Source organism: Geobacillus sp. C56-T3 (assembly GCF_000092445.1).
GTDB lineage: Bacteria > Bacillota > Bacilli > Bacillales > Anoxybacillaceae > Geobacillus > Geobacillus thermoleovorans.
Window position 1 is genome coordinate 3,536,351 of record NC_014206.1, and the last position, 57,080, is coordinate 3,593,430.

General features: G+C 53.6%; 57 protein-coding genes and 3 pseudogenes (2 of these 60 running past the window's edge). 17 read left to right on the forward strand and 43 right to left on the reverse strand.

What is annotated here, in order from left to right; translation table 11 throughout:
* The 8 genes from GC56T3_RS17510 to GC56T3_RS17545 all read right to left on the reverse strand — a co-directional run.
* Positions 1-294: the start of a thymidine kinase gene (locus GC56T3_RS17510; RefSeq protein ID WP_013146619.1), read on the reverse strand. The gene continues 330 nt to the left of window position 1, outside the view; only the first 294 of its 624 coding nucleotides appear in the window; it begins with the start codon at positions 292-294; the stop codon falls past the left edge of the window.
* Between the two features lie 163 nt (positions 295-457).
* The gene (gene rpmE / locus GC56T3_RS17515) at positions 458-658 is read right to left on the reverse strand and encodes a 50S ribosomal protein L31 (RefSeq protein ID WP_011232848.1); all 201 of its coding nucleotides are present in this window, start codon (positions 656-658) and stop codon (positions 458-460) included.
* Between the two features lie 257 nt (positions 659-915).
* Positions 916-2,190 (reverse strand): transcription termination factor Rho, encoded by a 1,275-nt coding sequence (gene rho, locus GC56T3_RS17520; RefSeq protein ID WP_013146620.1) that lies wholly within the window; start codon positions 2,188-2,190, stop codon positions 916-918.
* Between the two features lie 252 nt (positions 2,191-2,442).
* Positions 2,443-3,405, reverse strand: a complete 963-nt coding sequence (glpX, locus tag GC56T3_RS17525; protein ID WP_013146621.1) for a class II fructose-bisphosphatase — start codon at positions 3,403-3,405, stop codon at positions 2,443-2,445.
* A 34-nt stretch (positions 3,406-3,439) separates the two neighbouring features.
* The gene (locus GC56T3_RS17530) at positions 3,440-4,726 is read right to left on the reverse strand and encodes a UDP-N-acetylglucosamine 1-carboxyvinyltransferase (RefSeq protein WP_013146622.1); all 1,287 of its coding nucleotides are present in this window, start codon (positions 4,724-4,726) and stop codon (positions 3,440-3,442) included.
* A gap of 132 nt (positions 4,727-4,858) precedes the next feature.
* Positions 4,859-5,500 (reverse strand): fructose-6-phosphate aldolase, encoded by a 642-nt coding sequence (gene fsa, locus GC56T3_RS17535; RefSeq protein ID WP_013146623.1) that lies wholly within the window; start codon positions 5,498-5,500, stop codon positions 4,859-4,861.
* A 75-nt stretch (positions 5,501-5,575) separates the two neighbouring features.
* The gene (locus GC56T3_RS17540; RefSeq protein ID WP_011232853.1) at positions 5,576-6,439 is read right to left on the reverse strand and encodes a class II fructose-bisphosphate aldolase; all 864 of its coding nucleotides are present in this window, start codon (positions 6,437-6,439) and stop codon (positions 5,576-5,578) included.
* Between the two features lie 208 nt (positions 6,440-6,647).
* The gene (locus GC56T3_RS17545; RefSeq protein ID WP_013146624.1) at positions 6,648-7,010 is read right to left on the reverse strand and encodes a response regulator; all 363 of its coding nucleotides are present in this window, start codon (positions 7,008-7,010) and stop codon (positions 6,648-6,650) included.
* 123 nt (positions 7,011-7,133) lie between these two features.
* Here GC56T3_RS17545 and GC56T3_RS17550 point away from each other — a divergent pair, with 123 nt between their 5' ends.
* The gene (locus GC56T3_RS17550) at positions 7,134-7,655 is read left to right on the forward strand and encodes a DUF2529 domain-containing protein (RefSeq protein ID WP_013146625.1); all 522 of its coding nucleotides are present in this window, start codon (positions 7,134-7,136) and stop codon (positions 7,653-7,655) included.
* 180 nt (positions 7,656-7,835) lie between these two features.
* Here the strand turns inward: GC56T3_RS17550 and GC56T3_RS17555 are convergent, their stop codons facing one another.
* From GC56T3_RS17555 to GC56T3_RS17600, 10 genes are all read right to left on the reverse strand, one after another.
* Positions 7,836-9,431, reverse strand: coding sequence for a CTP synthase (locus GC56T3_RS17555; protein ID WP_011232856.1), 1,596 nt, complete (start codon positions 9,429-9,431; stop codon positions 7,836-7,838).
* Positions 9,432-9,591: 160 nt separating this feature from the next.
* Positions 9,592-10,149, reverse strand: a complete 558-nt coding sequence (gene rpoE / locus GC56T3_RS17560; protein ID WP_013146626.1) for a DNA-directed RNA polymerase subunit delta — start codon at positions 10,147-10,149, stop codon at positions 9,592-9,594.
* A 388-nt stretch (positions 10,150-10,537) separates the two neighbouring features.
* Positions 10,538-13,798 (reverse strand): fused isobutyryl-CoA mutase/GTPase IcmF, encoded by a 3,261-nt coding sequence (gene icmF, locus GC56T3_RS17570; protein ID WP_013146627.1) that lies wholly within the window; start codon positions 13,796-13,798, stop codon positions 10,538-10,540.
* Positions 13,799-13,815: 17 nt separating this feature from the next.
* Positions 13,816-14,448, reverse strand: coding sequence for a TetR/AcrR family transcriptional regulator (locus GC56T3_RS17575; RefSeq protein ID WP_013146628.1), 633 nt, complete (start codon positions 14,446-14,448; stop codon positions 13,816-13,818).
* 207 nt (positions 14,449-14,655) lie between these two features.
* On the reverse strand, positions 14,656-15,798 hold the full coding sequence (locus GC56T3_RS17580; RefSeq protein WP_011232860.1) for an acyl-CoA dehydrogenase: 1,143 nt from the start codon (positions 15,796-15,798) through the stop codon (positions 14,656-14,658).
* Between the two features lie 457 nt (positions 15,799-16,255).
* Positions 16,256-17,389 carry an acyl-CoA dehydrogenase gene (locus tag GC56T3_RS17585; RefSeq protein ID WP_013146629.1) on the reverse strand — a complete coding sequence of 378 codons (1,134 nt, stop codon included), beginning with the start codon at positions 17,387-17,389 and terminating at the stop codon, positions 16,256-16,258.
* 233 nt (positions 17,390-17,622) lie between these two features.
* A complete protein-coding gene (locus GC56T3_RS17590; RefSeq protein ID WP_013146630.1) occupies positions 17,623-18,474 on the reverse strand; it encodes a 3-hydroxybutyryl-CoA dehydrogenase in 852 nt (283 codons plus the stop codon).
* A 12-nt stretch (positions 18,475-18,486) separates the two neighbouring features.
* Positions 18,487-18,678, reverse strand: coding sequence for a hypothetical protein (locus GC56T3_RS19065; protein WP_080997802.1), 192 nt, complete (start codon positions 18,676-18,678; stop codon positions 18,487-18,489).
* A gap of 116 nt (positions 18,679-18,794) precedes the next feature.
* Positions 18,795-19,973, reverse strand: coding sequence for an acetyl-CoA C-acetyltransferase (locus GC56T3_RS17595; RefSeq protein WP_013146631.1), 1,179 nt, complete (start codon positions 19,971-19,973; stop codon positions 18,795-18,797).
* Positions 19,974-20,128: 155 nt separating this feature from the next.
* The gene (locus GC56T3_RS17600) at positions 20,129-22,225 is read right to left on the reverse strand and encodes a 4Fe-4S dicluster domain-containing protein (RefSeq protein ID WP_013146632.1); all 2,097 of its coding nucleotides are present in this window, start codon (positions 22,223-22,225) and stop codon (positions 20,129-20,131) included.
* A gap of 335 nt (positions 22,226-22,560) precedes the next feature.
* On the opposite strand from GC56T3_RS17600, the gene cls reads away from it, so the two are divergent.
* A complete protein-coding gene (gene cls, locus GC56T3_RS17605; protein ID WP_013146633.1) occupies positions 22,561-23,751 on the forward strand; it encodes a cardiolipin synthase in 1,191 nt (396 codons plus the stop codon).
* A gap of 128 nt (positions 23,752-23,879) precedes the next feature.
* Here the strand turns inward: cls and GC56T3_RS17610 are convergent, their stop codons facing one another.
* The 6 genes from GC56T3_RS17610 to speE all read right to left on the reverse strand — a co-directional run bounded on the left by GC56T3_RS17610 (position 23,880) and on the right by speE (position 28,710).
* Complete coding sequence (locus GC56T3_RS17610; RefSeq protein ID WP_013146634.1) at positions 23,880-24,047, reverse strand: XapX domain-containing protein; 168 nt, start codon at positions 24,045-24,047, stop codon at positions 23,880-23,882.
* 74 nt (positions 24,048-24,121) lie between these two features.
* Complete coding sequence (argS, locus tag GC56T3_RS17615; RefSeq protein ID WP_011232868.1) at positions 24,122-25,795, reverse strand: arginine--tRNA ligase; 1,674 nt, start codon at positions 25,793-25,795, stop codon at positions 24,122-24,124.
* Between the two features lie 3 nt (positions 25,796-25,798).
* On the reverse strand, positions 25,799-26,230 hold the full coding sequence (locus GC56T3_RS17620; protein ID WP_013146635.1) for a DUF1934 domain-containing protein: 432 nt from the start codon (positions 26,228-26,230) through the stop codon (positions 25,799-25,801).
* Between the two features lie 254 nt (positions 26,231-26,484).
* Positions 26,485-26,862 carry a hypothetical protein gene (locus tag GC56T3_RS17625; RefSeq protein WP_013146636.1) on the reverse strand — a complete coding sequence of 126 codons (378 nt, stop codon included), beginning with the start codon at positions 26,860-26,862 and terminating at the stop codon, positions 26,485-26,487.
* Positions 26,863-26,993: 131 nt separating this feature from the next.
* Positions 26,994-27,869, reverse strand: coding sequence for an agmatinase (gene speB, locus GC56T3_RS17630; protein WP_013146637.1), 876 nt, complete (start codon positions 27,867-27,869; stop codon positions 26,994-26,996).
* A 13-nt stretch (positions 27,870-27,882) separates the two neighbouring features.
* Positions 27,883-28,710, reverse strand: a complete 828-nt coding sequence (speE, locus tag GC56T3_RS17635) for a polyamine aminopropyltransferase (protein ID WP_041468616.1) — start codon at positions 28,708-28,710, stop codon at positions 27,883-27,885.
* A 256-nt stretch (positions 28,711-28,966) separates the two neighbouring features.
* On the opposite strand from speE, the gene GC56T3_RS17640 reads away from it, so the two are divergent.
* Positions 28,967-31,012 (forward strand): transglycosylase domain-containing protein, encoded by a 2,046-nt coding sequence (locus tag GC56T3_RS17640; protein WP_013146639.1) that lies wholly within the window; start codon positions 28,967-28,969, stop codon positions 31,010-31,012.
* 131 nt (positions 31,013-31,143) lie between these two features.
* Here GC56T3_RS17640 and GC56T3_RS17645 read toward each other — a convergent pair whose 3' ends face one another.
* Entirely contained in the window at positions 31,144-31,659 is a 516-nt protein-coding gene (locus GC56T3_RS17645; protein WP_013146640.1) for a YwhD family protein, read from the reverse strand.
* Between the two features lie 19 nt (positions 31,660-31,678).
* Positions 31,679-32,347 (reverse strand): site-2 protease family protein, encoded by a 669-nt coding sequence (locus GC56T3_RS17650; protein ID WP_013146641.1) that lies wholly within the window; start codon positions 32,345-32,347, stop codon positions 31,679-31,681.
* A gap of 131 nt (positions 32,348-32,478) precedes the next feature.
* Here GC56T3_RS17650 and GC56T3_RS17655 point away from each other — a divergent pair, with 131 nt between their 5' ends.
* Positions 32,479-32,667 (forward strand): 2-hydroxymuconate tautomerase, encoded by a 189-nt coding sequence (locus GC56T3_RS17655; RefSeq protein ID WP_025949649.1) that lies wholly within the window; start codon positions 32,479-32,481, stop codon positions 32,665-32,667.
* A 99-nt stretch (positions 32,668-32,766) separates the two neighbouring features.
* On the forward strand, positions 32,767-34,068 hold the full coding sequence (locus GC56T3_RS17660; RefSeq protein WP_013146643.1) for an NCS2 family permease: 1,302 nt from the start codon (positions 32,767-32,769) through the stop codon (positions 34,066-34,068).
* Between the two features lie 181 nt (positions 34,069-34,249).
* Here GC56T3_RS17660 and GC56T3_RS17665 read toward each other — a convergent pair whose 3' ends face one another.
* From GC56T3_RS17665 to GC56T3_RS17675, 3 genes are all read right to left on the reverse strand, one after another.
* Complete coding sequence (locus GC56T3_RS17665) at positions 34,250-34,768, reverse strand: YwgA family protein (protein WP_013146644.1); 519 nt, start codon at positions 34,766-34,768, stop codon at positions 34,250-34,252.
* Between the two features lie 13 nt (positions 34,769-34,781).
* On the reverse strand, positions 34,782-36,080 hold the full coding sequence (locus GC56T3_RS17670) for an HD domain-containing protein (RefSeq protein ID WP_013146645.1): 1,299 nt from the start codon (positions 36,078-36,080) through the stop codon (positions 34,782-34,784).
* A gap of 144 nt (positions 36,081-36,224) precedes the next feature.
* Complete coding sequence (locus tag GC56T3_RS17675) at positions 36,225-36,452, reverse strand: DUF1450 domain-containing protein (protein WP_011232879.1); 228 nt, start codon at positions 36,450-36,452, stop codon at positions 36,225-36,227.
* Positions 36,453-36,627: 175 nt separating this feature from the next.
* Here GC56T3_RS17675 and GC56T3_RS17680 point away from each other — a divergent pair, with 175 nt between their 5' ends.
* On the forward strand, positions 36,628-37,281 hold the full coding sequence (locus GC56T3_RS17680; RefSeq protein ID WP_013146646.1) for an RsfA family transcriptional regulator: 654 nt from the start codon (positions 36,628-36,630) through the stop codon (positions 37,279-37,281).
* A 138-nt stretch (positions 37,282-37,419) separates the two neighbouring features.
* Here the strand turns inward: GC56T3_RS17680 and GC56T3_RS17685 are convergent, their stop codons facing one another.
* Complete coding sequence (locus GC56T3_RS17685; protein ID WP_013146647.1) at positions 37,420-38,271, reverse strand: lipoate--protein ligase family protein; 852 nt, start codon at positions 38,269-38,271, stop codon at positions 37,420-37,422.
* Positions 38,272-38,394: 123 nt separating this feature from the next.
* Complete coding sequence (gene pta / locus GC56T3_RS17690) at positions 38,395-39,375, reverse strand: phosphate acetyltransferase (protein ID WP_013146648.1); 981 nt, start codon at positions 39,373-39,375, stop codon at positions 38,395-38,397.
* Positions 39,376-39,629: 254 nt separating this feature from the next.
* Here pta and hemQ point away from each other — a divergent pair, with 254 nt between their 5' ends.
* The 3 genes from hemQ (at position 39,630) to gerQ (ending at position 41,631) form a co-directional block, all read left to right on the forward strand.
* Complete coding sequence (gene hemQ, locus GC56T3_RS17695; protein WP_013146649.1) at positions 39,630-40,376, forward strand: hydrogen peroxide-dependent heme synthase; 747 nt, start codon at positions 39,630-39,632, stop codon at positions 40,374-40,376.
* 205 nt (positions 40,377-40,581) lie between these two features.
* Positions 40,582-41,028 carry a cell wall hydrolase gene (locus tag GC56T3_RS17700; RefSeq protein ID WP_013146650.1) on the forward strand — a complete coding sequence of 149 codons (447 nt, stop codon included), beginning with the start codon at positions 40,582-40,584 and terminating at the stop codon, positions 41,026-41,028.
* An 18-nt stretch (positions 41,029-41,046) separates the two neighbouring features.
* Positions 41,047-41,631: a spore coat protein GerQ gene (gene gerQ, locus GC56T3_RS17705; RefSeq protein ID WP_013146651.1), complete on the forward strand. Its 585-nt coding sequence runs from the start codon at positions 41,047-41,049 to the stop codon at positions 41,629-41,631.
* A 195-nt stretch (positions 41,632-41,826) separates the two neighbouring features.
* On the opposite strand, the gene GC56T3_RS17710 is transcribed toward gerQ, so the two are convergent.
* The 4 genes from GC56T3_RS17710 to GC56T3_RS17725 all read right to left on the reverse strand — a co-directional run bounded on the left by GC56T3_RS17710 (position 41,827) and on the right by GC56T3_RS17725 (position 44,026).
* Entirely contained in the window at positions 41,827-42,198 is a 372-nt protein-coding gene (locus tag GC56T3_RS17710; protein ID WP_013146652.1) for a DUF423 domain-containing protein, read from the reverse strand.
* A gap of 265 nt (positions 42,199-42,463) precedes the next feature.
* A complete protein-coding gene (locus GC56T3_RS17715; RefSeq protein WP_011232887.1) occupies positions 42,464-42,763 on the reverse strand; it encodes a YwdI family protein in 300 nt (99 codons plus the stop codon).
* Positions 42,764-42,781: 18 nt separating this feature from the next.
* Complete coding sequence (locus tag GC56T3_RS17720; protein WP_013146653.1) at positions 42,782-43,471, reverse strand: uracil-DNA glycosylase; 690 nt, start codon at positions 43,469-43,471, stop codon at positions 42,782-42,784.
* A 171-nt stretch (positions 43,472-43,642) separates the two neighbouring features.
* Positions 43,643-44,026, reverse strand: coding sequence for a YkvA family protein (locus GC56T3_RS17725; protein ID WP_013146654.1), 384 nt, complete (start codon positions 44,024-44,026; stop codon positions 43,643-43,645).
* Between the two features lie 128 nt (positions 44,027-44,154).
* Here GC56T3_RS17725 and GC56T3_RS17730 point away from each other — a divergent pair, with 128 nt between their 5' ends.
* The 3 genes from GC56T3_RS17730 to GC56T3_RS17740 are packed head-to-tail and all read left to right on the forward strand — an operon-like array spanning position 44,155 to position 45,720.
* Positions 44,155-44,505 carry an STAS domain-containing protein gene (locus GC56T3_RS17730; RefSeq protein ID WP_013146655.1) on the forward strand — a complete coding sequence of 117 codons (351 nt, stop codon included), beginning with the start codon at positions 44,155-44,157 and terminating at the stop codon, positions 44,503-44,505.
* The gene (rsbW, locus tag GC56T3_RS17735) at positions 44,502-44,990 is read left to right on the forward strand and encodes an anti-sigma B factor RsbW (protein ID WP_013146656.1); all 489 of its coding nucleotides are present in this window, start codon (positions 44,502-44,504) and stop codon (positions 44,988-44,990) included. The genes GC56T3_RS17730 and rsbW overlap by 4 nt, the downstream gene beginning before the upstream one ends.
* A complete protein-coding gene (locus tag GC56T3_RS17740) occupies positions 44,950-45,720 on the forward strand; it encodes a sigma-70 family RNA polymerase sigma factor (protein WP_013146657.1) in 771 nt (256 codons plus the stop codon). Before rsbW ends, GC56T3_RS17740 begins: the two co-directional genes overlap by 41 nt.
* Before the next feature lie 50 nt (positions 45,721-45,770).
* On the opposite strand, the gene GC56T3_RS17745 is transcribed toward GC56T3_RS17740, so the two are convergent.
* Positions 45,771-47,681, reverse strand: coding sequence for a SpoIIE family protein phosphatase (locus GC56T3_RS17745; RefSeq protein WP_013146658.1), 1,911 nt, complete (start codon positions 47,679-47,681; stop codon positions 45,771-45,773).
* Between the two features lie 173 nt (positions 47,682-47,854).
* Positions 47,855-47,950: pseudogene (locus GC56T3_RS19070) on the reverse strand (FMN-dependent NADH-azoreductase); the annotation flags it as partial.
* Between the two features lie 151 nt (positions 47,951-48,101).
* Between GC56T3_RS19070 and GC56T3_RS17750 the strand changes: the two are divergent.
* On the forward strand, positions 48,102-48,620 hold the full coding sequence (locus tag GC56T3_RS17750; RefSeq protein WP_013146659.1) for a type II toxin-antitoxin system PemK/MazF family toxin: 519 nt from the start codon (positions 48,102-48,104) through the stop codon (positions 48,618-48,620).
* 484 nt (positions 48,621-49,104) lie between these two features.
* Here the strand turns inward: GC56T3_RS17750 and GC56T3_RS17755 are convergent, their stop codons facing one another.
* The 5 genes from GC56T3_RS17755 to GC56T3_RS17770 all read right to left on the reverse strand — a co-directional run bounded on the left by GC56T3_RS17755 (position 49,105) and on the right by GC56T3_RS17770 (position 54,316).
* Positions 49,105-49,740 carry an FMN-dependent NADH-azoreductase gene (locus GC56T3_RS17755; RefSeq protein WP_013146661.1) on the reverse strand — a complete coding sequence of 212 codons (636 nt, stop codon included), beginning with the start codon at positions 49,738-49,740 and terminating at the stop codon, positions 49,105-49,107.
* 172 nt (positions 49,741-49,912) lie between these two features.
* Positions 49,913-50,062 carry a hypothetical protein gene (locus GC56T3_RS19800; RefSeq protein ID WP_013146662.1) on the reverse strand — a complete coding sequence of 50 codons (150 nt, stop codon included), beginning with the start codon at positions 50,060-50,062 and terminating at the stop codon, positions 49,913-49,915.
* Positions 50,063-50,392: 330 nt separating this feature from the next.
* Positions 50,393-51,775 carry a glycine--tRNA ligase gene (locus GC56T3_RS17760; protein ID WP_013146663.1) on the reverse strand — a complete coding sequence of 461 codons (1,383 nt, stop codon included), beginning with the start codon at positions 51,773-51,775 and terminating at the stop codon, positions 50,393-50,395.
* 288 nt (positions 51,776-52,063) lie between these two features.
* Positions 52,064-52,894: a glycosyltransferase family 2 protein gene (locus GC56T3_RS17765; protein ID WP_013146664.1), complete on the reverse strand. Its 831-nt coding sequence runs from the start codon at positions 52,892-52,894 to the stop codon at positions 52,064-52,066.
* A 225-nt stretch (positions 52,895-53,119) separates the two neighbouring features.
* Complete coding sequence (locus tag GC56T3_RS17770; RefSeq protein WP_013146666.1) at positions 53,120-54,316, reverse strand: MFS transporter; 1,197 nt, start codon at positions 54,314-54,316, stop codon at positions 53,120-53,122.
* Positions 54,317-54,696: 380 nt separating this feature from the next.
* Between GC56T3_RS17770 and GC56T3_RS19080 the strand changes: the two are divergent.
* From GC56T3_RS19080 to GC56T3_RS20370, 4 genes and pseudogenes are all read left to right on the forward strand, one after another.
* A pseudogene (locus tag GC56T3_RS19080) lies at positions 54,697-55,234 on the forward strand (DUF4277 domain-containing protein).
* A 245-nt stretch (positions 55,235-55,479) separates the two neighbouring features.
* Positions 55,480-55,956, forward strand: coding sequence for a hypothetical protein (locus GC56T3_RS17780; protein ID WP_013146667.1), 477 nt, complete (start codon positions 55,480-55,482; stop codon positions 55,954-55,956).
* 15 nt (positions 55,957-55,971) lie between these two features.
* Entirely contained in the window at positions 55,972-56,289 is a 318-nt protein-coding gene (locus GC56T3_RS17785; protein ID WP_013146668.1) for a hypothetical protein, read from the forward strand.
* 289 nt (positions 56,290-56,578) lie between these two features.
* Positions 56,579-56,914, forward strand: coding sequence for a transposase (locus tag GC56T3_RS20370; RefSeq protein ID WP_013146669.1), 336 nt, complete (start codon positions 56,579-56,581; stop codon positions 56,912-56,914).
* On the opposite strand, the pseudogene GC56T3_RS17795 reads toward GC56T3_RS20370, so the two are convergent.
* A pseudogene (locus GC56T3_RS17795) lies at positions 56,861-57,080 on the reverse strand (MFS transporter) (its annotated part continues 332 nt past the right edge of the window); the annotation flags it as partial. The gene GC56T3_RS20370 and the pseudogene GC56T3_RS17795 sit on opposite strands and share 54 nt — an antisense overlap.

Sequence of the window (57,080 nt, forward strand, 5' to 3'; positions counted from 1 at the left end):
GATGATGTCGTCGGAAAAAAACTGTACTTCATCGATGGCGACGACGTCGGTGGCGGCGGAAATGTAGCGGAACATTTCCGCCGGCGTCGCGACCGGAATGGCGATCACCGAATTGCCGTTGTGCGACACGACTGCGTCTTCGCTATAACGATTGTCGATCGTCGGTTTGAACACTTTCACTTCCTGCTTGGCAAACTGAGCGCGGCGGACGCGGCGAATCAATTCTTCTGATTTGCCGGAAAACATGCATCCACAAATGACCTCAAGCCAGCCGGACTGCGTCATCACGTACATCGGGGCCTCTCCTTTCACACAACACTGTCCTCAAACCATCAGCCGCTCCTTGCCGTCTGCCATCGCGACGATCAGCGGGATCAGCTTGATAAGCAACCGGCCTTCCATCTGCTCTCACGAAAAAGCAGGCAAGTTTCGCTTGCCTGCTTTCGTCACGTCCTTGTTACTTAAGGCCGTATTTTTTATTGAATTTATCCACGCGGCCCGCTGCCGTAACAAATTTTTGTTTGCCCGTGAAGAACGGATGGCATTCCGAGCAAATCTCCACGCGCAGCTCGTCTTTGACCGAACCGCTTTCGAATTCGTTGCCGCATGCACAACGGACGATGACTTTTTTGTACTCTGGATGGATGCCTTGTTTCATCGTTTTCATCTCCTTCCGCCCTGTATCTTATCGAAACAGAGTGATTCGTAGCATGGAACGCTTCATGCTTATGCGCGCCCGCCCGTTTGGCAAGGCGCAGCGCATGGAACAGCCGGGACTCCACCGAAGCGAACCCGGCCGGTGCAAATCACGGATCGCACAAACCAAAAGGCGATAGCCAAAACACACATGTTAAGATTATAACAGCTTTTCTGTCAGTTTGCAACGGGCGATTCGCGGCAAATTCCGCCAACGGCCTACAGACGGAGCGGGCCGCCCTGTTTCCACTCCTGATCGAGCAAGGCGAAAAACTCTTCGTTTGACTTCGTCCGGCGCAATTTGTTCAAAAACCGCTCGATAAAGTCGGGCGAATCGGCCATCGTTTTGCGGATCGCCCACAGCTTTTCCAAATGTTCTTTCGGGATGAGCAGCTCCTCTTTGCGCGTTCCCGAACGGCGAATGTCAATCGCTGGAAAAATGCGGCGCTCGGCGAGCGAGCGGTCAAGATGGAGCTCCATGTTGCCGGTGCCTTTAAATTCCTCGTAAATGACGTCATCCATGCGCGACCCGGTGTCAATGAGGGCGGTCGCCAAAATCGTCAAGCTGCCGCCTTCTTCGATGTTGCGCGCCGCGCCGAAAAACCGCTTCGGGCGATGAAACGCCGCTGGGTCGATCCCGCCCGAGAGCGTGCGTCCGCTCGGCGGAATGACTAAGTTGTACGCCCGGGCGAGGCGGGTGATGCTGTCCATTAAAATGACGACGTCACGCTTATGCTCAACTAATCGCATCGCCCGTTCTAAGACAAGCTCGGCCACTTTAATATGGTTTTCCGGCACCTCATCAAACGTCGAGCTGACGACATCGCCTTGCACCGACCGCTCGATGTCGGTCACTTCTTCCGGCCGTTCGTCAATGAGCAAGACGATCAACTCGACATCCGGGTGGTTTGTGGTGATGCTGTTGGCAATTTCCTTCAGCAACATCGTCTTGCCAGCTTTCGGCGGCGCGACGATCAACCCGCGCTGGCCAAAGCCGACGGGAGCGATCAAGTCGATGATGCGGGTCGACAGCTTGTCCGGCGTTGTCTCCAGCTTCATTTGCCGATTCGGGTAAAGCGGCGTCAACGCTGGAAAGTGAACGCGCTCCTTGGCGACTTCCGGGTCTTCGCCGTTGACCGCTTCGACATGAAGCAAGCCGAAGTAGCGTTCATTTTCTTTCGGCGGCCGCACTTTGCCGGATACTTTATCCCCGTTGCGCAAATCAAAACGGCGGATTTGGGAAGCGGAAATGTAAATGTCTTCCGAGCTCGGGGAATAGTTGATCGGGCGCAAAAAGCCGAATCCTTCCGACGGAATGATTTCGAGGATGCCTTCCATGAAAAAGAGGCCGTCTTGTTCGGCACGCGCTTTCAAAATCGCAAAAATAAGCTCCTTTTTCGTCAACTTGCTGTAGTATGAAATTTTGTATTGCCTGGCGAGCTCATACAGCTCCTTCAATTTCATGTTTTCTAATGCTGCTAACGTTAATTCCATCTTGACACCACACTTTGCAAATTTTCCTATTCTCCCATCGTTCGTGTTCGGACGTATTGGTCATCAATTCGACAGGCGAAGGGATTCATTTCGAAGATGATGAAGGCTGAAATGAAATAAAGAAGTAGAATGGCAGAGCTTATTTTTGCACAAGTAACACGACTATTTTACCCTTTTTTCTTCTTTTTAATCAATATTTTTTTGTTTTTCCGAGCCAGGCGCGGCTCCGGCGCCCGGCCGGATGGTAGGATATCATTTGATGACTAAGTTCGGTTTTTTCTTCAAACTGTGCCGCCCTTCGATGAAGCGGACCGTGCCGGACTTGGCCCGCATGACGACGGAGTGGGTGAGGCCGTACGCCCCTTTCAGCCGCACGCCGCGCAGCAGCTCGCCGTCGGTGACGCCGGTGGCGGCAAAAATCGCGTCGTCTCCTTTCACCAAATCGTCCATGCGCAGCACTTTGTTGACGTCAATGCCCATTTGTTTGCACCGCTCGACTTCATCGTCGTTTTGCGGCAGCAGCTTCCCTTGCAGTTCACCGCCAAGGCATTTCAAAGCGACCGCCGCGAGCACTCCTTCCGGCGCGCCGCCCGAGCCGAACAAAATGTCAACGCCGGTATGGTCGAACGCCGTGTTAATGGCGGCGGCGACATCGCCGTCATTGATGAGCTTAATGCGGGCGCCGGCTTCACGCAGCTCATGAATGAGACGCTCATGGCGCGGACGGTTGAGGACAACCGCGACGACGTCTTCAATATCTTTGTTTTTTGCTCGCGCCACCGCCTTTAAATTGTCGATGATCGGCGCCTCAATGTCAATCATCCCGACCGCTTCCGGCCCGACGGCGATTTTCTCCATGTACATGTCCGGCGCATGAAGCAGATGGCCGTGGTCAGCAACAGCGACGACAGCCAAGGCGTTCCATCCCCCGGAAGCGACGATGTTCGTCCCTTCAAGCGGGTCGACAGCGACATCGACGCGCGGGCCATAACCGTTGCCGAGCTTTTCCCCGATATACAGCATCGGCGCTTCGTCCATTTCCCCTTCGCCGATGACGACGGTGCCTTTCATCGGCACGGTGTCAAACACGTCGCGCATCGCCGACGTCGCGGCGTCATCAGCCTCATTCTTTTTCCCGCGCCCCATCCAGCGGGCGGCGGCAAGCGCCGCCGCTTCGGTGACGCGCACGAGTTCCATCGATAAGCTTCGTTCCATCGTCGTTCTCCCCTTCCCCTTTGTCGACTGGACGTTACGCGTTTTTCACTTGCTCGATTTCTTCATCGGTCATTTTTTCGCGCCAAATGGTGGCGCCGATGTCAGACAGTTTTTCGACGAGGTTGCTGTAGCCGCGGTCGATATGCTCGACGCCGGTGATCTCCGTCACTCCTTCGGCCATCAGCCCGGCAATGACAAGCGCCGCCCCGGCGCGCAAATCGCTTGCCTTCACTTTCGCCCCTTGCAGTTTGACGGGGCCGGTGACGATGGCTGAGCGGCCTTCGACTTTTACATTGGCGTTCATGCGCCGCAATTCATCGACATGCTTGAAGCGGGCGCTGTAAATCGTGTCGGTGACGACGCTTGTGCCGTTGGCTTTTGTCAGCAGCGCGGTAAACGGCTGCTGCAGATCAGTTGGGAAGCCCGGATAGACGAGCGTCTTGACGTCAACCGCTTTCAAAACGTCGGTGCCGCAGACGAGAATTTGATCTTCCCCCGTCTCCACGCGCACCCCCATTTCGCGCAATTTGGCCGTCAGCGATTCAACGTGCTGCGGGATGACGTTGTCGACGACGACTTCGCCATTGGTGGCCGCGGCGGCAATCATGTACGTCCCGGCTTCGATCCGATCCGGGATGATGGCATGGCGGCAACCCGATAATGTTTCGACGCCGTCAATGCGGATCACATCGGTGCCGGCTCCTTTGATTTTCGCGCCCATATTCGAAAGCAATGTCGCTACATCGATGATTTCCGGCTCTTTCGCCGCATTTTCGATAATCGTCCGCCCTTTGGCGCGCACCGCCGCCAGCATGATGTTGATCGTCGCGCCGACGCTGACGACGTCCAAAAAAATGCGGGCTCCGCGCAGTTCTTCCGCGCGCAAATAAATGGCGCCCTGCTCGTTCGTTACGGTGGCGCCCAGCGTCTCAAACCCTTTGATATGCTGGTCAATCGGGCGCGGACCGAGATGACATCCGCCCGGCAAGCCGACAACCGCTTTTTTGAAGCGGCCAAGCATCGCCCCCATCAAATAGTAGGAGGCGCGCAGCTTTTTCACCTTCCCATTCGGAAGCGGCATGGACACCATATTCGTTGGGTCGATGACCGCCTCTTTGCCGTCAAACGAAAACGAGCCGCCGATTTCTTCGATCAAGCTTCCTAAAATGTGCACGTCGGAAATGTCCGGCAACCCCTCGATCGTCACCGGCGAATCGGCCAAAATCGCTGCAGGAATCAAAGCGACCGCGCTGTTTTTCGCACCGCTCACTTTGATCGTTCCCCGCAGCCGATCTCCGCCGATAATTTTCATTTTATCCATCGTCGTCTCCCTTCTTTGCTCGGAAGTTGGCTTCACCCCTGGGACGAAAAAGCAAAGCCGGGCGGGCTCATCACGTCCGGCCTGAACGCGGCAGAGCGAGCCCGCTTCACCCAAGAGGCAAACGGCTTACTTTCATTTTTGCCGATTCCAGTCGGCGAGAAACTTCTCAATTCCTTGATCGGTCAGCGGATGGTTGAACAATTGCATCAGCACCTTGTACGGAACCGTGGCAATATGCGCCCCGCGCAACGCCGCTTCCGTCACATGGTGCGGATGGCGGATCGAAGCGGCGATGATTTCCGTTTCAATGCCATGAATGTTGAAAATCTCAGCGATGGTGGAAATGAGCTCTAAACCGTTATGGCCGATGTCATCGAGGCGGCCGAGGAACGGAGAGACGTACGTCGCGCCGGCGCGTGCGGCCAAGAGCGCCTGGTTGGCGGTGAACACAAGCGTCACGTTCGTTCGAATCCCTTTTTCGCTGAACGCCTTGACTGCTTTTAAGCCTTCCGGCGTCATCGGAACTTTGATCGTAATGTTCGGGGCGATTTTCGCCAGCTCTTCTCCTTCCGCGATCATGCCAGCGGCGTCGGTCGAAATGACTTCAGCACTCACCGAACCAGAAACGATCGATGTAATTTCGCGCAACCGATCATGGAACGATACGTTTTCCTTCGCCACGAGGCTCGGATTGGTCGTGACGCCGGCCAAAATGCCGAGTTCATGGGCGTGTTTGATTTCTTCCAAGTTGGCAGTGTCGATAAAAAATTTCATGCTGAACCCTCCTTGTTATTCGTTGCACATGCAAAGGCAGCCGCGCGGCGGCCAAACGCCGCCCGCGAAGCCGATTCATCGCGCTGCTTTTCCGGACGAGCCAAACTCGCGCATTTTGCCGATGACCGTCGCTTTGATGGCATCGCGGCCCGGGCCGATGATTTTGCGCGGATCATAGACGTTCGGGTCTTTCGCGAGCAGTTCGCGGACGACTTTGGTAAACGCCATTTGGTTTTCGGTATTGACGTTGATTTTCGATGTGCCAAGGGAGATCGCGCGTTGAATTTGTTCGGTCGGAATGCCGGTGCCGCCGTGGAGCACAAGCGGAACGCCGGTTAAATCGCGGATTTGCTCCATTTCGGCAAATCCGAGCTTCGGCTCTCCTTTGTACGGGCCGTGCACAGAACCGAGCGCCGGGGCGAGACAGTCGACGCCTGTCCGTTTGACAAGCTCTTCGCACTCTTTCGGGTCGGCGTAAATGATCCCTTCTCCGACGACGTCGTCTTCCTGCCCGCCGACGATGCCGAGCTCCGCTTCGACCGAAACGCCGCGCGCATGAGCATATTCAACGACTTGCGAGGTGATGCGGACGTTTTCTTCAAATGGATGGTGGGAGGCGTCAATCATAACCGAGGTGAACCCGGCGTCAATCGCCGCTTTGCATTTTTCAAAGCTCGATCCATGGTCGAGATGGATGGCGACCGGAACGGTGATGTTCATGTCTTCCATTAACCCTTTGACCATATTGACGACCGTTTTGAATCCGCTCATATAGCGGGCCGCCCCTTCGGAGACGCCGAGAATGACCGGCGATTTTTCCTCTTCGGCCGCCGCTAAAATGGCTTGTGTCCATTCCAAGTTGTTAATGTTAAATTGACCGACCGCGTATTTGCCGCGCAGCGCCTCGTTGAGCATCTCTTTCATCGATACTAACGGCATGGTTACATCCTCCTTAGCTGATCGTCGTCTTTGTCGCCCTGGCGGTGACTGGGTCCACAGGCGCAAAATCCATCTACGTTATAAGCATACCAACTTGCCGGCAAAACGGCAACATTTCCACCCTTTATTCTCCTAAAGACGACAGCGTCATCAATGTCCATCGATGCGCTTTCTTTGCCAAAGGAAAGCCGCTCGTCGATGGCGCTGTCTAGGCGGTAATGTATTTTTTGACGGCAACGCGCAAATCGTCAATATCAAACGGCTTGGCAAAATGCATCAGCGCCCCGAGCTCTTTCGTTTCTTGAATCATATCGAGCTCCCCGTAGGCGGTCATGATGATCACCTTAATATCCGGATCAATCTCTTTCAACCGTTTTAAAATTTCAATGCCGTCCATGCCAGGAATTTTCATATCAAGAAGCACAAGATCGGGGTGATGTTTGCGGGCGATTTCGAGCGCCTGCATGCCGTTGGCGGCCTGATACGTTACATACCCCTCCCGCTGAAACACTTCATTGAGCAAAATGCGGATGCCATACTGGTCGTCGACAATCAAAATTTTGTTTCCCACAGTTATGCACCTCTATTCCCTGTTTTCTCCCTATTAATGTTTCGCATTTGGCAAACCCATTTCCTGCTTGCTTTTCTTGTTGTTTGCCGATTTTGTATAATAGCGGCGAAGGGAGGCCGAACCGTGAAAATTTTAACGACGCAAACGATCGGATTGTTGCAAAAAATCGCCGCGGACGAAGAGCTGGCGCTCGAAGACGGGGCGCGTCTGCTCGCTCAGGCCGCCATCGGTGATGGGCGCATTTGGCTGTATGGCATAGGTGAACTCGATGCGGTCGTCACCGCCGCGCTTCTTGGCCCCGATCCGCTGCCGAAAGCCAAACGGCTTGAGCCGACAGCAACCGATGAATGGCAGGAAACGGACCGAGCGCTTCTATTTGCCCGCTTTTCCGCCGATCCTGAGGCCATTCGCCTCGTCGAACAGCTGCAGGCGCACGGCGTCGATGCAGTGGCCGTCGCGGCGCTCGTCAAGGATGAACCCGGACTGGCCGATATGGCCACCGTCTTTATCGACAGCAAACTTTCCCGCCCGCTCGTGCCGACCGAAGACGGCCGCCGCATCGGCATGCCGACGATCATCACCGCTTCATTCATCTACTACGGACTGCGCGTTTTGCTCGATGAAATTTTGGCGGAATATGAATAACAGCCGCCATGAAAGCGAGCGCTCTCCCGCCGGCTGAAGGCAAAGAGGTATAGAAACCGCCCAAAAAACGGCGCCTGATCAATGGGCATCGTGCTTGACAAGATGAAAAATATCCAAAAAAGAAAGGGGGCTGAACCCAAAAGGCCGTTCTACGGCTTTTTTGGGACAGCCCCTTTTTCGTCACTCTTTCAGCGACGCTCTGACAAACTCGCGGAACAGCGGCTGCGGCCGCGTCGGGCGCGAGGTGAATTCCGGATGGAATTGCGCGGCGACGAACCACGGATGATCCTTGAGTTCGATCACTTCAACCAACCGTCCGTCCGGACTCGTGCCGGAAAAGACGAAGCCGTGCTCTTCCATGATCGGCCGGTATTGGTTGTTGAATTCGTACCGATGGCGATGGCGCTCGTAAATGACTTCATCGCCGTAGGCGGCGTAGGCAAGCGTCCCTTCCTGCAGCTTGCACGGATACAAGCCGAGGCGGAGCGTGCCGCCTAAATCTTCGACATCCTTCTGCTCCGGAAGCAAGTCGATGATCGGATGCGGCGTGTTCGGGTCAAACTCGGACGAATGGGCGCCGGACAACCCGACAACATGGCGAGCAAATTCAATCGAGGCAAGCTGCATTCCTAAGCAAATGCCCAAAAACGGCACGCGCTGCTCGCGGGCGTAGCGGATCGCCTCAATCTTCCCTTCGACCCCGCGGTCGCCGAACCCGCCCGGAACCAAAATGCCGTCCGCATCTTTCAACAGGTCGGCCACATTGTCACGCGTCACATGCTCCGCATTGATCCACTGAATATCAATGTCGGTGTCAAACGCATACCCCGCATGACGGAGCGCCTCAACAACAGAAATATAGGCGTCCGGAAGCTCGACGTATTTGCCGACCAAAGCGATTTTCGTCGTTTTCGATAAGTTGCGCACTTTCTCGACGAGCGCCTTCCATTCGGTCATATCCGCTTCGCGGCAGTTGAGGCGCAAATGTTCGCACACGATTTGGTCCAGTTTTTGTTCTTGAAGCATAAGCGGGACCGCATACAGCGTGTCGGCATCGCGCGCCTCGATGACCGCTTTCGGATCGATGTCGCAAAAGAGGGCGATTTTCTCTTTCATTTCCTGCGGCATCGGCATTTCCGTGCGCACGACGATGACGTTCGGCTGAATGCCGAGGCTGCGCAATTCTTTCACGCTGTGCTGCGTCGGCTTCGTTTTCATTTCCCCAGCCGCCTTGATGTACGGCACGAGCGTGCAGTGGATGTACATGACGTTTTCGCGTCCAACATCGCTTTTGATTTGGCGGATCGCTTCTAAAAACGGAAGCGATTCAATATCGCCGACCGTGCCGCCGATCTCCGTAATGACGACATCGGCGTTCGTCTCTCTTCCGGCCCGGAAGACGCGCTCTTTAATTTCGTTGGTAATGTGCGGAATGACTTGCACCGTGCCGCCTAGGTAATCGCCGCGGCGCTCTTTGCGGATGACGGCGGAATAAATTTTTCCTGTCGTCACGTTGCTGTATTTGTTTAAATTAATATCGATGAACCGTTCATAATGCCCTAAATCCAAATCCGTCTCTGCACCGTCGTCCGTGACGAACACCTCGCCGTGCTGATACGGGCTCATCGTCCCTGGGTCGACGTTAATGTACGGGTCAAACTTTTGGATCGTCACGTTCAACCCGCGGTTTTTCAACAAACGTCCAAGCGAAGCCGCCGTAATCCCTTTCCCGAGCGAGGAAACAACGCCGCCCGTCACAAAAATGTATTTCGTCATTTTGTCTTCCCCCTTGCCGAAATTGCGGTAACAGTTTCAGTGTTTGCGAAAGGCGCAAATAAAAAACGCTCCGCTTACCGTACGTAAGGGAGCGATCGATTTGTTCGTTTTCAAGAGCCCAACACACATTGTACCGGGTTCCCCTGGCAAAGTCAAGCGGTTATTCGTCTTCCTCCGGCTCTTCGAGATCAAGCTCTTCATCAAGCGGCGCATCGTCCAGCTCAAACTCTTCATCGCCGAGAATGTCATCGTCAAACGCGACGTCTTCGTCCAGATCGAATTCTTCATCTTCCAAGAGCTCGTCTTCATCAAGCTCGAGCTCTTCCCCATCATATTCATCCAAATCGTCGTAATCGAGATCTTCATCTTCAAGCAACTCATCGTATTCATCGTATTCATCGTCAAGCGCTTTTTTCTTCTTCTTCGGCTTGACGATCGTCACCGTTTCGTCTTCTGTCTGGTCAAACGGATACCATGCGCGCAATCCCCAGACGTTTTCCCCAACGCAAATAAACCGGCCGTCGATGTTTAAATCGGTGTAATATTGGGCCAGCCGCGCCTCCATCTCTTCTTCCGATATGCCGGCCAGCGCTGCTGCTTCACGAACGAGTTGATCAAACGGCAGCGCCTCCCGCTTGTCAAGCAAAATGAGGTTCGCCAGCTCGACGAACGACATCTCCTGCAATTCCTCCGGCGAGTATTGCTGCTGCAGGCTCAAGTTCAGCACTCCCCTTCTATATTAATGAAACAAATGAATGCAAGTGGAATACATACCATTCATTATAAACAAATTGTCGGGGTTTATGCTACCCATTTGCCGAAAAAAGCAAAAGAGGGCAGCCCTGCGGCGAGGGCGGCCCTCCTTCCGATTCCGACATATCCGTTGTCACAATCACCTTTGTTCACACCGCTCCACTTTTTCCTTACGAAGCCCATTCGTCTTGATCTTTTGGCCCAATTCGCGTTCCGTTCGTTTCGCCTCCGGCGGGCCAGTACGCCAACAGCGGCTGCCGATCATTCTACCGATCTGCTAAAGTTCAACGGGCCGTTATCCATTGTGATCGAGGCCGTCCATCGAAAGCTGCGAACAACGGAACGCCCTTGAATTACATATTCCGCCGGTATTGTCCTCCGACTTCGTACAAGGCGCGGGTGATTTGTCCAAGGCTGGCGACTTTCACCGTTTCCATCAATTCTTCGAAAATGTTGCCGCCGCTTGTCGCCACTTGCTTCAGCCGTTCGAGCGCCGGGCCGGCTTTGTCTTTGTTCCGCTCTTGGAATTCGCGCAAGTTGCGGATTTGCGTCTCTTTTTCTTCATACGTCGCCCGGGCGAGCTGGATGTTGTTCAGTTCGTCCTCTGACGGCGGATTCGGGTTCAAGAACGTGTTGACGCCGATGATCGGCAGTTCACCGCTATGTTTCTTCGTTTCATAGTAAAGCGATTCGTCTTGAATTTTGCCGCGCTGGTATTGCATCTCCATCGCCCCGAGCACGCCGCCGCGGTCGTTGAGCCGTTCAAACTCTTGCAACACCGCTTCTTCAACCAAATCGGTCAGCTCTTCAATGATGAACGACCCTTGGAGCGGGTTTTCGTTTTTGGTCAGGCCAAACTCTTTCGTGATAATGAGTTGGATCGCCATCGCCCGACGGACCGACTCTTCGGTCGGTGTCGTGATCGCTTCGTCATAGGCATTCGTATGCAGCGAGTTGCAGTTGTCGTAAATCGCCAGAAGCGCCTGTAGCGTCGTGCGGATGTCGTTGAAATCGATCTCCTGCGCGTGCAATGAACGGCCGGACGTTTGGATATGGTATTTCAGTTTCTGGCTCCGTTCGTTGGCGCCGTATTTTTCGCGCATGACGATCGCCCAAATGCGGCGGGCGACGCGGCCGATGACCGAATACTCCGGATCGAGGCCGTTGCTGAAGAAAAACGACAAGTTCGGCGCAAAATCGTCAATGTGCATGCCGCGGCTCAAGTAATACTCGACGTACGTAAAGCCGTTCGCAAGCGTAAACGCCAGCTGCGTGATCGGGTTCGCCCCCGCCTCGGCGATATGGTAGCCGGAGATCGACACCGAGTAGTAGTTGCGGACGCGGTGCTTGATGAAATACTCTTGAATGTCGCCCATCATTTTTAAGGCGAAATCGGTCGAGAAAATGCACGTGTTTTGCCCTTGGTCTTCCTTCAAAATATCGGCTTGAACCGTGCCGCGCACCGTTTGCAGCGTCCATTCCTTCACTTGTTCGTACTCTTCCGGCGTGAGCGGGCGGCCAAGCTCGGCTTCCTTTTTCTCGACTTGCTGGTCAATCGCCGTATTCATAAACATCGCCAGCAAAATCGGAGCCGGACCGTTGATCGTCATCGACACGGATGTGAGCGGGTCGCACAAGTCAAACCCTTTGTACAGTTTTTTCATGTCATCGAGCGTACAAACGCTGACGCCGCTTTCCCCGACTTTGCCGAAAATGTCCGGCCGGTAGTCCGGGTCTTCGCCATAGAGCGTCACGGAGTCGAACGCGGTGCTGAGCCGCTTCGCCTTGTCTTCTTTGCACAAGTAATGGAAGCGGCGGTTCGTGCGCTCCGGCGTCCCTTCGCCGGCAAACTGCCGTTTCGGGTCTTCGCCTTGGCGCTTGAACGGGAAGACGCCGGCCGTATACGGGAACGAGCCAGGGACATTTTCTTTATACACCCAGCGCAAAATCTCTCCGTAGTCTTTGAATTTCGGCAAGACGACTTTCGGAATGTCCAAACCGGACAACGTTTTCGTCGTCAGTTCGGTAACGATTTCTTTATCGCGCACTTTCGTGACAAATTGTTTTGCCGCATATTTCGCTTTCGTTTCTTCCCATGTCGCCAAAATGCGCTTCGATTCCGGCGTCAATTTCGCCTCATAATCCGCTTTGAGCGTCTCGAGCGCGCGGATCACGTCTTCAGCTTCGCCCCGTTCCTTCGCCGCTTCGATGGCCCCTTCGATTTGGAAGAGGCGTCGGGCCACCTCGACTTGCTGCTCGGCGCGGCGGTGGTACGAACGGACCGTTTCCGCGATTTCGCGCAAATAGTAGCGGCGCTCGTTCGGAATGATGACATTATGCTTTTCGACATTGGCGACCGTTTTCAAGCTTGTTTTCCAATTCGTTCCTGCTTTTTGATTGATCGTATCCACAAGCGCGACAAAGAGCGTATTCGTGCCCGGGTCGTTAAACTGGCTGGCGATCGTGCCGTACACCGGCATTTCCGAAACATCGCGGTCAAACAGCTGATGGCTGCGCTGATATTGTTTTTGCACTTGTCGTTTTGCGTCTTCTGACCCTTTGCGCTCGAATTTATTAATGACAATCAAATCGGCATAATCGATCATGTCGATTTTCTCAAGCTGCGTCGGCGCGCCGAACTCGCTTGTCATGACGTACATCGACACGTCGCACACTTCGGTAATGGCGGCGTCGCCTTGGCCGATCCCGCTCGTTTCAATGATGACAAGATCAAATCCGGCCGCTTTGACAACCGAAATGGCGTCGCGAATCGCCGGTGACAGTTCCGTGCGGGAATGGCGCGTGGCCAAACTTCTCATGTAAACGCGCGGCGAGTTGATCGAGTTCATCCGGATGCGGTCGCCCAACAGCGCCCCGCCCGTTTTTTGCTTCGTCGGGTCGACGGACAAGATCGCGATTTTGATATCAGGAATTTCGTTTAAAAAGCGGCGGACGAGCTCATCGGTGAGCGAGCTTTTCCCAGCCCCGCCTGTGCCGGTGATGCCGAGCACCGGCACGCGCTTCTCGAGCGCCTTCACTTGTTCAATGGCGGCTTCCGCCGCCGCGGCCGCCTCTTTGTTGTCCGCCTCAGCGCGGTATTCGCACAGCGTGATGAGCCGGGCGATCGCCTGCACATCGCCGGACGGAAGCCGCTCCAGTTCATCGGTCACCGTCGTCACGGTCGGAAAATCGCACTCTTCAAGCATGACGTTGATCATCCCTTGCAAGCCGAGGCGTCGGCCGTCTTCCGGCGAGAAAATGCGGGCGATGCCATATTCGTGCAGCTCTTTGATTTCCCGCGGGATGATGACGCCGCCCCCGCCGCCGTAAATGCGGATATGGGACGCTCCCCGCTCTTTTAGAAGATCGTACATATATTTAAAAAATTCCATATGCCCGCCTTGATACGAGGAGACGGCAATGCCTTGCACATCTTCCTGAATGGCGGCATTGACGATTTCCTCCACCGAGCGGTTATGGCCTAAATGGATGACCTCGGCGCCGCTCGCCTGCAAAATGCGGCGCATAATGTTGATTGAGGCGTCATGGCCGTCAAACAAGCTCGATGCAGTCACAAAGCGGACGTGATGCTTCGGACGGTAAATGTGCGCCATCGTTTCTTCTCCCCCTTTTAGACTCGCTGTTTCTCCATAATCCCCTTTAATAAAAACTCGGTTTGCAGTTCGATATATTCATCGAGTGTATACATTTTCCGCAGCACCCAACGGCGGAACGCCCACATTTGCCCAAGAACGACGATGTTGTGGGCAAACAGGCGGATTTCGCTTTCAGAAAGCTGCAACGCCCCGTTCTCAACGCATGCGCGCAAAATATGTTCGAAAATCGCCGCCATATCGAGTTCTTTATTCAACACATACGGCAGCGATTCTTTGCTTAGCGCTTTCACTTCTTGATACATGACGAGCACTTCATCATCGAGTTCATCAACAACGCGGAAATAGTGGGCAATGGCGCGCCTCAGCCCTTCGATCGTGCCATGGTGGGCACCGAGGTCTTGTTCCGTCCGCTCCCGCACTTCGTCGTAAATGCGGTCGCACACGAGATAGAGGACGTCTTCTTTCTTGCGGATGTACTCGTACAACGTGCCGATGCTGAAGCCGGACGCTTTGGCGATCTCCCTTGTCGTCGTTTGGTGGAAACCTTTTTGTTTAAACAAGGAAATCGCGCCTTTAATCATCTCATTGCGCCGTTTTTTCACGAGCTTTTCGTCTTTGACCGATGCAATCACTTCCCGTTTTTTCATGTTCGTTGTCTCTCCCCCATTCCCATTTGACGGCGGGGCGCCGCCCCGCCCCATGCCTATCCGTGCGCCCTTCCCCAAAGCGCCAAGCCGCCGTTCAGATCCAAAACCATTGAAATGACGCACAATGTTTCAATCGCGCGCTAACACGAATGAGTTGACGCGCAATGTTTAATTGCGTGTCAACACGAATGAGTGGACACGCAATGTTTAATTGCGTGTCAACATGCGCGAAATGACAAGGCGTTGGATTTCTTGCGTTCCTTCGTAAATTTGCGTAATCTTCGCGTCGCGCATAAACCGCTCGACCGGGTAGTCCTTCGTGTAGCCGTTGCCGCCGAAAATTTGCACCGCCTCGACCGTCACTTTCATCGCCGTGTCGCCGGCAAACAGTTTCGCCATGGCGGATGCTTTGCCGTACGGCAAGCCATTCGACTCCAACCATGCCGCTTGATAGGTCAAGAGCCGCGCCGCTTCAATGGCCGTCGCCATGTCAGCGAGCTTGAAAGCGACCCCTTGCTGCTCGATGATCGGTTTGCCGAACTGGACGCGCTGTTTCGCATAGTCCACCGCCGCATCCAGCGCGCCCTGGGCAATGCCGACCGCTTGGGCGGCGATGCCGTTGCGGCCGCCATCGAGCGTCATCATGGCGATTTTAAACCCTTCTCCTTCTTGACCGAGCAAGTTTTCTTTCGGAATGCGGCAGTCTTCAAAAATGAGCTCCGTCGTCGGCGACGAACGAATGCCGAGTTTCTTTTCCTTTTTGCCGAACGAAAAGCCCGGCGTTCCTTTTTCCACGATAAAGGCGCTGATCCCTTTATGCCGCTTTTCCGGATCGGTGACGGCAAATACGACGTAAATTTCCGCTTCGCCGCCGTTGGTGATCCATACTTTCGAGCCGTTTAAAATGTAGTGGTCCCCGTCTTTTACCGCACGCGTTTTCATCGAGGCGACATCCGACCCCGCCCCCGGCTCGGACAGAGCATATGCCCCTAGTTTTTCCCCAGTCGCTAAGGCGCGCAAATACTTCTGCTTTTGTTCTTCGTTGCCGAACTTGTAAATCGGCCAGCTGGCGAGCGATATATGCGCGGAAAGCGTCACCCCGGTCGAGGCGCAGACGCGCGACAGCTCCTCAACGGCAATGACATAGGCCAAATAATCGCTGCCAATGCCGCCGTATTCTTCCGGCCACGGAATGCCTGTTAAACCGAGTTCCGCCATTTTGTTGAAAATGCCGCGGTCAAACCGCTCTTCTTCGTCGCGCTCAGCGGCAGTCGGCGCTACCTCATTTTCGGCAAATTCGCGCACCATTTTTCGCAGCATTTCATGTTCTTCGCTCAATCGAAAGTTCATCGTTTCATTCCCCCGTTTTCCTATATATCCGAAATCCTCGTCCCCCGTGCCAGCGTGATCACCGTTTTCCAAAAACAGACAACGAATCGTTGTTGGGAAAAGAGAATAGGATCGCTCCGGCTGCACAACAAAACGCAGCAAATGACAGAGCCCCGTGTTTATGCCTCCATCCCTGAAAGCGGCGTTGTTCAGCCTTCCGAAGACCCGACGGCTTGCGGCTGATTCCACCATTTCATTCGGTTGCCAATCATGAGCTGACTGAACACAAGCTTTTCTGCCTCTTCCCTCGAACAAGAACGCCGACGGGCAAATGCCATTTGCCCGCAAAACGTTCATTGTTCGAGGAGGGCATGCTGTCTCATGCCCAGTCGGCAAGCGAACGGCTTGCCGACTACGGCAGAAAAGCTAGGAACAGAGCCTTCTCATCTGGTTTGGATTGGTTCATCAACATGCCTGGCTACAAATGTTTGCTGATGACGATGCGCTGAATTTCGCTCGTTCCTTCGTAAATTTGCGTAATTTTCGCGTCACGGAACAGCCGCTCGACCGGGTAGTCTTTCGTGTAGCCGTTGCCGCCGAAAATTTGCACCGCCTCGATGGCATTGTCCATCGCTGTTTGTGAAGCGAAGAGCTTCGCCATCGACGCCTCTTTTCCGCACGGCAGCCCTTGCGCGCGCAGCCAAGCGGCGCGATAGACGAGCCATTTCGCCGCTTCCGCCGCCGTCGCCATATCGGCAAGCTTGAAAGCGACGCCTTGCTGCTCGATGATCGGTTTGCCAAACTGCACCCGCTCTTTCGCGTAGGCGACGGCATGTTCGACTGCCGCCTCCGCGATGCCGAGCGCTTGGGCGGCGATGCCGATCCGACCGACGTCAAGGTTGGCCATCGCGATTTTAAATCCTTCCCCTTCCTGACCGAGCAAGTTTTCCGCCGGCACTTCGGCGTCTTCAAACGTAATGGTCACCGTCCGCGACCCGTGCAGCCCCATCTTCTTCTCATCTTTGCCAATCGACATCCCTGGCGTCCCTTTTTCCACAATGAACGCGGAAATGCCGCGGCTTCCGGCTTCTTCCGGATTCGTGCGGGCGAAGACGATGTACGTATCTGCCTCCCCGCCGTTGGTGATGAATATTTTTGAGCCGTTTAGCACATAACGATCTCCACGGCGCACCGCTTTCGTCTTCAAGCTTTTCGCATCCGAGCCGGCGCTCGGTTCAGTAAGGCAAAACGCCCCCAAGTACTCACCTCGGGCGAGCTTTGTCACGTATTTTTGTTTCTGCTCTTCGGTGCCGAAATACAAGATCGGATTCGTGCCGACCGACGTGTGCACCGATAAGATGACACCGACGGTCGGGCTCACTTTAGAAATTTCATGAATGGCGATGATGTACGAAACAAAGTCCATACCCGCGCCGCCATATTGCTCCGGGACAGTGATGCCCATTAGGCCGAGTTCGGCCATTTTCGCTAAAATCGGGCGCGGAAACTCCCCTTGTTCCATGCGCTCGACAAATGGGGCGATCTCCGCCGCGGCGAACTCGCGCACCATTTCCCGCATCATTTCCTGCTCTTCGGTGAAGCGAAATTCCATGAAATGGCCTCCTTCCGATGTCGCTGACACAATGGTGTTTTCAGGCGCTCCTCCGCTCCATGGGGCAGCCAGCAGGCAGCTGAACGATTCTATAGATTTGCCTTATAGGCTGTAAAACAGCGTTCCCGCATGCACCTAACGTGCGGCGTTACGGTCGGCAGACAGCATAGCGGGCGCCGCCCCACGCACATTGCGGCACGCTTCGGCGTTGTCCTGGAGCGACGCCAAGCGGTTTATTCATACGTGTAAAATCCGCGGCCCGTCTTGCGGCCGAGCCAGCCGGCTTTCACATATTTGCGCAAGAGCGGGCATGGGCGGTATTTGTCATCGCCGAACCCCTCATGAAGCGTTTCCATAATGTATAAGCACGTATCGAGCCCGATAAAATCAGCGAGCGTCAGCGGACCCATCGGATGGTTCATGCCGAGCTTCATCACTTCATCGATGGCTTCTTTGGTCGCCACCCCTTCGTACAAGGCGTAAATCGCTTCGTTGATCATCGGCATGAGGACGCGGTTCGAAATAAAGCCCGGAAAGTCGTTCACTTCGACCGGCACTTTGCCGAGCTTGCGGGCAACGGCTTCGATCGTTTCATACACGTCATCAGCCGTCGCCAATCCGCGGATAATTTCGACGAGCTTCATCACCGGCACCGGGTTCATAAAGTGCATGCCGATCACTTTCTCTGGCCGTTTCGTCGCGGCGGCAATTTCCGTAATCGGCAGCGACGACGTGTTCGACGCTAAAATCGTCTCCGGGCGGGCGAGCGCATCGAGCTCGGCGAACAGCTTTGTTTTCACGTCCATGTTTTCGACGACCGCTTCAATGACAAGATCCGCTTTGGCGGCGGCATGCAAGTCGGTCGAGCGGGCAAGCCGCGCGAGCGCTGCGTCTTTGTCCGCCGCTGTCATTTTCCCTTTTTCCACTTGGCGGGCGAGCCCTTTTTCGATGTTGGCGATTCCTTTGTCCAACTGCGCTTCGCTAATGTCGTACAAAAACACTTGATAGCCGGCGACGGCGCACACTTGAGCGATTCCTGACCCCATCTGTCCGGCGCCGACGACCATGATTGTTTTCACATCCATCTTCTGTTCCCCCTATCGTCCGCTTTGCGTTTCCTGTTCCGCGCTCAAACTCATATGCCTCACTGCCGCCAGCAGCCAACGGCAACCGGTCTTTGCATCGTCATCACAACAACCCCTGCTGTCAACCGTTGATGCCGCGGCTGTTGCGGCAATGAGCAACGTGCCGCGCGCTGCGACAGAGACAGCGGCGGCATGCCGCACCATGGCGCGATGCCTCATGACGCAACGCTTGAGGCAGACGGTCACACGCCGCATCCTATGCCTTGGCGCAACACTGGAAGGCGACGGCGGCATGCCGCTTGCCCGCCGCGCCCCGCTCGTTATACCTCGACCAAGATGGCGTCGCCTTGGCCGCCGCCGCTGCAGATGGCGGCGATGCCGAGGCCGCCGCCGCGGCGTTTCAGCTCATAAATGAGCGTGAGGATGATGCGTGCGCCGCTCGCGCCGATGGGGTGGCCGAGGGCGACAGCGCCGCCGTTGACGTTCACTTTTTCCGGGTCAAGGCCGGCGATTTGGATAGCAGCAAGAGCAACAGCGGCAAACGCTTCGTTTATTTCGAACAAGGCAATGTCGTCGACCGTTTTTCCCGTTTTGCGGAGCAGCTCGTTGATGACAAGCCCCGGCGTTTTTGGGAAATCTTTCGCCTCAACGGCGATGGCGGTGTGGGCGACAACAGTCGCGAGCGGCTCAAGCCCCTCGCGGGCGGCGCGCTCCTCGCTCATCAAGACGAGCGCCGCGGCGCCGTCGTTGACGCCCGGGGCGTTGCCGGCAGTGATCGTTCCTTCCGGGTCAAACACCGGCGGCAGTTTCGCCAACGCTTCAAGCGACGTGTTTTTGCGCGGCGCCTCGTCGTGTTCGACGACAAGCGGCTCTCCTTTGCGCTGCGGAATCGTCACCGGAACAATCTCTTCCGCGAGCCGACCGGCTTCGATGGCGGCAATGGCTCGCATATGGCTGCGGTACGCCCACTCATCCTGCGCCTCGCGTGTAATGCCAAGTTCACGCGCTGTATTCCCGCCATAAACGCCCATATGGACGCCGGTAAAACTGCATGTCAAGCCATCATACACCATTAAATCCTTCACCGTGCTGTCGCCCATTCGCAACCCCCAGCGCGCTTTCGGCAGCACGTACGGGGCGTTGCTCATCGATTCCATCCCGCCCGCGACAACGACATCGGCATCGCCTAAGCGGATGAGCTGATCCGCGAGCGTCACGGCGCGCATGCCCGATGCGCATACTTTATTGACCGTCTCGGTGCGAACGTGCCACGGAATGCCGGCATGGCGCATCGCCTGCCGCGATGGGAGCTGTCCTTGTCCGCCTTGCAAGACGGTGCCTAAAATGACATGATCGACTTGTTCCGCGCTCACGTCCGCGCGGGCAAGCGCTTCTTTCACGGCAATGCCGCCGAGTTCTGACGCTGACAGCGCTTGCAAGGAACCGCCGAATTTTCCGAACGGGGTGCGCGCCCCGCTGACAATCACTGTTTTTCCCATATTCCTCTCCCCTTTTCATCGGATAAGAAAGCGATTACAAAACACAGACTGAACGCTCGCTCGATCGCGGTGTGAAAGAGAAGGTGTACAACGGTACACCCCTCTTCTACTATATTCACTATTTTAAAAAATAGAAATTATCTATGCAACTATTTTTATGATGCCGCTTCTTCTTTTTCCTCGCCAAACACCGATTTCGCCAACAATTCAGCGACATCGTACGTAAAGACGCGGTCTTCCACTTCCTTGGCCTTCGTGCCGTCTGACAACATGGTCAGACAGTACGGACAGCCGGAGCTGATGACCGTCGGATTGACAGCGAGCGCTTGCTCAGTGCGGGCGACGTTGATCCGGTTGCCGGTCGTCTCCTCCATCCACATGAGGCCGCCGCCGGCGCCGCAACACATGGCGCGTTCGCGGTTGCGCTCCATTTCGACAAGCTCGACGCCCGGGATAGCGCGCAAAATTTTCCGCGGCGCGTCATAGACGTCATTGTAGCGTCCTAAATAGCACGAGTCATGGAACGTAATGCGTTCATTCACCGGATGTTTCGGCACGAGCCGCCCTTCTTCGATGAGCTTGGCGAGCAGCTCGGTATGATGATACACTTCGGCCTCGAACCCAAAATCCGGGTACTCATTTTTGAACGTATTGTAAGCGTGCGGGTCGATCGTCACGATTTTCTTGACGCCCGCTTTTTCAAATTCCGCGATGTTGTTCGTCGCTAATTCTTGGAACAAAAACTCATTTCCTAACCGGCGCGGCGTATCGCCCGAGTTTTTCTCCTTGTTGCCTAAAATCGCAAACTTGACGCCTGCTTCGTTCAACAGCTTGGCAAAAGCAAGGGCGATTTTTTGGCTCCGGCTGTCATACGACCCCATCGAGCCGACCCAGAACAAGTACTCGATTTCCTCTCCCGCTTTCGCCGCCTCTTTGACGGTCGGCACATGCACATCATCGCGCAGCTCGCGCCAGTTCTCCCGCTCTTTTCGGTTCAAGCCCCACGGATTGCCTTGGCGTTCGATGTTCGTCATCGCCCGCTGCGCGTCCGGGTTCATCCGTCCTTCCGTCAGGACAAGATAGCGGCGCAAGTCGATGATTTTATCGACATGCTCATTCATGACCGGGCATTGGTCCTCACAGTTGCGGCACGTCGTACAGGCCCAAATCTCTTCTTCGGTGATGACATCGCCGATTAAGCTTGGCATTTCGATCGTCGCCGCCTGCTCCGACGCCGCGGCGAACGCGAGCTGATTGCCCCTTGTATGTTTGAAAGCGAACGCGGGCACCCACGGCGCGCGTGACGTGACGACCGCCCCTTTTTCCGTCAAATGGTCGCGCAATTTTAAAATCAAATCCATCGGCGACAACATTTTCCCCGTGCCGGTCGCCGGACACATGCTTGTGCAGCGGCCGCATTCGACACAGGCGTACAAGTCGATTAATTGCTTTTGCGTGAAATCCTCAATTTTGCCGACGCCAAACGATTCTTGGCTTTCGTCTTCAAAATGGATCGGCGCAAGCTTCGGCCGCGTCAGCCGGCTGAAAAAGACGTTGATCGGCGCAGCGATCAGGTGGGCGTGCTTTGATTGCGGCACGTACACGAGGAACGTGAGCAAAATCAACAGATGCACCCACCAGGCGATAAAGAAGAGCACCGCAGCCCCCGTTTCGCCGACCCAGGAAAACGCGGCAGCAATGATCGAGGCGACCGGCTCGCTCCATGTCGCTTCTTCGCCGTGCCAAATGATGCTCATCCCGTTGCCGAACAACACCGACAGCATGAGCCCGGCGATGAAGATGAGGACAAGCCCAGCTTTCAAGTCGCGCTTTAAACGGACGAGCTTTTCAATGTAACGGCGGTAAAAGGCGGCGAGCACCGCGATCAAAATAAGCAAAGTGACGATTTCTTGGAAAAACGTAAATCCCGCATACAGCGGCCCAAGCGGCAAATGCGCCCCCGGCGCAAGCCCTTTGATGATGAAATCAATCGCGCCAAATTGGACGAGAATAAAGCCATAGAAAAAGACGACGTGGATCAGTCCGCTTTTTTTGTCCTTGAGCAGCTTTTTCTGGCCGAACACGTTGACCCAGATGTTTCGCAGCCGCTCTTTTACTTTGCGGTCAAACTCGACTTTTTTGCCGAGTTTGATGTACATCGCCCGCGTTTTTACGACATATGCAAACAAGTAAATTGCGTAAGCGGTTACAAACAAAAACGCGAGCCAGTTCACCACCAACAAGGCATTCATCTTCTCTCCCCTTCCCCCGTTTTTCGAGCGAATGTGTTGCCATAACAAAAGAAATTTTCAGAATTCGCTTTATGTCTATTGTACAAATGAATGAGCATTCAGTCAATAGCCTTTTTTCATCCCAGCCGCGAAAACTTTCCCTTTGCAACGGAGCGATCGCGGGGGAATCATCGATTTGTTCAGCCCTCTATAGACTCCCATGACGAAAAAAATTCATCAATATGGAAATTTTATTCATTTGGAGTTTGGGTATGTTCACGGTAGATGCAATTTGAAACGTTTTGCGCGTTCTCGGGCACATTAATAAATACCGAATCGACATAGGAGGAGAAGATATGGTCGTCATTTCCGTCATTGCCATCGTATTGCTGCTCGTTTATCTTGATGACAAGCTTGGACAGTTCATCTTCCGCAATGGGCGCAAAAAAGTCGTCTACCCGGAGCGGAGAAGCGATATTTCCCTCTATATCAACGGCAGGCATTTATTTTCTGATTACTTCGCTGAACTAGGCCGCGCCCGCGATCATATTCACGTCTTGTTTTACATTATAAAAAATGACGAAACGAGCGCGCCATTTTTCCAGATTTTAAAGGAAAAAGCAGCTGCCGGCGTGAAAGTGCGAGTGTTGACCGATTGGGTCGGCAGCTTTGGACTGCCGAAAGCGCTCATCCGTTCGCTCGAGGAAAGCGGGGTGGAGTTCGCCTATGCCCGAAAGCCGCGCTTTCCGTTTTTCATTTACCGCCTCAACCGCCGCAACCATCGGAAAATTACGGTCATCGACGGGCGGGTCGGCTACATCGGCGGCTTTAACATCGGCCGCGAATACAACGGAAAAGACGCCAACTTCGGCGAATGGCGCGATTACCACTTAAAAGTGAACGGCGAAGGGGTTCACGACTTGCAAGAACAGTTTTTGCACGACTGGGAAGAAGCAACGGGCCGGACGGTGCCTGACAAACATCGCTACTTCCCGCCGCTTCCGGCCGGCGCCATTCGCCATCAGCTCGTCGCCACCAACGGCGCTGCCCTTGAAGAACAGTTTATCGAGGTCATCCGCCAGGCGAAAAAAGAAATTATGATCGGCAGCCCATACTTCATCCCAAGCCGGCCGCTGTTTAACGAGCTGATGCAAGCGCTTCGGCGCGGGGTGCGTGTGACCGTCCTTGTGCCGCTGAAGGCGGACCATTTATTTGTCAAAGAGGCTGCCTATCCGTACTTTTATCGACTCTTGAAAGCCGGCGCGCGCATTTACCGCTTTTACCAAGGATTTTACCATGCCAAAACGCTCGTCATCGATGAGGAGTGGTGCGACGTCGGCACAGCAAATTTCGATCGGCGCAGCTTGTTTTTGAACGGCGAAATCAACTGCTATGTGTTTGACCGAGCGTTTACCCGCCTCGTCAAACGGGCGATCGAGCGCGATTTGTTGCGCGCCGAGCCGCTGACGGTCGACTTTTGGCAAAAACGTTCGCTTCTTGACCGCGGCAAACAGTCGATTTCCCAGCTCATCTCCGCCTGGCTTTGACCGGTCCGAAGTTCCATTTCCCTCCCAAACAACAGAAGAAGCAAAAAACCCGGCCGGCGCTTCCGGCGGCTTGATGCTGCCAAAATTGCGCCAACCGGGTTTTGTTCCCCGTTTGATCATGCAAGTGCTTACTTCCAAAACACCGTGAACCATTGAAACAACCGCATGCCGAGATACACCCCGACGATGCCGGCGATGCCGGCCAACGCCGGGGGAGCGGGAATCGGCAACCGAAGCAAGGTGAACAAAAAGCCGACAACGATGCCGGTGATGAGCGATAGTACAACTTCTTTCATTTGTTGATCCTCCGCCACTGTTTTTCTTTAGAATGCCCAAACAAAAGAGGGAGCAGTCGCTCCCCCTCGTTCGTTTACATTTGTTCCGGCGCTGAAACGCCAATGAGCGCTAACGCATTTTGCAGCGTAATTTGCACCGCCTTGACAAGCGCGAGGCGGGCTTTTGTTTTTTCGATGTTGTCCAGATCAAGCACTTTTTCCGCGTTATAAAAGCTATGGAGCGCGGAAGCCAAATCGAATGCATAGGCGGTGACGCGATGCGGCATCCGCTTGAGCGCCGCCTCGGCGACGACATCGGGGAAATCGCCGAGCACTTTGAGCAGCTCGATTTCCTTTTCCGTTTCCACAAGATGGTGAAGCGCTAAGTCGCCGTCATAGGAAATGTGTTGTTCCTCCGCTTGGCGAAGAATGCTCGAAACGCGGGCGTGCGCGTATTGGACGTAGTAAACCGGGTTTTCATTCGACTGCGACACGGCCAAGTCCATGTCAAAATCCAAATGCGTATCGCCCGAGCGCATTGCAAAGAAATAGCGGACGGCATCGACGCCGACTTCTTCCATGAGCTCGCGCATCGTCACCGCCTTGCCGGTGCGCTTGCTCATTTTGACGCGCTCACCGTTTTGGTATAGGTTCACCATTTGAATGATTTCCACTTCAAGCGCCTCCGGATCATAACCGAGCGCAGCGATCGCCGCCTTCATGCGCGGAATGTAGCCGTGGTGGTCCGCTCCCCAAATGTTGATGAGCTTTTTGAACCCGCGCCGCAGCTTGTCTTGATGGTAGGCGATGTCCGGAAGCAAGTACGTATATGTGCCGTCCTGCTTAATTAAGACGCGGTCTTTGTCGTCCCCAAACGCCGTCGAACGGAACCATGTCGCCCCGTCCTGCTCGTAAATGTAGCCGCGCTCGCGCAAAGTGGAAAGCGCCTCGTCGATTTTTCCGCTTTCATAGAGCGATGTTTCCGAATACCAGACGTCAAACGGCACACGGAAGTCGGCCAAGTCTTTTTTGATTTTTTCAAGCTCATAGCGGAGCCCATAGTCGCGGAAAAAGGCAAGCCTCTCCTCTTCCTCCATTTCGACAAACCGGTCGCCGTACTCTTCGGCAAGCTTTTTGCCGATTTCGACGATATCGTCGCCGTAATAGCCGTCCTCCGGCAACGGCATATCGACACCGAGCGCCTGAAAATAACGGGCTTCGACCGATTTCGCTAAATTGTAAATTTGCTTGCCGGCGTCATTAATATAGTATTCACGCGTCACGTCAAACCCGGCTTTCGCCAAAATGTTGCAAAGCGAATCGCCGACCGCCGCGCCGCGGGCATGGCCTAAATGCAGGTCTCCGGTTGGATTGGCCGAGACGAACTCGACTTGCACTTTTTCCCCGTTGCCGACGTTCGATTCGCCATACGCTTGTCCCGCCTGCAAAATCGCCGGCACGACCGCCGTCAAATAGCGGTTGTCCATGTAAAAGTTAATAAACCCTGGCCCGGCGATCTCGATGCGGGCGACCGACATGCGTTCGCGGTCAAGCTGCCCGACGATGGCTTCGGCGATCGCCCGCGGCGGTTTTTTCGCGATGCGGGCGAGCTGCATGGCGATGTTCGTCGAGTAGTCGCCATGCGCCTTGTCGCGCGGCACCTCAAGCAGCACATCCGGCAGCTCGTCGGCCGAAGCCAGCCCTGCTCTTACCGCCGCCTGGCGGATTTCTTCTTTCATCTTTTCCTTGATTTGTCCGACAATGTTCACCGCTTATACCCCCTTAAATGTCAACGTCAACGTATGGCGCCCGCTTCGCTCATCGCCTAGCATCAGTTCATAGGAAAGAAAGAGCCGCCCCTTTTTCCGCCGCTCATCATAGTGAAACTCCATGGAGCTCGTTTTGGCCGCCAGCGCCCATCGTCCAAACACCGTCCCATAATGGCCCGATGTTTCTTGGCGGCGGCGGAACGTTTGCCGCATCTCGACCGCTCCGGAACGAAGGACGGTCACCTCGTCAGGCGCGATTTTCACAATGTTGTTCACCCGCCCGAGTTCGTTTTCTTCGGCAAACTGCAAATAAACGGTTTCCCCTTTTATGTAATACATGCCATCCGCCTCAAGCACAACCGTCTCTTGGCGCGGACCGTCGCGAATGACAGCCACTTGGCGGAGGCGCGCCGGGATGCCGTTTGTTTCCTTCATATCGATGAACACACCTTTGCGAACAAACAGTCATAATTTATAGTATAATGAACTGTTCCGCTCCATTCAAGAGGGGACAAACCCGGTGGGAGATTCTGCTCCAGTTGAAAAAAAAAGGGACTGACCCAAAAGGTTGTTTTTCCTTAAACAAAACACAACATATCGTTATCTTAATGATTGTTTTATGCCTACATACGGTAATAAGAAAAGGTGTCCCGATCCTTTTGGGACACCCTCTTTGTTCCATCGGTATTTTATGATGATGCCCGAACATTTTTTAACACGTTAATAGCAAAAAGAATGACACCTATCACGACGAGCACCCCGCCAATCGCTGTCACCGGCACGAACGCTTCGTTGCCGTAAACGACGAAAATGAGACCGATCATCATGACCGGCAGGCCGATATTGTGCAGCCAGAAATGCACTTTCGCCCATTTCGTCGCCGCCGCTTGTGGAAATAAATGATAGATGATGCCAACAAGCGTCAAGGCCGTCCAGCCAAGCAAGTTGATATGGACATGGACCGGGGTCAGCGCAAACGAATGGGTCATCGACATGCCAAGCCCAATACAGACGCCAATGACAAAGTACACAACGGAAATTTTGATCAGCTTCACGCCCATCTTCATTCCCCCTCTCCTTTTTCTGTAAATATATTACACATTATTACGCTCCGTACGCTCATATTCCTGCATCTTTTGTCCCACCAAAGAAAAAAGCGCCCTCGCAAACTTGCGATTTAGGCGCTTTTTCTCATTTTTCACTTCGCCACCCAGCCAAGCAGCATTTCTCTCACAAGCTTGCTCGCCGTATTGGCCGTTTGTTCGGAATGGTCGTAAATCGGTGCGACTTCCACCAAATCGGCGCCAACGACTCGCACGTCGGAGCGGGCGATCTCGTGAATGGCCAAAAGCAGCTCTTTTGACGTAATGCCGCCGGCATCGACCGTCCCAGTGCCTGGGGCATGAGCGGGATCAAGCACATCGATGTCAATCGTCACATACACCGGACGGCCAGCGAGCTTCGGCAACACGGAGCGGAGCGGTTCAAGCACCTCAAACTTGGCGATGTACATGCCGTTTTCTTTCGCCCATTCGAACTCTTCCTTCATGCCGGAACGGATGCCGAACGAAAAGACATTCGTCGGGCCGATCAGGTCAGCGACCTTGCGGATTGGCGTCGCGTGCGACAGCGGCTCGCCTTCGTAATGTTCGCGCAAGTCCGTGTGCGCATCCATATGAATGACGGCCAAATCCGGGTAGTATTCATACACCGCTTTCATGACCGGCCAGGAGACAAGATGCTCTCCGCCAAGGCCGAGCGGAAATTTGCCGGCGTCAAGCACCTTTTTCACGAACTGTTCAATCAGCTCCAAACTGCGGGCCGCATTGCCAAATGGCAGCGGAATGTCCCCAGCGTCAAAATAGCGGATGTCTTTGAGTTCGCGGTCCAAATATGGGCTGTACTCCTCAAGCCCGATTGACACTTCGCGGATGCGGGCCGGGCCAAACCGCGAGCCAGGCCGGTAGCTGACCGTCCAGTCCATCGGCATCCCGTAAATGACGGCTTCGCTTTCTTCAAAATTCGGATGGCTGCCGATAAACACGTTGCCCGAATAGGCTTCATCAAATCGCATCGCCTGCGCCCCCTTACTTCGTTAAATCCGCGACAAATTTCGGCAAGACGAAACACGCTTTGTGCAATTCTTTCGTGTAATATTTCGTCTCAATGTCATGGAACCGGTCGTCGCTCACAGCGAGCGGGTCGTATTTTTTCGAGCCGAGCGTAAACGTCCAGAGCCCGCTCGGATACGTCGGAATGTTCGCCGTATACAAACGGGTGATCGGGAAAATTTCCTTCACGTCGCGATAAACCTTGCGGATCAAATCCGCTTTAAACCACGGATTGTCCGTTTGGGCGACGAAAATGCCGTCTTCCTTCAACGCGTTGGCGATGCCGGCATAAAACCCTTTTGTGAACAAGTTGACCGCTGGGCCGACCGGTTCGGTTGAGTCAACCATAATGACGTCATACTCGTTTTCGCTTTTGGCGATATGCATAAACCCGTCATCGACTTTCACTTCGACGCGCGGATCATCGAGTTTGCCGGCAATCTCCGGCAAGTAGGTTTTCGAGCACTCGATCACTTTGCCGTCAATTTCGACAAGCGTCGCTTTTTTGACGCTTGGGTGCTTCAGCACTTCACGAATGACGCCGCCGTCGCCGCCGCCGACGACAAGCACGTTTTCCGGATTGGGGTGGGTGAACAACGGCACGTGGGCGACCATTTCATGATAGACGAACTCGTCTTTTTGCGTTGTCATGACCATGCCGTCGAGCAAAAGCATGTTGCCAAACTCCGCCGTTTCGACCATATCAAGTTTTTGGAACGGCGTCTGTTCTGTATGTAAAGTGCGGATGATGCGTGCGGTGATGCCAAAATGCTCCGTTTGCTTTTCGGTAAACCAAAGTTCCATCGGTAACATCCTTTCTCCGAGCGTTGCTTACTATACAAGTTTTCCTTAGCCAACGAAAAACTAAACATGAAAAAGTATAGAGCAATCTAGCAAAAATGCAAGAGGAACAAGTTTAAAATAAAAAATTTTTTTTCATACTGGTAAGAAAAAGCGGAAAACCTCGCTGGCGAAGCCTTGACAAAAGCAAGGCGGCGCATTCAGCCGGGCGTCCGCCCGCATGTCTAAAACAACGCCAAAACCGTTGAGGTGATTCGCAATGGAACCGATCCCGGGCAGCCGTTTTCGCGGCACGTGGAAATATGTGCGCGCCGCCGTCTTTATCGGCTTTTTTCTCGCCATCTTTGCCTTCGCCGCTCTCGGGAGCTTTGTGTTGTTCGCGAAAATCGAAGGCGCCCCGCCGGTCGCCGTGCCGCAGACGACGATTTTTTATGCCGCTGACGGCAGCAAAATCGGGGAAAGCGACCATGGGCAAAAACGCTATTGGGTTCGGCTCAAAGACATGTCCCCGCACGTCATCGAAGCGACGATCGCCGTTGAAGACCGGAAGTTTTACGAACATCACGGGTTTGATTTGAAGCGAATCGCCGCCGCCATCATTGCGAATGTAGAGGCGATGGCAAAAGTCGAAGGGGCGAGCACGATCACCCAGCAATATGCACGCAACTTGTTTTTGACGCATGAAAAAACGTGGTCGCGAAAAATCCAGGAAGCGTTGTACACCATCCGGCTTGAAGCCAACTACAGCAAAGATCAAATTTTGGAAGGCTATTTAAACACGATTTACTACGGCCATGGGGTCTACGGCATTGAAGCAGCGGCTCGCTACTATTTCGGCAAGCACGCGAGCGAGCTGACGCTCAGCGAGGCGGCGATGCTCGCCGGCATTCCGAAAGGGCCGTATTACTACTCGCCGCTTGTCAACGAGGCGCGGGCAAAAGCGCGGCAAAAAATCGTGCTCACCTCCATGGTGGAAGCCGGCTACATCAGCCGCGAAGAAGCGGAGCGGGCGTACCGTGACAAGCTCGTTTACATCCGCCACCGCGAACGAGAGCAGCCTGTGGCCCCGTATTTCCAAGATGTTGTGAAACAGCAGCTGCGCACGAAGCTTGGCCTTGATGAGCGGACGATTGAGCTCGGGGGGCTGCGCGTCTATACGACGCTGGATCCGCGTCTGCAGCGGATTGCCGAAGAGCAAATCCGTCGCATCATCGATCCGCACTCTGCCATTCAAGCGGCGCTTGTGGCGATGGATCCACGCACCGGGGAAGTGAAGGCGCTCGTCGGCGGACGCAACTACGAAGAGAGCCCGTTCAACCGGGCCGTGCAGGCGGAACGCCAGCCAGGGTCGACATTTAAGCCGTTTTTGTATTACGCGGCGATCGAGCAAGGATTCACCCCGTCGACGCAACTGCGCAGCGAACTGACCACCTTTACGTTTGACGGGGGCCGGGCGACGTATACGCCGCATAACTACAACGACTATTACGCGGACGGACCGATTACCCTTGCCCAGGCACTCGCGGTCTCCGACAACGTTTTCGCCGTCAAAACACTGCAGTTTATCGGCGCGGATAAACTCATTGAGACAGCGAAAAAACTCGGCATTACGAGCCGGTTGAAGGCCGTGCCGTCACTCGCCCTTGGCACCTCGCCCGTGAAAGTGATCGACATGGTGGCCGCGTACAGCACGCTGGCCAACTACGGCAAACAAACCGAACCGGTGTTTATTCAAAAAGTCGTTGATGCAAACGGAAACGTGCTGTATGAACATAAGCCGGAGAGCCGGCAAGTGCTCGACCGCGACGCGGCGTTTGTGACGACCCATTTAATGACCGGGATGTTCGACCCAAAGCTTAACGGCTATACAACCGTCACCGGGCAGTCAATCATCGATGACATCACGCGTCCGTACGCCGGCAAGTCGGGAACGACGAAAACGGACAGTTGGATGATCGGGTTCGCCCCGCAACTTGTCGCCGGCGTCTGGACCGGCTACGACCGCGGGGAAACGATGGATCGTCCTGCCGAAAGGCAATATGCCAAACAAATATGGGTTCACTTTATGGAACAAAGCCTCGCCGGCGAACCGAAAAAATCGTTCAAACCGACCAAAGGCGTCATCGGCGTCTACATCGACCCGCAAAACGGCAAGCTGGCCACCGACTCCTGTCCGGTGAAACGAAAAACGTACTATCTCATCGGTACAGAACCGACCGACTATTGCACCGACCATTTGGAAAAGAAAAAGAAGAAACAAGGAGACGGAAAAAGCTGGTTCGAGAAATGGTTCCCATGGTTTTAAACAAGAAAATCCCCTGCGTTTGCCCGCAGGGGATTTTCTTGTCCTAGTTTTCCTGTGTTATACATGTAGATTTAGTTTATCCTTTTTTCCAAACGAGAACAAGCCCTTAGGCAAACATGTTCACAAAACCGTCACAATTCGCCTTCGAGCCCTTTTTTCAGTTCATCGCTCGAACGGTTCCACATCCCGATGTCATGTCCTTTCAAAAAGTCGGCGAGCACCCGCTTCGACTTAGCGTCCATATGATCGACGATGATATGCCGTTTCAGCGATTTATCGAGCCGGTTCACATGTTCCGGCAATAACTTATAACCGCGGCGCGCCTCAAGGTCGACCGTCATTTCGCACGCCGTCACCCCGGCGTAATACGGACCGTCCTCGCGGCGCTCGATCGTCACCCAGACGATCCAATACGGCTTGCCGTTTGGCACGGCGGAGCGATCCGGCAAAAACTTGATGCCGCGCTCAACAGAGCTGCGGGCATGCATCGCCCCCATATCGACGAACGCTTCGCCCGCTTCGACGTCAATGATGACCGGCGAAACGTTTTCTAAGCTCAACGCCCCGGCGCCAAAGCCGCGGTGCCCGTCGGTCGGATCGTCTTTGATGATATTAAAGCCGATGTTTTTTTTCTTTTTTTGCTCCATTCCGCTTGTTCCTCCTTCCTTACATAAACAAATTGGCGACCAACGACTGCAAATTTTCCAATACAAACGGCAGCGCCACTTGAAACACCGGCTCAATCGTATATCGGTCAAGCGGCGTGAGCACAAGGATAAGAAAAATGAGCGCCCCGTAGTTTTCCCATTGCGTCATTTTCGCCCGCAGCCCATCCGGGGCCAAGTCTTCAATAATACGATACCCATCAAGCGGCGGAAACGGCAATAAATTAAACACAAACAAGACAGCGTTCAAGCTGATAAAAATTTGGAAAAACAGATCAAACCCGGCCGCAAACCAATCCGGCAGCGCCCGCATGATGCCGAAATCGATCATCGCGTACCAAATGACAAATCCAAGCGCGGCAAGCACGAGGTTGCTCAGCGGTCCGGCAACTGACACGAGAATGCCGGCAAGGCGCGGATTTTTGAAATAAAAGCGATTGACTGGCACCGGGCGCGCCCAGCCAAACCCAGCGAGAAAAATAAGCAGGGTGCCAAGCAAATCCAAATGGGCAAACGGTGACAATGTCAGCCGTCCCTCGTTTTTCGCCGTCGGATCGCCGAACTTGTAGGCGACGTATGCATGAGCGAACTCATGCACGGAAAACGCCAGCGCCAGCGTCAACAGCACGTACGGAATTTCGCTTAACGAATACGGCAAAATGTGTTCCACTTGATTAACTCCTTTTCCCCTGTATTCACTATCCTTAGTATACATGATTTACCGCCAAAAGTGGACTGAACTTCACGGTTCCATGGTATAATAAGCGCGACAGCACTCGACAAGGAAATGGGGGAATGATGATGCCGTATGTCACGATCAAAATGCTCGCCGGCCGCACGGATGAGCAAAAGAAAGCGCTGGTGGAAAAAGTGACCGACGCCGTTGTAGAGACAACCGGGGCGAAAAAAGAGAGCGTTGTTGTGTTCATCGAGGAAATGACGAAAGACCATTACGCCATCGCTGGAAAACGGCTGAGCGATGCGGAGTAACAAACGGGGGGCGCCATCGGGCGTCCCCGTTGCTTTTTGGAATAAAAACGAATATTATTATAGTTGTCTTTCATATTGTTCGCCTTTAGGAGGTTGCCTATGATTCGTCTTCCGCACCATGCCAGCAATCGCAAAACAGAGTTTCTCGCTGGCCTGACGACTTTTTTCACCATGGTGTACATCATCGTCGTCAATCCGGTCATCTTATCAGACGCCGGCGTCCCGTTCGAGCAGGCGTTTACGGCAACCGTCATCGCAACAGTCGTCGGCACGCTATGGATGGCCATCTTTGCCAACTATCCGATCGCCATTGCCCCCGGCATGGGGCTGAACGCGTATTTTGCCTATTCCGTCGTCGGCTCGCACGGCGGCATTTCGTACGAAACCGCGTTTTCCGCTGTGTTTGTCGCGGGATTGCTGTTTTTGTTGCTGTCGCTCACCCCGCTCCGCAGCAAGCTGATCGAAGTGATCCCCGACAGCTTAAAACATGGCATCACCGCCGGCATCGGGCTGTTTATCGCCTTTATCGGCCTGCGGCTGACCGGAATTATCCAAGCCCATCCGCAAAATTTGGTCGCGCTTGGCAACTTGCATGCCCCGTCGGCCGTGTTGACGCTCATCGGCCTGGCGGTGACGCTCGTTTTCATGATGCGCGGCGTCAACGGCGCGCTCTTTTACGGCATGGTCGCGACCGGCGTCATCGCCTACGCGACCGGGCAGCTTCACTTTGACAAAGGTATCGTCTCGCTGCCGTCGCTGCCGGAAGGGCTTGTCGCCGCCAATCCATTGACGGCCGTTGGCGATGTCATCAGCCACAGCTTGTACGCTGTCGTCTTTTCCTTTTTGCTCGTCACGCTCTTTGACACGACCGGCACGATGATCGGCGTCGCCCAGCAAGCGGGACTGATGAAAGGAAACACACTGCCGCGCGCCCGCGAGGCGCTCTTGGCCGACTCCGTCGCGACCACGATCGGCGCCATGTTCGGCACGAGCCCGACATCGGCGTACATCGAGTCGTCAACCGGCGTCGCCGCTGGCGGACGCACCGGCTGGACCGCGCTCACGGTCGCCGTCTTGTTCATCGCAGCCGCCTTTTTCAGCCCGCTTGTCGGCGCCGTCGCCGGGCTTTCTGCCATCACCGCCCCGGCGCTCATTGTCGTCGGCAGCTTGATGATCAGCAACATCGCCCATATCAATTGGCGCGAACTGGACGAAGCGTTCCCAGCCTTTCTCATCATCTTAAGCATGCCGCTCACGTCCAGCATCGCGACCGGCATCGCGCTCGGCTTCATCTCGTACCCGCTCTTAAAAATCGCCCGCGGCCGCTGGCGCGATGTGCCGTTGCTGCTGTACGTGCTTGCCGTGCTGTTCTTTTTGCAGCTGGCGTTTTTGCCGCATTAACCAAAAATGAAGAAGGTGTCCCAAAAGGATCGGGACACCCTCTTTCGTCTCTATATATACGCACTAACCGCTTCTTTCGCACTATATTTTGTGTCTATCCTGAAGACAGACGGCCTTTTGGGTCAGCCCCTTTTCGTCTATGGCCAACTGATGATACGTTGAAGCAGCTTTTTCCGCCCGCCTACACACGGGCTTTGTTGTGGCATCGGCTGCGCAGCGCCTCAATGTACGCGTACGCCTCCTCTATTTCTTCTTCCGTATAGCGCTGCTTGCTTTTTAACACCGCAATTTTCTCTTTCACTTCGTCTTTCGGCAAATGTTCAAAATAAAGCACGGTGGACACAAGTTCCAAAAAACGGGCATTTTGTTCGTTCATCGCTTGCATGCACTCCGCCAAGCCCGGCATGTCCCAGTCATAATGGCGCAAAAACTGTTCGCCCGCTTCGGTCAATGTATAGCGATATTGCATATAACCGCTCTTTTTCTCTTTCACTTCATGCAAAAAGCCGAGCGCGCACAGCTCTTCGATGCGGCATGTCAGCTCTTCCGAATACGGGCCGTAAAAGTGGAAATCGAATTTCTCGTAAAACGGAAAGTCGAGCTTTTTCGCGATGTAGATCATTTTTTGCAGCTTTTTGCGGCCGGCAATTTCCCCGGCGGCCGCCAACGCCTTCATTACTTTCGCATGCTCTGTGAGCACTCTCCGTCATCTCCTAACCCTTTAAAATTTCCATAATCTTTTTCTTCACTGTCCGCTTCGTCGACAAATCTTCCAGGAAATCAGCTGGGAAATACAGCTTATGGTCGGTGCGCCGTTTCCCGGAAATGGCGTCAACGAGCACCGATTCGCGCGACAGCTCGCGAAGCTCCCCGTTTGGCATCAACAAATAAATCGGAAGGCGCTCGCCTTCCTCGCCCGGCCGGTAAAAGTCATACGGCAAATCCGAGGACGAATCGACGACCAAGTAGTAGTCCGGGTCGATGCCCGCTTTTTTAAACAAACCGGTCAGCTCAATGAGCTTCTCCATTTGCTCGTTCGTCGGATGGAACTCCGTATATTTGAACAGGCGGCGGCGGACAAACCGCTGGCACAGATCGCTTAAAATCGGATCCCGTTCGTATTGCCATTGCTGGAAGTAAAACAAGATGACTGCCTCATCCAGCGCCAAGTAATCGCCAAGCGGCACGTTCCCCGCAAAGAACGATAAAAAGTGGACCGGCTTCGTCTGAAAACGATACCCCTCTTCATACAGCTTTTTCGCCCGATGCAAAATTTTCGTCAAAATGACTTCCGCACTGCGCGTCACGGGATGAAAGTACACTTGCCAGTACATTTGGTAGCGGCTCATGATGTAATCCTCCACCGCATGCATGCCGCTTCGTTTGATGACGACTTGGTCTTCGCGCGGGCGCATGACGCGCAAAATGCGCTCCATGTCAAAATAGCCGTAGCTGACGCCGGTGTAGTAGGCATCGCGCAACAAATAATCCATCCGGTCGGCGTCAATTTGGCTCGAAATGAGGCTCACAACAAGCTTGTTCGGGTACGTTTTGGCGATCACTTCCGCCACTTTTTGCGGAAAATCGTCGCCCACTTCGCGCAAGGCGGCGTTCACTTCTGTATCGCCTAAAATGATTGCCTGTGTAAAATCTTCGTGGTCGAGGCGAAACACCTTTTCAAATGAATGGGAAAACGGGCCGTGCCCTAAATCGTGCAAGAGCGCCGCGCATAGGCAAAGAAGGCGCTCGCTATGATCCCAATGATCGCGGCCGACAAACACGTCGTCAATGATGCGGCGGATGATTTCGTAAACGCCGAGCGAATGGTTAAACCGGCTGTGCTCGGCGCCGTGAAACGTCAAATATGTCGTGCCGAGCTGCTTGATGCGGCGCAGGCGCTGAAACTCTTTTGTGCCGATCAAATCCCAAATCACTTTGTCGCGAACATGTATGTATCGGTGCACCGGATCTTTAAACACTTTTTCTTCGTCAAGCTGCCCGCCGGAATACATCGCATCCTCCTCTTCCGTCTCCAACATACATCTATTATACGCCGTTTCTTTTGGCAAAGAAATAGTTGACTTTTTTCCCCGTCTTTCTCCATTATTGACGGAAAAAACAAAAAATCACCTTCTTTCGGCAAAGAAGGTGATCGGTTATCGCTTTTTCAACCTTTCGGCAATTTTATCAATCAGTTCGTCTTCCGTCAGCGCCGCCACCGGACGGTTGTTGACGAAAGCAAACGTCTTTTTCCGCCCTGGGCCGCAATACGACTGGCAGCCGATTTTGATGACCGCATCCGGATCCAGCTTTTTCAAACGCGGAATCAATGTTTTTAAATTCGGCGCCTTGCAGTCGTCGCAAACGCGAAACTCATTTGCCATTATGCGTCATCCCTTTCTGCAGCGTTTGCTTTGTGTATTCTACCGCTTCCCGAAGAAAATTGCAAGTTTGCGGCCTTTCATTCTTTCAACTTGTCAATCCTGTAAACTTGCAACGTATAAATTCATTTTATTTTGTCCATGCTTTTACTAGCATTGAAAGAAGGAGTGGAGAACAGTGAAACAACGGCAAGACGCTTGGACGGAAGAAGACGATTTATTGTTGGCAGAGACCGTATTGCGCCATGTGCGTGAAGGGAGCACCCAACTCAACGCCTTTGAAGAAGTCGGCGACAAGCTGAATCGGACATCGGCCGCCTGTGGCTTTCGCTGGAATGCAGTCGTCCGCCATCAGTACGAAGAAGCGCTGCAGCTGGCGAAAAAGCAGCGAAAAGAGCGGATGCGGCTGTTGGCCAAACAAGGCGGCGCGAAAAAGCGGCGCCTGTATGAACCACCGATGCCGTCATTAGAGGAGTTGGGCGATGTGATGCAGCTGCCAGCCGTCGTCCCATCCTCTCCGCCGCAACAAGTGACGCTGGATCAAGTGATCGCTTTTTTAAAAACGTTCCAATCCCATGAGCGGAAACGGGAGGCGCTGATCAAAGAAAACGAGCGGCTGCGCCGCGAAATTGAAGAATTAAAGCAAAAAAATAAAGAACTTGAAGAAAAGGTTGCGAAATTAGAAGAAAATTCGTCGACCGTCCAAGAAGATTTTGAGACGCTCGTGAAAATCATCAACCGAGCGCGCAAAATGGTGTTAAAAGAGGAAGAAGAGCGGGGGCTGACCTTCCGTATGGACCCGAACGGCAACTTGGAAAAAATCGCGGAGTAAATAAAATAAGGATGCCCTGTCCATGGCTGCGCCTTGATCGCACTCTCTCCGGTGCGGCCGAGACACGGAGCATCCTTTTTGCCTGCCGGCGGCGTCAGGCGATAAACGCGGGCTCTTGCCGCCGGGCGGACCGCCCCCTTATTCTCCTGCTAGGAGCTCGCCCTTGAGCGCCGTTTCATTCCGCTCGACGATGCGCGCCCAATACTGCTCATACCAATTCCATTCGCCGTTCTCGAGGGCAGACGAATATAGCTCGCCGCCAAACGACTGCAGCGTGCGCCAAAGGGCGACAAGCAGCTCATCGATCGACAACTCGCAGCCGAGAAGCTCAGACAGCGACGCCATGACAGCTGGGACAACATCGGGGTAGGCGAATTTCGTTTTCTCTCCTTGGCGGCCGAGCTCATAAAAGCGGCGAATAAGCTCAGCCCGCGCGGCTCCACTCCCGTTGACGCAAAGGTAGATTTGCACGGCAACGCCGCCGCGCACGCGCCGCTGCGAAATGCCAGCAAATTTTTTGCCGCCAATGCTCAAGTCATAGCTCCCCGGGCAATACGAACCGACGATTTCCCCCGCCTCAACGCGGGCACCGTATGAGGCAAGCATGGCGGCCATGAGCGCGTACATCGCCTCATACCCTTGCTCGATGGCAATCGTGTTTTTCGTTTCCGGAAAAATGAGCGAAATATTCAACACCCCGCTGTCAAGGACAACGGCCAACCCGCCGGAATTGCGGACGACGACGCGATACCCTTCCTGGCGCAAAAACGAAATGGCCTCATCGATGTACGGAAGCTTCGTATCAGCGGCGCCTAAGACGACGGTATTCTCATGCACCCACGTGCGGACGACCGCATCCGACTGTCCCGCACCAACCGCGGTGCATAATGCATCATCGATGGCAAACGATTGTTTCGCATCAAACAGCGGACCGAAATGCGACTGGTCGATGACCCGCCATTTCGGCTGCCGCAGCAATTCATGGCCCATCGCGAGCAACCCCTTGCATAGATCATTCCAACTCTATTCATTATAACATAATCGCCATTAGCAAATGGCGCAAAAAGGACAAGGGGCGCATGCCTCCCTCGTTTTTATCGAGCGGCAGCCCCGTCACTCCCCAAGCGACTGGGCAGCGGTGATGAGCGCGAGCTTGTAGGCGTCTTCGGCGCTGCAGCCGCGCGATAGGTCGTTCACCGGCTTGTTCAGCCCTTGCAAAATCGGGCCGACCGCTTCAAAGCCGCCAAGGCGCTGGGCGATTTTGTAGCCGATGTTGCCCGCCTCAAGGCTCGGGAAAATAAAGACATTTGCGTCCCCTTGAATGACCGAGTCCGGCGCTTTCTTTTTCGCCACCTCTGGCACAAACGCGGCGTCAAATTGAAACTCACCGTCAAGGATCAGATCCGGCGCCATTTCTTTCGCCAACCGCACCGCCTCAACGACTTTTTCCGTCTCCGGCGACGAGGCCGACCCTTTCGTGGAAAAGCTTAACAGCGCCACGCGCGGCTTAAGGCCGAACATTTTTGCCGTCCGGGCGCTCTCGACCGCGATTTCAGCCAAATCTTGGCTGTTAGGAGCAATGTTGATGGCGCAATCGGCAAACACATATTTTTCGTCGCCGCGCACCATGATGAACACGCCGGACGTTTTGCCAACGCCTGGCTTCGTTTTAATGATTTGCAAGGCTGGTCGGACCGTATCCGCCGTCGAATGTGCCGCCCCGCTGACGAGGCCGTCGGCCGCTCCCGTATAAACGAGCATCGTACCGAAATAGTTTTCATCGAAAAGCAACTCGCGCGCCGTTTCTTCTGTCACTTTCCCTTTGCGCCGCTCCACAAACGCCGAAACCAGCTCATCAAACCCGCCATAGCGGCGCGGGTTGACAATCTCCACCCCTTCAAGCGGCAAGCCAAGCGCCGCCGCTTTCACCCGCACAGCTTGCTCATCGCCAAGGACGATCGGCTGAAGCACTTGCTCCGTCGCCAAACGGCTCGCCGCCGTTAAGATGCGGTCATCGGTTCCCTCGGGAAACACGATTTTTCGACCCGTATCGGTTACTTTCGCTTTTAATGCCGTAAATAAATCGGTTGTCACGATCCAATCCTCCTTATGCTAGGCCAGCCCGCCCCGGTTAAGGCACGCCCGGCTCATTTCGGCATCCACAAGCCATTTCCACTATTAAGCATACCGCTTCTCGCCAGAAACGCAACGCAGGTAAGCCTTTACAACAAATAATTCACCTTTTGCCACAATTCAGTCTACTTCCACTTTGATACGCTGATAGCCGCTTTTTTGGGCAAACTGTGATATAGTGATACTGTACAATTTGTTGATAAGGAGTGACGATGATGAGCGAAGCGGCCCAAACGTTGGACGGTTGGTATTGTTTGCACGATTTCCGCACGATCGACTGGAGCGCGTGGAAAACACTGCCGAACGAAGAGCGCGAGGCAGCGATCAGTGAGTTTTTAGCGCTTGTCGACCAATGGGAGACGACGGAAAGCGAGAAGCAAGGAAGCCATGCCGTCTACACGATCGTCGGGCAAAAAGCCGATATTTTGTTCATGATTTTGCGGCCGACGCTGGATGAGCTGCATGAAATCGAAACAGCGCTTAACAAAACGAAACTCGCCGACTATTTATTACCTGCGTATTCGTACGTTTCGGTCGTGGAGTTGAGCAACTACTTGGCGTCCGGCAGCGAAGATCCGTACCAAATTCCAGAGGTGCGCCGCCGTTTGTATCCGATTTTGCCGAAAACGAACTACATTTGCTTCTATCCGATGGACAAGCGGCGCCAAGGCAACGACAACTGGTACATGTTGTCGATGGAACAGCGGCGCGAACTCATGCGCGCCCACGGCATGACCGGCCGAAAATACGCCGGCAAAGTGACGCAAATCATCACCGGCTCCGTCGGCTTGGATGATTTTGAATGGGGCGTCACCTTGTTTTCGGATGATGCACTCCAGTTCAAAAAGCTCGTCTATGAAATGCGCTTTGACGAAGTGAGCGCCCGCTTTGGCGAATTTGGCTCATTTTTCGTCGGCATCCGTCTGTCGGCGGAAAAGGTGCCTTCTTTCCTCCATGTATGAAGCAAAGCCCCGAACGATACGGGGCTTTGCTTCGTTTTCGCTGCTTTTTGGACAATCATCCCGCTTTTCTGTCATATGCGGCCTGACCGCTCCATACACATAAAAACAGAAAATCTCTTCAGAAACATTCTATTCGTGTGTCACCATTTTCTTGTTCCACCAATAGCCTATTACTGTCGAAATTCACAACGACTGAGGTGACGATATGGGTCAGATCGCTCCCTCCATTGTAGCCCACACAGAAGAGGAAGTAAAGTTGTTGGCTCGGCTCATGCGAGCCGAAGCGGAAGGAGACGGGCGGCTTGGGATGCTCATGGTCGGCAACGTCGGCGTCAACCGCGTCATCGCCGACTGCCTTGACTTCCGCGGCATCCGCTCTATCCGGCAAATGGTGTTTCAAAGCCCGGGCGGCTTTGAGGCGGTGCAAAAAGGGTACTTTTACCAACGGGCGCGCGAAGTGGATATAGGCCTAGCCCGCCAAGTGCTCCGCGGTTGGCGCTACCACCCAGCGACAAACGCCCTTTGGTTTTTTAAACCACCTGAAGGCCAAGATTGTCCGCCGCAATGGTTTGGCCAGTGGAACGTCGGCCGCTACAAATCGCATTGCTTTTTTGCACCGACTCCATCCGACTGCCCACGTGTCTATTCTTAATATTGAGGAGGATTCTTTATGCCGAACAATCCAGAAAATCAATTTTATCCACTTGATGAGGAGCAACAATCATTTTATTATTCGCCGTTCGGTCAAGAACGGCAACAACCGTATGCATCCTATCCATACGGCTATCCGTATCCGCAGCCGTACTATCCGGCGGCGTACCCGTATTATTACTATCCGCAAGCGGCTGCCGCTCCAACGATGACACCGGCGACAGCCGCCGCTCCGACGTTCGGTTTGCAGGCGCCGACGTTTACGGCCCCGACACCGATGCCGACCACCACCGGCCCATCGATTCCAGGGATGCTGCCGATGGAAGAATCGTACATTGAAAACATTTTGCGGTTAAACAAAGGAAAAATCGCGACGGTCTATGCAACGTTTGAAAACAACCGTGAGTGGAATGCCAAGGTGTTTCGCGGCGTCATTGAAGCGGCCGGACGCGATCATGTTATCCTGAGCGACCCACAAACAGGAACGCGCTATTTAATTCCGATGATTTATGTCGATTATGTCACCTTTGAAGGAGAAATCGCCTACGAATATCCGTTTGCCGGTGCCTCCGCCACGCCGCTCGCCTCCTATTCGCCGCGCTGAGTGCAAGCGCAAAACCGATGTTCGATGAGCAGGCTGCCCCAGGGTAGCCTGCTTTTTTTCATCCGATGCGACGGCCATCACAAGTTGCTGACGCCCAGTTGTCTATCATGGTGGCAAACGAAACAAAAAAGGTGCCTTCTATGATTGGGACGGCGCGTGATTTCCTGTTCGGGGTACACCTTGCCCGCGCTTCGCTTACAGCCATTTCAACGCCGCATAGCCGATCATCACCCAAGCGATTAAAAAGGCGACGCCGCCAAACGGAGTGATCGCGCCAAGCGGCTTAATCTGCGTTACACTTAATACGTACAAGCTCCCGGAAAACAACACGATGCCGGCGAACATCACCCAGCCCGCCGCACCGATCAGCCCGACATTTGGCGCCTTGCCAGCGAGCAATCCGACAACAAGCAGCCCTAATGCGTGGAACATCTGATATTGGACCGCCGTTTTCCAAATCTCCAAATAACGATCCGGAATCTTCCCTTCAAGCCCGTGCGCGCCAAACGCTCCCAATGCGACGGCTAAAAACGCATTGAGCGCGCCGAGAAGGATGAATGTTTTCATAGCTGTTCCGCCTTTCTAATTAAAGATTGTTTTCCCTCATTCATTAATATAATGGGAATGTTCCCCGACAACAAATTACTAATGAATGTCAGCCACTTCACTCGACAGAACCGGTCAATCGGGAGCGCCACCGGCAAGACCCGCATCCAAGCCGGTGAACCGCTTCTTGTTTTTTGGCGCAAACAAAGGCAAGCGATTCAACGGAGTTCTGTTGATCAACATTCCCCGTGGAGAAGACCGTTTTCCACGGTGTTTCGTTGCCCCCTCAAAAATCCAACAACGACTCCCCGTTCGCCTCATCGTCAATGTCGGGAGAACGTCCTCCGACGGAAACACCCCCAAGCGAAAGCCCGCCAGCAACCGAAATCGGCCCGCCGACGGCAAGCGACTCTGTCGAGACAGACGGAACGGACGGCTGCGGCTGGCCTGTCGTTTCCAGCATCAAATCGCATAAAACGCGAATGGCAGCGACATGTTCACGCATCCGCTGCGGGTCATGGGCCGCCTTTGCCTTGCGCAATTCGTCTTCCATTTTGGCGACAACCGCCGCCAAAGAGATCGTCATGATGTCTTCCCCCTTTCTTCATTCAGCGCGGGCGCCGATGTTCTCGATTTGCCAATCGATCGGTTCGCGTCCGTGCTTGGTTAAAAACGCGTTCGTCCGCGAAAACGGGCGATGGCCGAAAAAGCCGCGCGCGGCGGAAAACGGGCTCGGGTGCGGCGCTTCAATAATCAGATGGCGCGGATTCGTAATCCGTTCTTTTTTCTCCTGAGCGTTCCGGCCCCAAAGCAAAAAGACGACCGGATCGTCTTTTTCGTTGACGAGCTCAATGACGCGGTCGGTGAAATATTCCCACCCTTTGCCGCGATGGGAGTTCGCCTGGCCGCGGCGGACCGTCAACACCGTGTTTAACAACAGCACCCCTTGCTCGGCCCATTTCACGAGATAGCCGTTATCTGGTATATAGCAGCCAAGGTCATCATGCAGCTCTTTAAAAATGTTCACCAAAGACGGCGGCACCGGCACGCCCGGCTTGACGGAAAAACTAAGCCCGTGCGCCTGCCCCGGGCCGTGGTACGGATCTTGCCCGAGCAGCACGACTTTGACGTTTGCATACGGTGTATAATGAAGGGCGTTGAAAATATCGTGCATATCGGGATAGATCGTCCGCGTTCGGTACTCTACTTTCAAAAATTCGCGCAGCTTCAAGTAGTATGGTTTTTGAAACTCCTCTTCAAGCAGCGGAGCCCAGTCGTTTTTGAGAATCGGCATTGCGAGCAACTCCTTTGCCATCGGCTTTTTCCCTTTTATCATTGTAGCCCAAAAGACACCAGCGTCAAAGCGAAGTGAATGTTCAGATTGAGGCAACCATAGCGAAACCTGTTTCCCCAACAGGAAATGCGCCAATCCCCTGCCGCAGCCATCAAAATATTGAAGAGAAAATCAAAATGTCCACGAAATCAACCAGCGGAGCAGCCAAGCGCCAAGCAGCACGTATAAAAAAATGATCAGCACCCCAGCGGCCCAATTCGTCGGTTTGCCGTGCTTGGCAAGCTCTTCCGCCCGCGCCCGATGTTCGGCGACAATGTCCTTAGGCAGCCATTTCAGCGCCAAGTAAATACTGAGTGGCACAAGCAGCAAATCATCGATATACCCAAGAACCGGAACGAAATCGGGAATCAAATCGATCGGACTGAACGCATACGCCACAACGACCAGCATAAACAGCCGCAGCCAGATGGAAACGCGCCGGTCGCGAACCGCAGAATACAAGACGAATATGTCTCGTTTCAGCACCCTTGCCCATTCTTTCCACTTTGTGAACATCGCGTTCCCCTGCCCTTTCCTGTTTCATATAGTATAAAATATGGGTATAGTAGTGTAAACATTGCAAGGTGGACAACCTTCCCGTACCATCATCCAGCTAACTCATTGATTATGTGAGGTGAACGGCTATGGACAGGAAACGATTTCATATCGTGCATGATGAACAGCCGGATCGGCATGTTGTATACATAAAAGGGGAGCTTGATCTAGCGACGGCCGAACAGTTTCAACGCGCCGTCGAACCGCTTGCTCATGACGCATCAAAACCGCTTGTCATCCGCCTTGAAGAATTGTCGTATATCGACAGCACCGGCATCGGGATGTTTGTCGCACTGCTGAAAACACGCAAAAAACAAGAAGCGCCGTTTATGATTGAAAATGTGCCGCCAAAAGTGAAACGTTTGTTCGATTTAACAGGTGTATCTTACTTCTTTTCGGAAATGGATCAGACGACAGAAAGGATCGGGGGCCAATCATGAAAGAGCATGAAACCGTCGTACAGCTGTCGATTCCAGCTGATGCGCAGTTTATCGATGTCGCGCGTTTGACGCTATACGGGCTGGCCGCCAAGATGGGGTTTTCCTATGAAGAGATTGAAGATATGAAAGTGGCCGTCTCAGAAGCGTGCAACAACGCTGTTTTGCATGCGTACAACGGAAGGGGTGGCGTCATTCATCTTCGCTTTGAGATGCGCGCCGATGCGCTTTCGATCATCATTAAAGACGAGGGCAAAGGGTTTGATTACAAACGGGTGTCCAAACAAGCAGCGCCCCTGTCCGCAAAGCCGCTTGAAGACGTCAAAGCTGGCGGCCTCGGCCTGTTTTTGATGGAAGCGCTCATGGACGATGTCACCGTCACCACAAAGGGCGGAACGGAAGTCCGCCTGACGAAATTCCGCCATCGCGGCGAAGGAGAGCATGCCCATGACTGTATATCCCCCTCCTCTGTCCAAGAGCAAGCTTGACGCCCTCATTTCCGCCTATCAACAAACAAAAACGGAAGAAGCGGCGACCGCCTTGCTCGTGCGCTTCGAGCCGCTCATTGCGGCCGCAGCGAAAAAAATGGCGCGCAGCCGCCCTGACTTTTACGAAGACTTGTTTCAGATCGGACGGCTGTCGTTTTTGCGTCTCCTTGACCATTACGACCCTAAACAAGGAACAAGCTTTGAGTCATACGCCATGAAAAGCTTGATCGGCTATATGAAAAACTATTTGCGCGACAAAGCATGGTACATCCAAGTACCGCGCAAGGTGAAAGAAAAAGGAAGCAAAGTGCAGCAGGCGATCGATGAGCTGACCGTCAAGCTCGAGCGTTCGCCGACGCTCGATGAGATCGCCGGCCACTTAGGCTTATCGGTCGAAGAAACGATCGAAATTTTGGCCGGACGGGACCATTACCAAGCCGTTTCGCTCGATGCCCCGGTGCAAGACGGGGAAAAGGATGCGACGACGATCGGCGATTTCGTCGCGGATGAAGCGAACGAAATCGAGTCACTGATCGAGCGAATGGATTTAGAGCAGGCGATCGGCAAACTGAGCGAGCAAGAACAAATCGTCATCGACGCCATTTTCCGACGCGGGGAAACGCAACGCGCGCTCGCTGAGCGGCTCGGCGTCTCACAAATGACGATCAGCCGCATTCAAAAGCGGGCCATCGCGAAATTAAAGCGGGAGCTCGCCGCCTATTCGTCATAAACGGTCAAACATCGCGCCGCCAGACGCATCAAGCGGCCGGGCTCCCCATGTTAGCGGCGGCGCAGCAGCAACAACGTCTGGTCATCTTTTTGTTCGTATTGATGATACGCTTGAATATGCTCGTACAACTCGCGCACGATCTCCGGCGCCGGCTGATCAAGGTTGACGCGGGCGATCATCGCGGCGAGAACGGAAAAGTCATCGTCCGCCTCTTCGGTACGCTTTTCCGTCACCCCGTCGGTGTACAGCAGCACAAAATCGCCTGGTTCGAGCACAACCGATTTGGTCTCAAATGAAAATTGCGGAAACAAGCCGAGCGCGCAGCCTTTGGCGCCTAGCGGCACGCATTGCTTCGTTTTCGCCCGATACCAAAGCGCCGGTTCGTGTCCAGCGCACGCGTACGAGAACGTATGCGTTTTTTCGTTGTAATTGCCGACAAACATCGTGACAAACATCGACGGCTCGGTGTAGTCGCAGGCGAATCGGTTCAGCAGGTCAAGATACACGTGCGGCTGCGTTCCGTAATGGACGGTCCGGTCCAGAATAAATTTCATCAGCGTCATGAGCATCGCCGCTGGAATGCCTTTTCCCGATACATCAGCAATGCCGACGGACACCGATGTTTGATGGACAGCAAAGTGATAAAAATCGCCGCTCAACACTCGGGCAGGGACGCTGAGGACACCGATGTCGATGTACGAAGGCAAGTTCACTTTCGAAGATGTCTGCAAAAGCGACCGCTGCATATTTGCGGCAAGCGACAGTTCAAAGTCGAGTTGTTCGCGTTCACGCTCAAGCCGCTCTTTCTCTTTTTTCTCCGTCATGTCGCGCAAGACGGCGACAAGCCCCGCCAGCGCACCGTTTTCCAACACCGGCGCCAGCGTATAACCGACTGGCAGGCAGACGCCGTCGCGGCGGCGAAACGGCTCCTCCTCGACGCGAATCACCTCGCCGCTTTTCAGCCGTTTGACGACGCGGCGCAGCTGCTTCCAATCCCATTTGTCGCCGTCTGGCCCCGCGAGCGAGACAAACGAAAACAGCGGCTTGCCTTTCGCTTTCTCCGGATCAAGGCCAAGCAAACGGCCGGCTTCCGGGTTCATCCAAACAATCCGGCCGTCTCGGTTTAACATCATCAATCCCTCGCCAAGGGCGTTCGCCATCATTTCCAGTTGCTGTTCGTGCTGTTTCAGCTCCACGTACGGCTTTTCCACCGTTTCCACATACATGGCGCGCACGACATACAAAAATCCAGCCATTTCATAAAGCTGCCCCCATAGCCCGTACCCGCCGCCAAGCATGAGCAGCCATTGGCCGAGGGCAAACAACCATAACGCCAGGAGCCAGTACAGGAAGGATCGGGAACTCCCTTGCCGCCAACGGCGCCATACAAGCAAAGCGGCGCCCGCATCGAGCAACCCGATCATTCCCTCGCCGGCCTTCCACCAGAACGGCCATCGGCTTGTCCCGTCTCCCGGCCAAAGCGGCGCTACCCAATGGATGAATAGCCCAACGACCGCCGCATAGGCAAAAGCGGCGAAAAACGCTTGCCACCGTTGCCCGCTCCTCCGCTCCATCACCTCATCGCGGCGCGAAAACAGAAAAAGAAGCCCCCAGGCGAGCGTCAATCGGGCCGCGAGCGAAAAGAGCGGCGCCTCCGCGCCGTCAGACGCAAAAGACAGGACAACGTGCAACGAAAACAACAAGCCTGAGGAGAAAAACAGCGCTCCCATCATAAGCCGCTCCAGCGACAACGTATGCGGAAACACGGCCCACCCTTGCACGGCGACGAGCCAGCAAACGACCATCACGGCGAGCCCTAAAGAAAGATGAATAGAATGATAGAATTCGAGCGAAACAGGCAACCGGCCGGCCGCAAACAGAAGCAAGCCAAACATTCCGGCCGCCAGCACGGCCACCGCGCTGTGCAGGCGCACTAGGCCATATCGTCCGTATTCATTCACAAATGGGGAACCTCCACTCTTCGTTCTATATGGTTTATTATACCATACGGCCCCCCGCCAGCGTATATGAACGTCACGACCGTTTGGTTGTCCAACAAAAAAAGAGCCTCTCCGAATGAAGAGGCTCCCAAACCAAGTTTGCGGCCATTTCCCGCGCAATACTCGGCCTCCTGTTAAAACGTGTGCGCCAAGTCTTTCGCCCGGGCGATGGCGTTCGCTTTGATTTCTTCCGCCTTTTCCGGCATCGCCGCATGCCCTTCGACAAATACCATTCTATTGGTGGTGGGAGATATCCTGCAACGACAAAATAATGGGAATGTATAGCGCAAAAAAATATTGCAGCGTGGCCGAACTTTAAGGACAAGATGTGATACAATCATGAGCGTGGCGGTATAAAACGAAGGGAAAGGGGGGAATAAAATGGAATCAGATGCTATTCAACGCGAACGATTACGTTTAAAAAAAGTGGACAAAAAGGTAAAACTAGATGAATGGCATCCAAAGAAGATTGCTTTAGCAAACGAATGGATTGAGAATGAGCAAACGCAGATGAAGCGCCCGATCATACGAGGAGCTATTTTCACTTGTGAACTCGGGGAAAATATCGGCACAGAACAAAACGGAGAGCGGCCGGTGCTTGTTCTTTCCAACGACTGGATTAACCGCACATCCGGAAACGTTAAGGTAGCTCCTTTATCTACAAAATTAAAAACCAAAACCGTTACAGATCGGAAAGGGAAAACCAAAGTAGTGCCTCGTTTAAAGACACATTACTTTCTTCGAAAGGAAGTTTATCCTTTTTTAGCTCAGACTTCCGCGGTAAAGGTAGAAGAATTAACGACCGTAAACAAAGTACGATTAAAGCAACATATCGGCAATATAAACGAGGATGACTTAAATAAGATTATGAACCGTGTAAAATGGGTATTTGACCTATAACGTATTTACAATGTATTGACGACGTATTTATGACGTATTGACATTTCCCTAGGTTTTTTCTATACTTAGAGTACAAAATAAGTTGTCTGTCTCGTCACAGACCATTTCACACGTGAAAAAACGTGGATTCGTTTGTTTTTACAACGGAGAGGAGCCTAAATGGTTCCTCTCTTTGCATATTATCGCCAAGAGAATCATAACCTAATGATAAGTTGCCTGCCGCGTCGCAGGCCATTTCACCCCGTCAGCGGGGAATTCATGGTTTTTGCCCCAGTACTTCGGTGCTGGGGTTTTATGTATTTATCAAGGAAAATTTCTCACGAAGAAATAGGGACTTTATTGATCAGGCTATACCATACGGCCCCCCGCCAGCGTATATGAACGTCACGACCGTTTGGTTGTCCAACAAAAAAAGAGCCTCTCCGAATGAAGAGGCTCCCAAGCCAAGTTTGCGGCCATTTCCCGCGCAATACTCGGCCTCCTGTTAAAACGTGTGCGCCAAGTCTTTCGCCCGGGCGATGGCGTTCGCTTTGATTTCTTCCGCCTTTTCCGGCATCGCCGCATGCCCTTCGACAAACAGTCCTTCAAACGACGGAACACCGAAAAATTGCATAATGACGCTTAAGTACCGATGCCCCATCTCCATCTCCGCCGCCGGGCCTTCGGAATAGAAACCGCCGCGCGCTTGAATGTGGAGCGCTTTTTTATCGGTCAACAATCCGACCGGCCCTTGTTCCGTATATTTAAACGTCTTGCCGGCCACCGCCACGGCGTCAATATACGCCTTTAACACCGGCGGGAACGAAAAGTTCCACATCGGCGTGACGAATACGTATTTGTCGGCGGAAATAAACTGTTCGCACAGCTCGTTCATCCGCCCGACTTTCGCTTTTTCTTCGTCAGACAGCTCTTCAAACGATTTCCCGGAGCGAAGTTTGCCCCAGCCGCTGAACACGTCGACGTCGATTTCCGGAATGTATTCTTTATATAAATCGAGATGGATCACCTCATGGTCCGGATGCACTTGTTTGTACGTCTCAATGAACGCCTTTCCGACCCCCATGCTGTAAGACTGCGTGTCGTCATGAGGATGGGCGGTGATGTACAATACTTTCGTCATCATGCATACTCCCTTTCGTGATGATCTTAGCACTTAGTGTTTGCGCTTTGTCCAAGCGGCATACAATTGTTTTGAATTCAAATATCTCCAACAAAAGATAATTATATAAAGGTCCGAAACGCTTGGCAAACAATTTGACCGCAAAAAAAAATTGCCTTTCTCCAAGGCAATTTTACTCGCTTTGTTCCACGACAAACGGGTTGCCGCTGATTTGTTTTCGTATCTCATCGGTGAGTGTAAACGGTTCGCTTTTGACGGCGTTTTCATCACTGCCAGGCAGATGGCCGCTTCCATCGTAGTAGATCGGTTTTCCTTCCATCATGGTTGACCCCCTTGACCCATGCAGGATGCAGGAACTAGTCTACACTCCTATTTTACCATTATATACAGCGAACATTCAGCTTTTTTTGAAATTTTCCCTAAAAAAGCGATTCCGTTTCCATACATCTCATATTTCGCAACCTTTGCATAATATACAAAAAACGACCCGAATATTCGCATAAAGATAATTTTTTATACAAAAAATTGTAAAATAATTAATTTTTTTTCGGTCAAATCGGGCTTATTTCGAATTTTTATTCAGGGTGCGAAATGTGAGATACATGTTCTTAAAAAAACGCCGGAGGTCGTCAATGCCCCGGCGTCCACTTCATCAAAACGCGATCTTTTCCTCTAAAAAGGCTTTAAGCTCCCCTATCGGCAGCCGCACTTGTTCCATCGTGTCGCGGTCGCGCACGGTCACTTGGCCGTCTTGTTCAGACTCGAAATCGTACGTGATGCAAAACGGCGTGCCGATTTCATCTTGGCGGCGATACCGCTTGCCGATCGAGCCGGTTTCGTCATAGTCGACCATGAAATGTTTCGCCAGCTCTTCATAAATGCGGCGCGCTCCGTCAGCGAGCTTTTTCGACAACGGCAAGACAGCCGCTTTGTACGGCGCAAGCGCCGGATGCAAATGCATCACCGTCCGGGTCGTGCCGTCTTCCAGCTCTTCTTCGTCATAGGCGTCGATCATAAACGCAAGCGTGACGCGGTCGGCGCCAAGCGACGGCTCAATGCAGTACGGGATGTAGCGTTCGTTCGTTTCTTGGTCGAGATAATGGAAGTCCTCGCCCGAGTATTCCATATGCCGCTTTAAGTCGTAATCAGTGCGCGACGCGATGCCCCACAGCTCGCCCCAGCCGAACGGGAAATGGTACTCGATGTCAGTCGTGGCGTTGCTGTAGTGGGACAATTCTTCCTTCGCATGGTCGCGCAGGCGGATGTTGTCCTCCTTCATGCCAAGCGACAGCAGCCACTCCTTGCAAAACTGCTTCCAATACTCAAGCCATTGCAGCTCTTCGCCCGGTTTGCAGAAAAACTCGAGCTCCATCTGTTCAAATTCGCGCGTGCGGAACGTAAAGTTGCCCGGCGTAATTTCATTGCGAAAACTTTTGCCGATTTGCGCGATGCCAAACGGCAGCTTTTTCCGCATCGTGCGCTGGACGTTTTTGAAGTTGACGAAAATGCCTTGCGCTGTCTCTGGGCGCAAATAAATTTCGTTGGCGCTCGACTCGGTGACGCCTTGGTACGTTTTGAACATTAAGTTGAACTGGCGCACGTTCGTGAAATCGCGGCTGCCGCATTCCGGGCAGGCGATGTCGTATTCCTTGATGAGTTCATCCATTTTGGCAAGCGGCAAACCGTCGACGATCATCTCGATCCCTTTTTCCTCGAGCGCCTTCTCAATCAACTTATCGGCGCGATGACGCGCTTTGCACTGTTTGCAGTCGACCATCGGATCGTTGAAGTTGCCTAAGTGGCCGGACGCTTCCCACGTTCTCGGGTTCATTAAAATGGCGGCGTCGAGCCCGACGTTGTACGGCGACTCTTGGACGAATTTTTTCCACCACGCCCGTTTAATGTTGTTTTTCAGCTCAACGCCAAGCGGGCCGTAATCCCACGTGTTCGCCAGCCCGCCGTAAATTTCCGACCCCGGAAAAACGAAGCCGCGATGCTTGGCATGTGCGACGATTTCTTCCATTGTGACAGCCATCGTGTTCATCCTCCTTCAATGTGATGTCCACCAATCAAAAACGCCCTCGCCCCTAGGCCTGACGCCTAGGGACGAGAGCGTAGCTCCCGCGGTTCCACCCTAGTTGATGCGCAAATCACGCATCCCCTTTTTGCCATTTCCGCTCCGGACTGCCGTTTCATTAACCATCTTCGCCGGGCTTCCACCGTCCCCGGCTCGCTTGGGAAGAGAGGGTTAACTACTATTGATCCGTCATCGCGATCCATATATGATTTTGTCCATTATCATAGCAAACCCCAAAACCTTTTGTCAACGCCATCCTGCCTTTTTTTGCATCCAAAACCGCGACACGATCGGCTGACCGTTCCAAATGACTTCGCTTTTCGCCCGGCGCTTCGCGACTTCCGGCTCGTCAAGCAAGAGCCAAAAGTTTTTCACCGGCAAGTCGCCGAGCCCATGCTTCTCGCAAAGCCGCCGCAAGTAATGCCGCCGCTTGTCGCTCATATGTCGCGACACGTTGTCGCCATCCGGGCTGAACGCATACAAGACCGTCGCCGCCGCGACACGCGTGACGCGACAAACAGAGGCGGCGCGCAAAAAGAAGTCCCAATCCCAATAATGGTGGACAGTCGGGTCAAAGCAGCCGATCTCGTCATGGAGCGATTTTCGATACACGCTTCCAGACGGGACGTACGTCGAAAACGTCCGCATCGCTTCCAAATCATACTCATAGGCAAATAAAAAACGGGCGGATGGGACGCGCTGATCGTTTTCCACCCGATACTGGACAATTTCCGCATCGGCATAGGCGAAGTCCGCATGCTCGAGCGCCGCGGCCATCCGCTCGAGATGGCACGGCAACACTAAGTCATCGTCGTCGCAAAGCATGATGAGTTCGCCACGCGCCGCCTTGACGCCTACGTTGCGGACCGCGACATGTCCTTCGTTGTCGCGGCGGTCGATGAGACGGATGTCAAGCTCCGGGTACAAGGCGACGACATCATGAACCGGGACGCCGCCGTCATTGACGATAATGACCTCAAACGGCTTGTACGTCTGCCGGCTTAACGACTCGAGCAGCTCGGCAAGCGGATACGGGCGATTGTACGTCGGAATAACCACGGACACGGACGGACGCAAGATTGATTCACCGCCTCTCGCACTGGCTTTCCCCTTGGCGTCCGCGGGCGTCGATGCGCACACCCACCAAAAGCTTGGCCAATCAAAAAAGGGGCTTACCCTTAAGGTACCGCCCCTGCCGTTTGTTTGTCAATTTCGTCTTGCCTCCCCTAACGAGCACCACGAACCAAAGTCCGCAACTCTCATTAGAGATCTGCCTTAGAATGTCCCTTACAACGATTTTACTCATGCAAGCTCCTGCTGCTTCGTCTCGCTGCCCAACACCGCGACCGCCAAAACGGCGACAAGGACCGATAGACAAAACAGCGTGAAAATGGCCGTCACCGACACCCCTTGGGCGACAAGCGAGCCGACCAACAGTGGGCCAAAAATGCCGCCAATGCGGCCAAACGCCGCCGCCATGCCGGCGCCGGTCGCACGAATCGACGTCGGATACTGCTCCGGCGTATACGCATACAGCGCTCCCCAAGCGCCGAGGTTGAAAAACGACAAGAAAATGCCGGATGCCATCAGCCCGACGAGCGACTCGGCCGTGCCGAAAAAGTAAGCGCTCAATGCGGTGCCAAGCAAGTACGTGACCAAGACAAATTTCCGCCCCGCCCGCTCGATCAGCCATGCGGCGCTGAAATAGCCGGGCAATTGCGCCAGCGTCATGATGAGCACATATTCAAAGCTTTTAATTAAACTAAACCCTTTCATCACCATGACGCTCGGCAGCCATAAAAACATGCCGTAATACGAAAAGACGACGCAAAACCAAAGCAACCAAAGCATGACCGTCTCTTTCCGATGGGGAGCGGACCATACTTTGACGATATTGCTCCACACCGTCTCCTCTTTTTGCGCGGCCGCAAACCGCGGGGAATCAGGCAGACGGAGGCGCAAATAGATCGCATACAGCGCCGGAATCGCCGCCAGCCATAACGCCGTCCGCCATCCGTAAGCTGGTATGACGAAATACGAGATGAGCGCCGCCAACAGCCAGCCGCCCGCCCAAAAGCTCTCAAGCAGCACGACGACCCGGCCGCGGTCTTTAGCCGGCACCGCTTCCGAGACGAGCGTCGACGCGACCGGCAGCTCGCCGCCAAGCCCCATGCCGATCAAAAAGCGGAGCGCCAAAAACGCCGCCAACGTCGTCGTCAGCGCCGACAGCCCGCTGCCGATCGAGAATAATAACAATGTGACAATGAAAACCTTTTTCCGCCCGATCCGGTCGGCCAGCAACCCGAACAAAAGCGCCCCGACCGCCATGCCGATCGAGTTGACGCTGCCGATCCAACCGACTTGTTCGGCGGTCAAGTTCCAATCTTTTTGCAAGGCGGCCATCAAAAACGACAGCATCCCGACGTCCATCGCGTCAAACAGCCAACCGAGCCCGGCAATGCCTAACAGCTTGCGCTGGGAAATCGTCGGTTCGTTCATGTGTATCCTCCTGTCATTATTAATGTCAAGACATATTCATTATAAAAGAAAATCATTGGCCTGTGCACTATACGGTTGATAATTTTTGCGAAAAATCAGCTCGAAGCCTTGAATAACAGGATCAAACACCAACATCCGCGATCCAGCCATCGTTCCATGGTTGGAACAAAAAGTTCGGCTAAAATCAGCTGCCATGCTTTTCATGATAGGCGCCAGTACAACCTTTTGGCAAAGCATCAAATCCTTTCTTCGTTCCCTCGTTCATGATGTTGATTTCGACCTCACATTTCGCACCCTTCCGACGAAAATCGGGAGGATCTTTTCGTTCCGATGTCGAATGAATCCTTAACACACAAGGAAAGTGAAGGAGTTTTTCTCTCATGGATGTGCAAGTCGAATCGGTCTATCGCAATTCTTATTTGAATATCATAAATGGGTTTCCCCCAATCGATTGACCATCTCGTTCCCGTCGATCCGCAGTGCCAGACTCGAGTCAACGATGCCGTTCAAGCCATTCTCTACAATGTGTTTGACGGCCGGCAAGCCCTCGTTCACTTGGAACAATGGGGGCACACGATCGACCTGGAGAAACTCATCCGTTCCGGGCTCCATCCTTCCCAGTTGAATGACGATGCGTTGACCCGTCATCTCGATCGTCTGTATGAGGCCGGCATTTACCGCGTCTTTCAGCGCCGGGTGCGTCCGTTCATGACTCCCGAACACCCGTTGAAGGGTCCTGGAGGCCGCAAGCTGACCCGTCCGACGGGACAGGCGATTTTTCAGCTGTTTCCATACGTGAACGTCGTCCTGTTCCAGCTGCCGGATGGACGCATCCAACGCGCACTGGATCGCTCCCTCACCCCGGATCAGCGAAGGATTCTGCAGGGATTGAGCATGGATGAGAGCATTTACGTGTAACGTGATACGGAACGACCAGATGTGGTAAAAAAAGGATTTCCATCACTCGTTGTGTTGGTCGGAAAGTTATTCTAAAAAACGAAATAAAAAATCCTTTCTTTCAACCCTGTTAGGGTGCGAAATGTGAGTACTAATATGGGTTATATGAACTTTTTGTGAACGACAAATTGCGACATACTTTTACTTTTTTAACCTTTTATAGTATTCATTGAAATAAATAAACCGATAAAAGGGAGGGGGAATTTATGAAGCTGTCTATGAAGTTGTTCAAAAGAATTTTATCTCCTGTTTTAGCTCTGTCTGTTTTGGCAGTAGCAGTACCTACTTCTGTTTTTGCCGCAGAGACAAACACGGTGTCACAACTCACCCCTTCTGTGGCGAAGGTCAACACAGTGTCGCCAAAGGTAGAAACACAGGGTATCAAAACTGCGGCTCTCAAGAAAGCGGTATTGACGTTAGCAGACATGCTGGAATCGCAAGCCATTAAAAAATTGCTCGACTTTGTTGAGGACTACGGCAGTAAAAAGGTAGCAGATACTATCAGGGAATATGCCGATAATATTGCTGATACCTTGCGGACCATAGCTTCTTGGAAAGACCTTTCTATCCAAATCATTCAAGATCAAGTTAGCGGGGCGTTATATGATCTGGGAGTACCACTGAGTACAGCGAGACAGGTTGGTTGGGTCATTTCAAAATTCGTAGACTGGGTATTACTATAGTACAAGGAGGGTGCTATGAACGAGGAAAGAATCAAGGATCTTGAAGCAAAATTGAGTCTAGCCACCGACGCAATTACGTTACTCTTAGATATGGTGAACAAGGAGCACAAAAGTTTTGCGATTCTGGCCTTAGCCACTGGCTTTACTGCCGACGAGTTGGAACGCCTGGAAAAGCTGTTTTATCACGCTGGCAAATCACAGTGGGACAAGGACACATTTGTGGCAGAGTTCGAGAAGCAGCTTCCCAAAAGAAGTGCAATGTTGAGAAGCATTTTGGAAGGGCTAAAGTCAGATGGAAAGTTCGTATCGTTATGCGAGAAGTATTTGGATTGACAGAAAAAACCCGCCCATGTCGAGGCGGGTTTATTTTTCTTCAAAACATCCAAATCTTCACCAAACGATTCTGTCAATGTCAAGAGAGTATGGAGATCGCGAAACTCAAAAACCTGTCGCTACTGGCCAGCATGACCGGCGACGTTGAGTGGCAGCATGAGTTGTGCGCGAGGCTGGAGAAGTTGTCGAGATGAAAAAGGAGCCCTTCTCGCTTGTGATATTATCCCTCTAGTGTAGACAGTTGGGAAAATGCCCATACTGTCAGTAAAAACACTGGAGGGATTTGTTTATGTTCGAGACCAAGCAAACATCGAAAGGGAAGACCACTTATTCCGTGGAGTTTAAATGGAGGGCTGTCCAGATGTACATCGAAGAAGGATGGGGATATAAGCGGATATGCCAAGAGTTAGGGATTCCCTGCACGAAAACGATCAGACTTTGGGTAAAACGTTATCATGAACATGGTCGAAAAGGGCTCGAAGAACGGCGCGGGACATCCAAGTCTCCATTCAAGGGAAGGCCTCGAAAAAAAGAGTGCAGTTTAGAGGAAGAGAATCGAAGACTGAAAGCAGAGGCGGAGGCGCAAATAGATCGCATACAGCGCTGGAATCGCCGCCAGCCATAACGCCGTCCGCCAGCCGTAAGCGGGAATGACAAAATAGGAAATGAGCGCCGCCATCAGCCACCCGCCGGCCCAAAAGCTCTCAAGCAGCACGACAACCCGGCCGCGGTCGGCAGCCGGCACCGCCTCCGAAACGAGCGTTGACGCGACCGGCAGCTCGCCGCCAAGC

Coding starts and splice junctions, on each gene's coding strand:
- rpmE (WP_011232848.1), bottom strand. CDS start 658: ATGAAACAAGGCATCCATCCAGAGTACAAAAAAGTCATCGTCCGTTGT.
- rho (WP_013146620.1), bottom strand. CDS start 2,190: ATGGAATTAACGTTAGCAGCATTAGAAAACATGAAATTGAAGGAGCTG.
- glpX (WP_013146621.1), bottom strand. CDS start 3,405: ATGGAACGAAGCTTATCGATGGAACTCGTGCGCGTCACCGAAGCGGCG.
- GC56T3_RS17530 (WP_013146622.1), bottom strand. CDS start 4,726: ATGGATAAAATGAAAATTATCGGCGGAGATCGGCTGCGGGGAACGATC.
- fsa (WP_013146623.1), bottom strand. CDS start 5,500: ATGAAATTTTTTATCGACACTGCCAACTTGGAAGAAATCAAACACGCC.
- GC56T3_RS17540 (WP_011232853.1), bottom strand. CDS start 6,439: ATGCCGTTAGTATCGATGAAAGAGATGCTCAACGAGGCGCTGCGCGGC.
- GC56T3_RS17555 (WP_011232856.1), bottom strand. CDS start 9,431: ATGACGAAATACATTTTTGTGACGGGCGGCGTTGTTTCCTCGCTCGGG.
- icmF (WP_013146627.1), bottom strand. CDS start 13,798: ATGGCGCACATTTACCGTCCGAAGCATCACGTCCGCTTTGTGACTGCA.
- GC56T3_RS17575 (WP_013146628.1), bottom strand. CDS start 14,448: ATGAAAAAACGGGAAGTGATTGCATCGGTCAAAGACGAAAAGCTCGTG.
- GC56T3_RS17580 (WP_011232860.1), bottom strand. CDS start 15,798: ATGAACTTTCGATTGAGCGAAGAACATGAAATGCTGCGAAAAATGGTG.
- GC56T3_RS17585 (WP_013146629.1), bottom strand. CDS start 17,389: ATGGAATTTCGCTTCACCGAAGAGCAGGAAATGATGCGGGAAATGGTG.
- GC56T3_RS17590 (WP_013146630.1), bottom strand. CDS start 18,474: ATGGATGTGAAAACAATCATGGTCGTCGGCGCCGGACAGATGGGGTCA.
- GC56T3_RS19065 (WP_080997802.1), bottom strand. CDS start 18,678: ATGGTGCGGCATGCCGCCGCTGTCTCTGTCGCAGCGCGCGGCACGTTG.
- GC56T3_RS17595 (WP_013146631.1), bottom strand. CDS start 19,973: ATGGGAAAAACAGTGATTGTCAGCGGGGCGCGCACCCCGTTCGGAAAA.
- GC56T3_RS17600 (WP_013146632.1), bottom strand. CDS start 22,225: ATGAATGCCTTGTTGGTGGTGAACTGGCTCGCGTTTTTGTTTGTAACC.
- cls (WP_013146633.1), top strand. CDS start 22,561: ATGGTCGTCATTTCCGTCATTGCCATCGTATTGCTGCTCGTTTATCTT.
- GC56T3_RS17610 (WP_013146634.1), bottom strand. CDS start 24,047: ATGAAAGAAGTTGTACTATCGCTCATCACCGGCATCGTTGTCGGCTTT.
- GC56T3_RS17620 (WP_013146635.1), bottom strand. CDS start 26,230: ATGAAGGAAACAAACGGCATCCCGGCGCGCCTCCGCCAAGTGGCTGTC.
- GC56T3_RS17625 (WP_013146636.1), bottom strand. CDS start 26,862: ATGAAGATGGGCGTGAAGCTGATCAAAATTTCCGTTGTGTACTTTGTC.
- speB (WP_013146637.1), bottom strand. CDS start 27,869: ATGCGATTTGATGAAGCCTATTCGGGCAACGTGTTTATCGGCAGCCAT.
- speE (WP_041468616.1), bottom strand. CDS start 28,710: ATGGAACTTTGGTTTACCGAAAAGCAAACGGAGCATTTTGGCATCACC.
- GC56T3_RS17640 (WP_013146639.1), top strand. CDS start 28,967: ATGGAACCGATCCCGGGCAGCCGTTTTCGCGGCACGTGGAAATATGTG.
- GC56T3_RS17645 (WP_013146640.1), bottom strand. CDS start 31,659: ATGGAGCAAAAAAAGAAAAAAAACATCGGCTTTAATATCATCAAAGAC.
- GC56T3_RS17655 (WP_025949649.1), top strand. CDS start 32,479: ATGCCGTATGTCACGATCAAAATGCTCGCCGGCCGCACGGATGAGCAA.
- GC56T3_RS17660 (WP_013146643.1), top strand. CDS start 32,767: ATGATTCGTCTTCCGCACCATGCCAGCAATCGCAAAACAGAGTTTCTC.
- GC56T3_RS17670 (WP_013146645.1), bottom strand. CDS start 36,080: ATGTATTCCGGCGGGCAGCTTGACGAAGAAAAAGTGTTTAAAGATCCG.
- GC56T3_RS17675 (WP_011232879.1), bottom strand. CDS start 36,452: ATGGCAAATGAGTTTCGCGTTTGCGACGACTGCAAGGCGCCGAATTTA.
- GC56T3_RS17685 (WP_013146647.1), bottom strand. CDS start 38,271: ATGGGCCATGAATTGCTGCGGCAGCCGAAATGGCGGGTCATCGACCAG.
- hemQ (WP_013146649.1), top strand. CDS start 39,630: ATGAGCGAAGCGGCCCAAACGTTGGACGGTTGGTATTGTTTGCACGAT.
- GC56T3_RS17700 (WP_013146650.1), top strand. CDS start 40,582: ATGGGTCAGATCGCTCCCTCCATTGTAGCCCACACAGAAGAGGAAGTA.
- gerQ (WP_013146651.1), top strand. CDS start 41,047: ATGCCGAACAATCCAGAAAATCAATTTTATCCACTTGATGAGGAGCAA.
- GC56T3_RS17710 (WP_013146652.1), bottom strand. CDS start 42,198: ATGAAAACATTCATCCTTCTCGGCGCGCTCAATGCGTTTTTAGCCGTC.
- GC56T3_RS17715 (WP_011232887.1), bottom strand. CDS start 42,763: ATGACGATCTCTTTGGCGGCGGTTGTCGCCAAAATGGAAGACGAATTG.
- GC56T3_RS17720 (WP_013146653.1), bottom strand. CDS start 43,471: ATGCCGATTCTCAAAAACGACTGGGCTCCGCTGCTTGAAGAGGAGTTT.
- GC56T3_RS17725 (WP_013146654.1), bottom strand. CDS start 44,026: ATGTTCACAAAGTGGAAAGAATGGGCAAGGGTGCTGAAACGAGACATA.
- GC56T3_RS17730 (WP_013146655.1), top strand. CDS start 44,155: ATGGACAGGAAACGATTTCATATCGTGCATGATGAACAGCCGGATCGG.
- rsbW (WP_013146656.1), top strand. CDS start 44,502: ATGAAAGAGCATGAAACCGTCGTACAGCTGTCGATTCCAGCTGATGCG.
- GC56T3_RS17740 (WP_013146657.1), top strand. CDS start 44,950: ATGACTGTATATCCCCCTCCTCTGTCCAAGAGCAAGCTTGACGCCCTC.
- GC56T3_RS17750 (WP_013146659.1), top strand. CDS start 48,102: ATGGAATCAGATGCTATTCAACGCGAACGATTACGTTTAAAAAAAGTG.
- GC56T3_RS17755 (WP_013146661.1), bottom strand. CDS start 49,740: ATGACGAAAGTATTGTACATCACCGCCCATCCTCATGACGACACGCAG.
- GC56T3_RS19800 (WP_013146662.1), bottom strand. CDS start 50,062: ATGATGGAAGGAAAACCGATCTACTACGATGGAAGCGGCCATCTGCCT.
- GC56T3_RS17760 (WP_013146663.1), bottom strand. CDS start 51,775: ATGGCTGTCACAATGGAAGAAATCGTCGCACATGCCAAGCATCGCGGC.
- GC56T3_RS17770 (WP_013146666.1), bottom strand. CDS start 54,316: ATGAACGAACCGACGATTTCCCAGCGCAAGCTGTTAGGCATTGCCGGG.
- GC56T3_RS17780 (WP_013146667.1), top strand. CDS start 55,480: ATGAAGCTGTCTATGAAGTTGTTCAAAAGAATTTTATCTCCTGTTTTA.
- GC56T3_RS17785 (WP_013146668.1), top strand. CDS start 55,972: ATGAACGAGGAAAGAATCAAGGATCTTGAAGCAAAATTGAGTCTAGCC.
- GC56T3_RS20370 (WP_013146669.1), top strand. CDS start 56,579: ATGTTCGAGACCAAGCAAACATCGAAAGGGAAGACCACTTATTCCGTG.